Genomic DNA, 56,239 nt, shown 5'->3' with positions numbered 1-56,239 from the left:
TCGATGTTCAGCAGGTTCATCACGTTCTCGACGGTGCCCATGATCAGCACGCCGATCACGACGCCCGAGATCGTCGCGCGGCCGCCCATCAGCGACACGCCGCCGAGCACGCACGCCGAGATCACGTTCAGCTCGAAGCCCTGCGCGGCGTTCGGCTGGCCCGACGTGATGCGCGACGCGAGAATCACGCCCGCGAGCGCCGTCACCGCGCCCTGAATCAGGAAGATGTACACGCGCGTGCGTTCGACGTTGATCCCCGCGAGCCGCGACGCTTCCGGATTGCCGCCGATCGCGAGCGTGTTGCGGCCGTAGACGGTCTGGTTCAGCAGCACGCCGAACCCGATGAAGCACAGCAGCGTGACCCAGATCGGCAGCGACACGCCGAACATCGACAGCCCGCCGAGCGCGATGAAGGTGTCCGACGACACGCCGACCGCCTGCCCCTTCGACACGATGAAGCCGAGCCCGCGCACGATCTCCATCGTCGCGAGCGTCGTGATCAGCGCGTTGATGCGCAGGTACGCGATCACCGCGCCGTTCACGAAGCCGATCGCGGCGCCGGCCGCGACCGCCGCGACGATCGCGACGAACGTGTTGTCGGTCGCGTTCAGCACCATCGCGCACAGCACGCCGGAGAACGCGACGGTCGAGCCGATCGACAGGTCGAAGTCGCGCGACGCGAGACAGAACATCATCGTGCACGCGACCATGCCGATCTGCGAGATCGACAGCGCGAGGCCGAGCATGTTGTCGATCGAGAAGAAGTGATCGACGGTCAGCGACATCGTGATGAACATCACCGCGAAGATCGCGATCAGGCTGTATTCGGTCAGATGCTGCCACCACTTCTGGCGGTCGCTCTGCTGCGGCACCAGCGCGTCGGCCGACGGCTTCGCGGCGGCGCTGGCAAGATTTTCGTTGACTTGCATGGTGTATCTCCTGCTCCTGCATCGCGCGGCCCACGCCGCGCGTGTTCGATTCGAATGTCGTATGCCGCGTCAGGCCGCCTCGACCGCACTCGTCTGCGGCAGCGCGAGGTTCAGCACCGCGTGCTCGTTCGCCTGCGCGCGCGGCAGCTCGCCGGCGATCCGGCCTTCGCGCATCACGACGACGCGGTCGGACACGCCGAGCACTTCCGGCAGTTCCGACGACACCATCACGATCGCGCAGCCACGCTCCGCGAGCCGGTAGATCACGTCGTAGATCTCGTGCTTCGCGCCGACGTCGATCCCGCGCGTCGGCTCGTCGAGGATCACGACCTTCAGGTCGGGCTCCGCGAGCCAGCGCGACAGGATCGCCTTCTGCTGGTTGCCGCCCGACAGGAAGCGGATCTTCTGGCGCCGGTTCGGCGTCTTGATCTTCAGCCGCTGGATGAAGCGGTCGGCCGTTTCGCTTTCGATCTTGCCGTTGATGAAGAGCCCCGCGCGCAACGAATGGCGGCGGCAGCTGATGTTGATGTTCTCGGCGACCGACGCGATCGCGATGATCCCTTCTTCCTTGCGGTCCTCGGGGCACAGCACGATGCCGTGCCGAATCGCGTCGCCGGTGCGTTTCACGTCGATGCGCGCGCCGTCGAGCGTCAGCACGCCCGCGCGCCGGCGGTCCGCGCCGTACACGAGCCGCATCAGCTCGCTGCGGCCCGCGCCGACGAGCCCGAAGAAACCGACGATCTCGCCCGCGCGCACCGAGAAGCTCGCGGGTTCGCGCAATGCCGGGCCGTCGACGCCTTCGGCGGAAAATCGCACGTCGCCGAGCGCGCGCGGCGCGTAATGGTAGATGTCCGAAATCTCGCGCCCGACCATCTCGGCAACCAGCCGCTCGCGCGGCACGTCGGCCAGCGATTCGTGCGACGCGATCTTGCGCCCGTCGCGAAAGATCGTGCACGCATCGCACAGCCGGTAGATCTCGTCCATCCGGTGCGAGATGTAGATCAGCGCGCGGCCTTGCGCACGCAGATCGTCGACCAGCTTGAACAGCACTTCGGTCTCGCGATGCGACAGCGAGCTCGTCGGTTCGTCGAGCGCGATCACGCGCGCGTTGCGCATCAGTGCCTTGCAGATCTCGACCATCTGCCGCTGCGCAATCGACAGCCGCCCGAGCCGCGCGTCCGGATCGAGATCGACGCCCATCTCGGCGAGCCGCTCGCGCACGTAACGCTTCGCCTCGCGCTTCCTCACCCAGCCGAACGCGTTCGGCAGGCGGCCGAGCAACAGGTTTTCCGCGACCGTCAGGTCGGGCACGTACTGCAATTCCTGGTGAATCACCGCGATGCCGGCCGCGATCGACGCGGCCGCACTCGCGAACTGCACGGGCTGGCCGTCGACCAGCACGCTGCCCGCATCGGGCTGGTATTCGCCGCCGAGAATCTTCAACAGCGTCGACTTGCCCGCGCCGTTCTCGCCCATCAGGCCATGCACCTCGCCCGCATGCACGTCGAACGAAATGCCGTCGAGTGCGCGCACGCCGGGAAATACCTTGCCGATATTGTCAAAACGCAGTGCCGCTGACACGTCGTCTCCCCACTTCCAGATCGATCGACCGCCGGCCGCCGCGTCGCCGCGGCAGCCGGCGGGCCGCTTACTTCGACGCGAGCCCCATCTCCTCGCGCACCTTCGCCACGTTCTCGCGCGTCGCGAGCATGCCCGTCGTCAGCGTCAGCGGCGGCGGCGCCTTGCCCTGCGTGATCCACGCGTACATCAGGTCCGAGGTTTCCTCGCCGTGGCGCTTCGGGCTGATGATCACGGTGCCGTAGAAGCCCGTCGGCTGCGGCTTCTTGAACTCGTTCAACGCCGAATCGGAACCGCCGATGCCGATGCCGATCATGTTGTCGGCCTTGAAGCCGCGCCCTTCGGCCGCGCGCACCGCGCCGAGCACGGCCTCGTCGTTCAGGCCGTACGCGACCCAGTGCTTGAACTGCGGATTCTTCGTGAGCGCGATGTTCGCCGCGTTGAACGCGTTTTCGGTGTCGGTCTTCGCCTGCGGCGCCGCGATCACGTTCGCCTTCGGGAAGCCGGCGGCGACCAGCGCGTCGGTCGCGCCGCTCGTGCGATCGTGCGCGGTCGGCAACTGCTCGTAGGTGATGTCGATCGCGCCGACGTCCTTCATGTCCCAGCCGCGCTTCTTGATCTCGGCCGCGATGCCGTCGCCGACCTGCTTGCCGATGTTGTACGCGGAGATCCCCATGTGCGGCACCGCCTCGATCGGCTTGCCCGCGCCGTCGACGAGGCGGTCGTCGACCGTCATCATCTTCAGGTTGTGCGACTTCGCCTTCGCGACGATGCCCGGCCCGAGCTTCACGTCGGGCGTGCAGATGATGAAGCCCTGCGCCTTCTGCGCGGACAGGTTGTCGATCGCGCTCATCACCTTCTCGCCGGACGGCGCGCCGATCTTCACGAGCGTGAAGCCCTTCTGCTTCGCGGCGATCTCGGCGAATTTCCATTCGTCCTGGAACCACGGCTCTTCAGGCTGCTTCACCAGGAAGCCGATCTTGACCGGGTCGGCCGCGTGCGCGACCGGGCTACCCATCACCACCGCGGCCGCAGCGGCCAGCGTTACGAACGTTCTGCGTTTCATCTCCAGTGTCTCCTTGTTTTCATCGAACAGGATGCAGCCGCTTGTTGGTTTCGACGCAGCATGCGCGCGGCCGTCGCACGTGCGGTCTTTCGAATCGTTGCGTCAGTCGTGATACAGCGCCGCGCGCCCGCCATCGACGGCGATGCACGCGGCATTGATGAACGGCGCCTCGTCGGACGCCAGGAACACGGCCGTCATCGCGACCTCCTCCGGGCGGCCGATCCGCTTCATCGGCTGCAGCGCGAGCGTCTCGGCGCGCGCGGCGGCCGGATCGGGCTGCGCGTCCCACCAGTCGCGCGTCAGCTGCGTCTCGATGTAGCCCGGCGCGATCGCGTTCACGCGCACGTTGCGCGCCGCGTATTCGATGCCGAGCGCCCGCGTGAGCCCCAGCACGCCGTGCTTCGCGACCGGGTACGGAAAGCAGCCCGGGATGATCCTGAATGCATGCGTCGACGCGATGTTCACGATGCTGCCGCGCCCGCGCTCGACCATGCCCTCCAGCGCCGCGCGGCAGCCATGCCACACGCCGTCGAGATCGACCGCGAAGCAGCGCCGCCAGTCGTCGTCGGTCATCGTCAACGGATCGGCGAACACGTTGATGCCCGCGTTGTTCACGAGCACGTCGAGCGGGCCGAACGCCGCTTCGGTCTGCGCGAGCGCGTCGCGCACCGCCTGCTGCCGCGCGACGTCCGCCTGCAGCGGCAGCACGCGCGCGCCCTCGCATTCGTGTGCAATCGCGGCGGCCGTGTGCTGCGCCTGCGGGAAGTCGAGATCGACGAGCGCGACGGCCGCGCCTTCGCGCACGAACGCGCGCGCGATCGCGGCGCCGATGCCGCGGCCCGCGCCCGTCACCATCGCGACCTTGCCCGCGAGGCGGCCCATCATGCGGCTCCGCCGCGCGCGACGCGCAAGCCGGCCTGGAACGCACGCGCATTCGCCGCGGTCGTGTCGGCCGACTGGCCGGGGCGATACAGCGCCGAACCGAGCCCGAAGCCGTTCGCGCCGGCGTCGAGGAACGGCCGCATGTTGTCCGGCGCGATCCCGCCGACCGGAATCAGCGGCACCGCGCGGTCGATCACCGCGCGCCACGCCTTCACGACCGTCACGCCGAGTTGCTCGGCCGGGAACATCTTCAGCACGTCGGCGCCGTTCGTCAGCGCCGCGAACGCTTCGGTCGGCGTCGCGACGCCCGGCGCGCTCGCCAGCCCGCGCTCGCGTGCGCGGCGGATCACGGCTGCGTCGCTGTGCGGCATCACGATCAGCGCGCCGCCCGCGTCCTGCACGCGGTCGACGTACTCGGCGCGCAGCACGGTGCCCGCACCGACGATCGCGTCGTCCGGCAACGCGCGCCGCAGCGCCGCGATGCTGTCGAACGGGTCCGGCGAGTTGAGCGGCACCTCGACGATCCGGAAGCCGGCGTCGTACAGCGCGCGGCCGTGATCGGCCGCTTCGGCGGGCGTGATGCCGCGCATGATCGCGATCAGCGGACACGCGTCGAACGCGCGCATCAATGCGGCGTGGGGCGTGTATGGCGCGGGCAATGTCAGGTCGGACGGCATCGAGGATTCCTCTGCAAGCGGTTCAGTGTTCAGTGGTCGGCGCAGACGGGTTTGCCGTCCGCGCGCACGAGCCCGGCGCGCGACGCGATCCGCCACAGGCCGAGCTCGGTCGCATGCGCGGCGACACGCGCATGCGCATGGCCGAATACCTGGAGCGCATCGACGTAGCGCGAGCACAAGCCGTCGTCGCCGATCAGCAGCAGCGGCTGGTTCGCGAGCGCGATGCCGCGCTCCGCGAGCATTGCATCGAGCGCATTCAGCTCGTGGCCGATCAGCAAGCCGGACAGGTAGTCGCCCTGCGCATCGGGCGCGAGCCGGTCGGTCAGCCCCAGCGTGCGCGTGCTGAAAATCGTCGCGAGCAGCCCCGTGTGTTGCGCGCCGCGTGCGACCGATACGCCGCGCACGAACGCGTCGCGGTCGGGCGACGCGCCCGTTCGCATCGTGCGGCCGAGGATCGTGTGATCGCGCAGCACCGCGAACAGCTCGCCGGTCATGAAGGTCTGGAAGCGCTCGATCAGCCCGTCCTTCACCCATGCCCATTTCGCATGCGTGCCCGGCAAGCCGATCAGGACCCCTGAACGATCGGCGCCAAGCGTCGGGTCGCTCGCGAGCGCGCCGACGATCTGCGTTTCTTCGCCGCGCATCACGTCGGGCAATTCGCCCGTCGCGATCACGCCCGGCACGATCGAGACCGTCGCGCCGCGCGCCGTCGTCACCGTGATGAGGCCCGCGACGAGCGCGTCGGCGCCGGCCGGCACCGCGACGTACGGCGCCTCGCGCCAGCCCTGCGCGCTGCCGACCATGCCGGCGGCGAGCACCGGCAGGCCGGGCGCACGGTCGAGCCAGTCGCCGCACGCTTCCTCGAACACCGCGTCGAACGCACGCGCGCCGCCGCCCGGCACGTGCATCACGCCGGCCGCCCGGCTGCGCGTGTCGATCGGCACGCCGTGCGCGTCGAACAGATACGCGCGCAGCGACGTGGTGCCCCAGTCGAGCGCGATCAGCGACGGAGAGGCGGAGCTGGCATCCGGAACGGGCCGGGTCGAAGTCGTCATCGTTTGATCCTGCGGGTACCCTGCGGCGGGCTCCAGCCCAGCTCCGCGGAAATGGCTCGCGCTTCGCGCTGCACGAGCGGAATCAGTTCGTCCATGCGGTCGTGCGGCATGTACGGAATCGTGCTCGCGACCGACACGGCCGCGACGATCGCGCCCGACGCATCGCGGATCGGCGCGGCCACGCAGCGGATCGACGCCTCGTTTTCCTCGAGATCGAACGTATAGCCGCCGGCCGCGTAATGGGCCATGCGCTGCAGGAACGCGCTCGTCTCGGGCCGGTTGTCGGGCTTGAAGTTGACGCCGGCCAGCGCGCGCCGCGCGGCTTCGAACAGCGAGCGCCACAGGTCCGGATCGAGGTCGAGCATCATCGCCTTGCCGATGCCGGTCGACGCGAGCGGCATCCGGTGGCCGACGCGCGAGCGCATCTCGAGGCCGCGCGTGCCGGGAATCTTGTCGATGTACAACACGTCGTCGCCGTCGCGCACGCCGAGGTGAATCGTGTCGAGCGTCGCTTCCGCGAGCGCTTCCAGATGCGGACGCGCCACCGCGGTGAGCGGCATCTGCTCGAGCGCGATCGTGCCCAGCTCGATCAGCTTCGGGCCGAGCAGGTAGCCGCCTTGCACCTGGCGCAGATAGCGCGCCTGCACGAGGCTGCTGACGAGCCGGTGCGTCGTGCTGCGCGTCGTGCCGAGCGCGGCGCCGATCGCGCGCATGTCGCGCGCGCCGTTGGCGATCGCCTCGAGGATCGCGAGGCCGCGCAGCAGCGTCTGCGTGCCGGCCTGCTGCGCGGCGAGGTCGAGCGGCGTGCTGGTCGCGCCGATGCTGTCGGTCAGCGACGCATTGACCGGCATCGCGCGCCGGGCGTCGAGGGCAAGGGAATCTGGCATCTTGGTCATGGGGCGGGCTTCTTCAACGGAATCGGTGAAGCCGCACGCGCGGCGCCGGAACTGCGTCCGGTGCTGCGGCGTGGCGGCGGTCGATGCACCGAGTAAAGCGCCCGGCGAACTTCATGGAAGGTGTCTCCGTGTGCGACGGGCGCCGCGCGATGCGTGGGTCCGAAGCTGTCGATGTGCTTCGGATTGTAGGAGCGCACGCACTCGTCTCCAATATTTGAATGCGTTGTCCAGATAATGAGATTGGGACGAAATCGGCCGCGGGCTCGACGCGGCGGCCACGCCATGCGCACGGGGGCGGAAAACCCGCCGCGTCGCAGGCTCCGCCCCCGTTTGTCCGACGCGTCCCGCGCTTACTGCTGGCTCGTGTCGCGCGTCTGCATGTAGCGCTGCACGTCGGCAAACGACACGCGACCGTTGCCGCCCGCGTCGATCTGCCGGAAGTGGTTCGCGACATAGCCGAGGCCGGCCGCGCGCGCCTGCGACTCGGTGATCGAACCCGTGTTCTGCGTATCGGCCGCGCTGAACTGCCGCGCGAGCTTGCGCACCACCTGCGCATGCAGCGCGGCGCCGGTCGTTTGCGTGCCGGCGGTCGGATGGCGGGCGGCCGGCGGCACGTAAGGATCGCCGAGCTGCGCCTGGCGCGCACGCGCCGGCGCGGCGGCGTCGCTCGCCTGCGCGAACGCGGAGAGGGATGCTGCGGCGCCGACGCATGCGAGCGCCGCGACAACGACGATGAAACGATTCTTCATGTCAGGCTCCAGTCTGGAATGAGGTCGACGGCCGGCGAGCGGCGCCGCCGGGGGCGCCCGTCGCCGACGTGGCGCAATCAGTGCGCGGCCGCGCTGTAGAAGGTCACGAGATCGGCTTTCTCCTGCGGACGCGACGTATCGTCGAGATAAACCATGTGCCCGCCCTGATAGTCCTTGATCGTCAGGTTCGGTTGCGTCCCGAGCCGCGCGAGGTCGAGCTCGGTCTGGTAGAACGGCGTCGCGATGTCGTGATACCCGTTCAGCGACAGCACCTTCAGCTGCGGATTCAGTGTCAGCGCCGCGGCCAGATCGGGGATCGTGTCGGGCATCGCCAGACCGTCGTGCGTCCAGTCCCACGTGTTGATCGCATTGCTGCTCACCGAGTAGGCCGACTGCGCGGTGTACTTCAGCTCGTTCGGCAGGTAGCTGCCGATCGTGTCGGTGAACGGCTTCGTGATGAACGAACTGGACGGATCGCCGTCGGCCGCGAGCGGGCTCGACACGGGCACGTTCACGCGTGCGTCGTAGCGGCCGATCAGCGTGCCCGGGACCAGCGACAGCTGGAAGCTGTTGTCGAAGAAGGTCGGGACCACGTTGAAGTCCGCATTCCACAGCGCCCGCTTCACGCCGGTCGAATTCGCCATCGTCGTGACGAGATTCGGCGGCGGCGGCGTGTGGCTCGCCAGATACGCGTTCACGGCAGGCGCGTAGCTGCCGGCCGTCAGCAGGCGCATCTGGTCCGCATACTGCGGCAGGTTCGTCGGATTGGGGTTGTCCAGCTGGTAATACGCGCCGACCGTGCCGTACGACGGCACGAAGCCGGCGCAGCTCACCGGGCTCGCGCCGTTGTTCGAGTTGCCGACATAGTCGCTCGCCATGTCGCAGTTCGTGTTGTAGTTCAGGATCGACGATTGCAGCACGATGCCGTCGAGCTTTACGCCGGCCGTCTCGAGCAGGTTCGCGAGCACGTCGGTGCGCGGCGTGCCGTACGATTCGCCGAACAGGTATTTCGGCGAATCGTTGCGCTGGTTCACGCTCAGGTAGCGCGTCACGAAATCGCGGAACGCGCCGGCATCCTGGTCGACGCCCCAGAACGTCTGGTTCGTGTTCGGCGCGATCGCTTCCGAGAAGCCGGTGCCGATCGCATCGACGAACACGAGGTCGGTCGTGTCGAGCAGCGTTTCCTGGTTGTCGACGAACGGGAACGTCGACGTGTTCGCGTTCGGGTCGCCGGTCTGGATCCGGCGCGGGCCGAACGAACCGAGGTGCAGCCACACCGAGGCCGAGCCCGGGCCGCCGTTGTACAGGAACGTGACGGGCCGCTTCGCCGCGGGCTGGTTGTCGGCCGTGTACGCGACATAGAAGAATGACGCTTCGGGCGCGCCCGTCTGCGGATTGTGTGCGACGAGGTGGCCGGCGGTGGCCGTGTAGCGGATCGTCTTGCCGTTCAGCGTGATCTGATGGTGCGTGACGGCGGCTTTTTCGACCGCGGCGGATGCGTCGAGCGACGCGTTCGCGCTCGACGAATAACTGTTGGGATCGTTGTACGCGCGGTCGACCTGACCGGCGGGATCGGCCGAATTGGCGGCGCTTGCAGCAGCGGACGACGTCACGTCGTCGTTGCAGGCCGTCAGAATCAGCGAAGAACACACCACCCCCAACAACAGCTTCGCTTTGCTCGCTGGCATCGTTGCGTTCCTTCTCTCGGATGTTTTTTGTGTCGAGCAGCCGGATAAGCCGCCCCCCGCCTCGATTGCGGCCGATAAGCCGAGGCGCTGGCCAATATACGCGAGCCCGTCAGCTTTGAAAAATTTTGAAATATTTGGCGCGCGGGCGGTGCGGCGCACACCTTTCAGGAATGCTTCGATTCGCGAAACGTTGCATTTCACGTCGCTTTCATCGACTTTCGCGTTGACCCGCGAAGACTCGAAAAGCATGGATTTCATGCGCTGCGGGCCAACAAAATCGCACGGTCGCCGGCATTGCTCAGTCGAGCGAAATAGACGGATTCGTCTAAAGGATGTGGCCCGAAATGACGGCGACACGAATCTGCTGCAGCGCACCAATCGCGCGTCGGCGGCGAAACGGACAATGCAGCGGCGCGGACGCGCCGCTTACTCGGATTGCGGCAGCTCGGCCGCGCCCATCCGGCGCGCGATGATTGCCGCACGCTGCGCCTGGTACGCCGAGCCGCGATGCGCATCGAACCAGCGCGGCTTCGGCAGCATCACCGCGAGACGCGCCGACTGCCACGCGCCGAGCCGGCTCGCGGGAATCCTGTAGTAATAGCGTGCGGCCGCCTCGGCGCCGTACACGCCGCGCCCCCACTCGACCGAATTCAGGTAGATCTCGAAGATGCGCTCCTTGTCGAGCACCGTCTCGAGCATCCACGTGATGATCAGCTCCTGCCCCTTGCGGATGTAGCTCTTCTCGCGCGACAGGAACAGGTTGCGCGCGAGCTGCTGCGTGATCGTCGAGCCGCCCGCGACGATCCTGCCGCGCGCCTTGTTCTTCTCCCACGCCTGCAGGATCGCGTCGACGTCGTAGCCGTTGTTGGTCGCGAAGGTCGAATCTTCGGACGCGATCAGCGCACGCTTCAGGTTGCGCGAGATCTGGTCGTACGGCACCCACTGGTGCCGGATCTGCGCGGGCGGCGTGTCGCGCGACAGCCACCACGCGTCGGTGCGCATGAACGCCGTCGAGCCCGGGTTCACGAACGACCACAGCGCGATCTGCACGAGATAGAACAGTTGCGTCGCGAGCCATGCGCCCGCGAACACCGATCCCGCATAGACGATCCAGCGAGCGAGGCTCGTCGTCCGCGTGCGCTGCGTGCCGCTCACCGCCGCCACGTGCCGCGCTCCGTTCAGCTCGCCGCGAGCGCCTGGCGCAGCGCGGCCAGCACCGGTGCGCCGTCCGGCCGCACGCCGCGCCAGATGAAGAACGATTCGGCCGCCTGCTCGACCAGCATCCCGAGCCCGTCGGCCGTGCGTGCGCCGAGCGACGCCGCGTGCTGCATGAACACGGTCGGCTGCGCGCCGTACATCATGTCGTACGCGAGCGTGCCGGCGCCGAACGCGGCAGCGTCGCATTCCGGCAGCGCGGCGTCGAGGCTGCCGGCCGTCGCATTGATCACCACGTCGTACGGTTCGGCCCGCACGACGCCGGGGCCGCCGCCCGCGAGCAGGCAGCCCGCATCGTGCGCGGCCTGCATGAACTGGCCGACGAGCGCTTCGGCCTTGCTCGCGGTGCGGTTCACGATGTCGATCGACAGCGGCGCGCGGTCGAGCAGCGGCAGCACGACACCGCGCGCGGCGCCGCCCGCGCCGAGCAGCAGAATGCGCGCGCCCGCGAGCGACACGCCGAGATTCGCTTCGATGTCGCGCACGAGGCCGACGCCGTCGGTGTTGTCGCCGTGAAGACGGCCGTCGGCGTCGATACGCAGCGTGTTCACCGCGCCCGCCGCCGCCGCGCGCGGCGACAGCGTGTCGGCGAGCGCATGCGCGTCGAGCTTGAACGGCACCGTCACGTTCGCGCCGCGACCGCCTTCGGCGACGAACGCGCGCACGGCGGCCTCGAAACCGTCGACCGGCGCGAGCCGGTGCGTGTACTCGATCGGCTCGCCGGTCTGCGCGGCGAATTGCGCGTGGATGAACGGCGACTTGCTGTGCGCCACCGGGTTGCCGAACACGACATAGCGGTCGACGCCGCTCGACGACGCCGCTGCGTTCATGATGCGCGCCCCTCGTCGCCGTCGTTGCCGCTCGCGGCTTCGCCGCCCTCCGCCGCCGCATCGTCGCCCGATTCGGCCAGCGCTTCGGCCTCGGCTTGCGCCGACGCGTCTTCCGCGTCGACCAGCGTATCGTCGCCGCCCTCGGCGTCATCCTCTTCGTCGGCCGCGTCGCCGCTCGTCACGGTCGGCGCGTCGAGCACGTTCAGCAGGCGCACCGACGCCTCGATCGTCAGCTCGTCGAGCGACATCACGTCGAGCAGCACGCGCGTGCCGCGCGCATGCACGCCGAGCCCCGGCACGTGCAGCAGCAGCGGAATTTCCTCGAGGCGCACGAGATCGCCCTTCACGACGCTCGCGACGACCTGCTTCTTCTGCTCCTGCGCGAGCCAGCGCAGGCACCAGAAGTACTCCATCCGGCGCTGGTAGTCGGCGTAAGCCGTATACGTATCGTCGAAACCCTGCACGACCGCGTACAGGTCGGCGTCCTTCGGCTTGAACGGCGCCGCGAGCTTCGCGGTGACGCCGTGCTGCACGCACGCGAGCAGTTGCCATTGATTCACGAGGTCGACGTAGCGGCGCAGCGGCGACGTGCTCCACGCGTATTGCGCGACGCCGAGGCCTTCGTGCGGCGCGGCCGTCGTCTGCATCCGCGTGCGCTTCGGGCCCGGCGCGCCGAAGCCGCGCTGCGAACGATAGATGCCCGGCACCGTGTGATCGTGCAAGAACGCGCCCCAGGTCGAGTTCGCGAGAATCGCGAGCTCCGACACGATCAGGTCGAGCGGCGAGCCGCGGCGGCGCGGCGTGATCGTCACGTGCTCGCCTTCGACGTAGAAGTTGTAGTCGGTGTTGCGCTGCACCTCGCGCTTCAGGCCGTAGCCCGCGCGCGCGACCTGGCGCTTCTCGAACAGCGCCTGCGCGAGCGGCCACAGCACGGCGATGTCGTCCTTGTGCGGATAGTCGCCGGTGCCGGCCGCGAGCGTCTCCTCGGTGACGAGCTCGTCGAGCGTGTTGTGGCGCAGGTTGTTCTTCACGAAGACGAGCTCGGCGCGCGTCTCGTTCGCGACGATGTCCTGCGTCTCGCGGTTGACGATGATGTACAGCGACAGCGCCGGGCGGTAATCGCCCTCTTTCAGCGTGAACACGTCGACGACGTCGTCCGGCAGCATCGTGATCTTGTCGCCCGGCATGTAGACGGTCGACAGGCGCGCGCGCGCGATCGCATCGACCGGATCGCCGCGCACGATGCCGAGCGCAGGCGCCGCGATGTGCACGCCGATCCGCACGCGGCCGTCGGACAGGTGCTCGACCGAAAATGCGTCGTCGATTTCGGTGGTCGTGATGTCGTCGATCGAGAACGCCTCGACGTTCGCGCGCGGCAGGTCGTCCGGCAGCGGGCCGACCGTGACGGGCGGAAAGCCCGTGCCGTGCGGGAAGAATTCCGCGAGAAAGCGCGCTTCGTGCAGCGCCCGCGGCGACTCGATGCCGCCGCAGTCGAGCATCAGCCGCGCCGGCGATACGCCGCGCGCGCCGGCCGCTGCTTCCATCGCCTTGTATTCGATCGAATTCTTGTCCGGCCGCGTCAGCAGCCCGAGCACCTTGCCCGCGAACGCTTCCGGCAGCTTGCCGGCCTTCAGTTCCTCTTCATACTGCGCCTGCACGAGCGCCTGCTGGCGCTTGCGCTCGAGCGAGGCGAGCGCCATCTTGAGCTGCTCTTCCGGCGCGCGCTGGTACTGGCCGCGCCCCTTGCGGCGGAAATAGACGGGCGAGCCGTGCAGCCGCAGCACGAGCGCCGCGCGCTCGACCGGGCCGTACGTCGCGCCGAAGTACTCGGCGGCGAGCGCCGTGTATGCGAACTCGTCGGCCGGCGCGCATTCCCACAGGAAGTCCAGGTCGATCTGCTGCGCGGCCGTGTCGGCCTCCTGCATCAGCTCGCCTGCTGCCGGCTTGTCGAATTCGATCAGCACGTCTTTCGCGCGCACCTTCGCGCGCCGCCCGCCGGGCAACTCGACCTGAAATGCGTCGCCCTGGCGCGACAGCACGCTGCCCGCCTTGAAACTGCCCGATTCCTCGAAGAAAACGTTCACTCAGTACTCTCGTTCAGACTGCCGGGCGCCGCGTCGGCGGCGCCGCATGATGATGGGAATTCGATCGGCACACGGCCGGTTTATGACGTCTTTCCGTCGCAAAACGCGAGAACGTCGTCGACATAGTCGGCAAATTCGCTGATTCCGTGATCGCTACCGTCGATCACGCGGGTTTTCGCGCCCGGGTAATGGGCGAGCATCTCGCGATAATCGAGCACTTCGTCGCCGGTCGCCGCGAACAGATAGTAGCGGTCGGCGCGCGTGATCGCCGGCACGCGCAGCGCGTCGAGTTCCTGCAGGTGGCGGCGCTCGACGACGATCGTGCCACCGCCGTGCCACAGCGGCTGTTCGCCGAGATACTGTTCGAGGTCGCGCTGCGGGACGATGGCCGGATTCAGCAGCACCGCCTTCCACCCGTGTTTTTCCGCGAGCCACGTCGCGTAATAGCCGCCGAGCGAGCTGCCGATGACAGTGACGTCGGCCGCCCCCGCGACCTCGGCCTCGGCGACCGCGATCGCCTCGAGCGGCGACACCGACAGCGACGGGCACCGCCATTCGCCGGCGCGGCCGAGTTCGGTCATGCGCGCGGCAAGCAGCCGCGATTTCTGCGATTCCGGCGACGACCGGAAGCCGTGCAGATACAGGATCACGTGCGGCTCCCGAGCGCGTCGAGCAACTTCTGATGCACGCCGCCGAAGCCGCCGTTGCTCATCACGAGCACGTGGTCGCCCGGACGTGCGGCCTCGACCACCGCCTTCACCAGCAGATGCAGATCGTCGAATGCGCGCGCGCGCTCGCCGAGCGGCGCGAGCGCCTCGGCGAGATTCCAGCCGAGCGCGTCGCGCCCGGTCGGCGCGCCGTAGCCGAACACGAGATCGGCATCGGCGAGGCTCGCCGGCAATTGCGACTTCATCACGCCGAGCTTCATCGTGTTCGAGCGCGGCTCGAGCACCGCGAGGATGCGCGCGTTTTGGCGACCGATCCGCGCACGAAGCCCGGCGATCGTGGTGTCGATCGCGGTCGGGTGATGCGCGAAGTCGTCGTAGACGGTCACGCCGTCGACGCTGCCGCGCACTTCCATGCGCCGCTTCACGTTGCGGAACGATGCGAGCGACGCAGCCGCCTGCGCGGGCGGCACGCCGACGTGGCGCGCGGCGGCGATCGCCGCGAGCGCGTTCATCCGGTTGTGCTCGCCCTGCACCTGCCACGCGACTTCGCCGACGCGCTCGGCGCGGGAATACACCGCGAAGCGTTCGTCGACCGGCACGCCGTCCTCCGCCGGCAGCGCCTGCCAGCCGCCGTCGACGCCGAAGCGCTCGACCTCGCTCCAGCAGCCGCGCGCCAGCACGCGCTCAAGCGCATCCGACCGACCGTTGACGACGATCCGCCCGACGCCGGGCACGGTACGCACGAGATGATGGAATTGCGTCTCGATCGCGGCGAGATCGGGGAAGATGTCGGCGTGATCGAATTCGAGGTTGTTCAGCACCGCGGTGCGCGGCCGGTAGTGCACGAATTTCGAGCGCTTGTCGAAGAAGGCCGTGTCGTACTCGTCGGCCTCAATCACGAAGAAGCTCGAATCGGTGAGCCGCGCGGACACACCGAAGTTCAGCGGCACGCCGCCGATCAGGAAGCCCGGGTTCAGCCCCGCGTCTTCCAGCAGCCACGCGAGCATCGACGACGTGGTCGTCTTGCCGTGCGTGCCCGCGACCGCCAGCACCCATTTGCCGGCGAGCACGTGCTCGCCGAGCCACTGCGGGCCCGACACGTAAGGCAGGCCGCGATCGAGGATCGCCTCCATCAGCGGATTGCCGCGCGTGACGACGTTGCCGATCACGAACAGGTCCGGTTTCAGGTCGATCTGCTCGGCGCCGTAGCCCTCGGTCAGCGCGATGCCCTGCGCCTCGAGCTGCGTGCTCATCGGCGGATAGACGCCCGCGTCGCAACCCGTCACCGTGTGGCCCGCCTCGCGTGCGAGTACGGCGAGACCGCCCATGAAGGTGCCGCAGATGCCAAGAATGTGGATGTGCATAGATGAATGCTTTCGCGCCGCCGGGCGCCGTCGATTCGGAAAGGATGCGTGTGCGGCGCGCCGGCGAGGCCGTGCGGCCGGCGCCCGGCCAACGACCTGGCCGCGACACAAAGAGCAGTATTGTAACTGACGGCTTGCGATGCCCGGCGGCCCGAACGATGCACGCGAACGGTGCCGGCGCCCTCGGGCGGCGGGCCGCCGCACCCGTGCTCGGGCGCCGCGACGATCGAGTATGATTGCCGGATCATGTCTCGCAAACCTCTTGTCGACCCGCGGCGCGTCCGCGAGGAAATCGCCCAGTCAGCCGCCCGCCTGATCGCGGAGGATGGCCAGGACTACGCCGGCGCGAAGCGCAAGGCCGCGCGCCAGTTGCTGGGCGATTCGCGCGTTGCAGGCGAATGGCTGCCGGATAACGACCAGATCGAGGAAGAACTGCGCGAGTACCTCGCGCTGTTCCAGAGCGACACGCAGCCGGACGAACTGCGCCGCCTGCGCGAGATCGCGCTCGACTGGATGCGCCGGCTCGCCGAGTTCCATCCTTATGTGACGGGCGCCGTGCTGAACGGCACCGCGAACGCGCATTCGGATATCCATTTGCAGGCATTCACCGACAACCCGAAGGACGTCGCGATCTACCTGCTGAACCAGAACGTCCAGTACGACGTGTCGGAGACGCGGCATTTCGCGGGCCGCGGCGACGTCGAGACGCTCAGTTTCCTGTGGCGCCCGCGACGCGACATGGACGCGATCGGCATCCATCTCGCGCTCTATGCGAGCGACGATCTGCGCGGCGCGGTGAAGGCCGACGCGCGCGGGCGCGTCGCCCGCGCGGATGCCGCCGCGCTGCGCGCGCTCGTCGACGCGAGCCAGGCCCCTTCCGAACCGGAATGATTCAACGATGATGATGAAACGCATGTTGGCGCTCGCGGTGGTCGCGGCCGCCGCCGTCGCCGGCGGGATTGCCGCCGGCCACTGGTTCCGCGGCACGGCCGACGACGGCGTCGCCGTCGCGGCGCCGGCCGCCCACGGCAATCCGGTCGACCAGCTGTGGGCGTCGTCGCTCACCGGCATCGACGGCAAGCCGGCCACGCTGGCCGCGTTCAAGGGCCAGAAAGTCGTCGTCAATTTCTGGGCGTCGTGGTGCGGCCCGTGCGTCGAGGAGATGCCCGAGCTCGTGGCGCTGTCGCATCAGTACAAACAGAAAGGCATCCGTTTCGTCGGGATCGGCGTCGATTCCGAGCAGAACGTGAAGAACTTCCTGCAGAAGGTGAAGGTCGACTATCCAGTCTTCGTCAGCGGCTATGCGGGCGCCGATCTGGCCCGAAATTTTGGAAATACCGCCGGTGCGCTGCCGTTTACCGTCGTCATCGACGAAACCGGCAAGGTGCGCGAGACAAAATTGGGACAAATCCAGCCGGTCGAGCTGAAAAAGACGCTCGACGCGCTGTAATCGGCGCGAATGGCGACCTGCGCGTTGACGGCGATTTGCAGGTGGATCGCCGCAATTTCGCGTGAATTCGCCGATACTGCGCATCGACACCGGTAATTCTTGCAGGGCCCGCGCGCCCGGCCGTTCGGCAAAACTAGACAAATTTCTCTAAATAGCGCTAAAGTTCGCGCAATTCCGCAGAAATAGAAGCGACCATGACACGATTGCTGGTGCTGCACGGCCCCAACCTGAACCTTCTCGGCACCCGGGAACCGGAGGTGTATGGCCGCGTCACGCTCGCGCAGATCGATCAGGCGCTTGCCGCGCGCGCCCGGGAAGCCGGCGCCGAACTGTCGTCGTTCCAGAGCAACCATGAAGGCGCGCTGGTCGACCGCATCCAGGCCGCGCGGGAGGAACAGACCGATTTCATCCTGATCAATCCGGCCGCGTATACGCATACGAGCGTTGCGATCCGGGACGCGATCGCCGGCGTCGGCATCCCGTTCGTCGAGGTTCACTTGTCGAACGTGCATCGCCGCGAAGCGTTCAGGCACCACTCCTACTTTTCCGACCAGGCCGAAGGCGTGATCTGCGGGCTCGGCTGGAAAGGTTATCTGTACGCGCTCGAGTACGCGCTGGACAAGCTGCAAGGCGCGTCGCGCGGCTGATTTCGCGATCTAGATTCAGCGCCGGCCCCTAACCGGCGCTTTCACGTATTGAAAGGGGAATTCCCGATGGATCTTCGTAAGCTGAAAACTCTGATCGACCTCGTTTCCGAATCCGGCATCTCCGAGCTGGAAGTGACGGAAGGCGAAGGCAAGGTGCGCATCGTCAAGAACGCGCCGCCGGTCTACGTGCAGCCGACGGCTGGGTATGCCCCGCAAGTCAGCGCGCCGGCGCCGTCGGCCGCGCTGCCGACCGATGGTGCAGCGGCGGCGCCGGCAGCCGGCGCCCCGGCCGCACCGGCCGCCCCGCAGGGCCACGTCGTGACGTCGCCGATGGTCGGCACGTTCTATCGCGCGCCGTCGCCGGGCGCCGACCCGTTCGTGCAGGCCGGCGACACGGTCAAGGAAGGCCAGACGATCTGCATCATCGAAGCGATGAAGCTGCTCAACGAGATCGAGTCGGACAAGGCCGGCGTGATCAAGGAAATCCTCGTCGAGAACGGCCAGGCCGTCGAATACGGCCAGCCGCTTTTCGTGATCGGCTAAGCCCGCCGCGCGGCCCTGCCGCCGCGCGCCGCCGATGCTCGCCAGGCGCCGCTCGCGCGCCCCTCGAAGAGACGAATACTCGCTATGTTTGAAAAAATCCTCATTGCCAACCGCGGTGAAATCGCGCTGCGCATCCAGCGCGCGTGCCGCGAACTGGGCGTCAAGACGGTGGTCGTCTACTCGGAAGCCGACAAGGAAGCCAAGTACGTGCGCCTCGCGGACGAAGCCGTCTGTATCGGCCCGGCCCCGTCGAACCTGAGCTACCTGAACATGCCGGCGCTGATCAGCGCCGCGGAAGTGACCGATGCCGAGGCGATCCACCCCGGCTACGGCTTCCTGTCGGAGAACGCCGATTTCGCGGAGCGCGTCGAGCAGTCGGGCTTCACGTTCATCGGCCCGCGCCCGGAAACGATCCGCATGATGGGCGACAAGGTCACCGCGAAGCAGACGATGATCAAGACCGGCGTGCCATGCGTGCCGGGCTCGGAAGGCGCGTTGCCGGAAGATCCGAAGGAGATCGTCAAGATTGCGCGCGCGATCGGCTATCCGGTCATCATCAAGGCGGCGGGCGGCGGCGGCGGGCGCGGGATGCGCGTCGTGCACACCGAGGCCGCGCTCGTCAACGCGGTCAACATGACCCGCGAGGAAGCCGGCCGTGCGTTCGGCAACCCGCAGGTGTACATGGAGAAGTTCCTCGAGAACCCGCGCCACATCGAGATCCAGGTGCTGTCGGACGCGCACAAGAACGCGATCTGGCTCGGCGAGCGCGACTGCTCGATGCAGCGCCGCCACCAGAAGGTGATCGAGGAAGCGCCGGCGCCCGGCATTCCGCGCCGCCTGATCGACCGCATCGGCGACCGCTGCGCGGACGCGTGCAAGAAGATGGGCTACCTCGGCGCGGGCACTTTCGAATTCCTGTACGAAAACGGCGAGTTCTACTTCATCGAGATGAACACGCGCGTGCAGGTCGAGCACCCGGTATCGGAACTCATCACCGGCGTCGACATCGTGCAGGAACAGATCCGCATCGCAGCCGGCGAGAAGCTCGCGCTGCGCCAGCGCGACATCCAGTTCCGCGGGCATGCGATTGAATGCCGGATCAACGCCGAAGATCCGTTCAAGTTCACGCCGTCGCCGGGCCGGATCACGTCGTGGCATACGCCGGGCGGCCCCGGCGTGCGCGTCGACTCGCACGCCTACAATGGCTATTTCGTGCCGCCGAACTACGATTCGATGATCGGCAAGCTGATCACCTACGGCGCGACGCGCGAGCAGGCGATCCGCCGGATGCGCATCGCGCTGTCGGAAATGGTCGTCGAAGGCATCCAGACCAACATCCCGCTGCATCGCGAGCTGATGATCGACTCGAAGTTCGTCGAAGGCGGCACCAGCATCCATTACCTCGAAAACCGGCTCGCACAGAAGCAGCAGGTCGCACCGGAAGAAGCGTAAGCATGAGTTATCGCGAACTCGTCGTCGAACTGGCCCGCGAGCATGCGGAGGCCCTGTCCGACGCACTGCTCGAGCTCGGCGCGCTGTCGGTGTCCGTCGAAGATGCCGACGCCGACACGCCCGACGAACAGCCGCTCTTCGGCGAGCCGGGCCTCGTGCCCGATCGCACCGCGTGGCAGCACTCGCGCGTGGTCGCGCTGCTGTCGGCCGACCATGAACCGGCCGTGCTGCTCGTGGCGGCCGCGAACGAAATCGGCATCGCCGAGACACCGGCGTTCGTCGTGCGCGACGTCGAGGAGCAGGACTGGGTGCGGCTCACGCAATCGCAGTTCGAGCCGATCCCGATCGGCGAGCGGATCTGGGTCGTGCCGTCGTGGCACGATGCGCCCGATCCCGATGCGCTCGTCCTCGAACTCGACCCCGGCCTCGCGTTCGGCACCGGCAGCCACCCCACCACGCGCCTTTGCATGGAGTGGCTCGAACAGTCGGTGAAGCCCGGCCAGTCGGTGCTCGACTACGGCTGCGGCTCGGGCATCCTCGCGATCCTCGCGAAGAAATGCGGGGCGAACCCCGTGATCGGCATCGACATCGATCCGCAGGCGGTCGAATCGGCGCGCCAGAACAGCGAACGCAACCGGGCGGAAGTCACGTACGGGCTGCCCGATGCATGCCCGGACGGCGAATTCGACATCGTCGTCGCGAACATCCTGTCGAATCCGCTGAAGCTGATGGCATCGATGCTCGCGTCGAAGGTCAAGCCGGGCGGCCGCATCGCGCTGTCGGGCGTGCTCGCGCGCCAGGCGGACGAGGTTGCGGCCGTTTATGCGCGCTACGTCGACATCTCGGTCTGGCGCGAACACGAAGGTTGGGTATGCCTCGCCGGAACCCGCCGCGAAAGCCATTAGAATAGCGCTGTCCTTCACTCTGGCCAGCAGGCCGCCCGGCTCGACATGCTCCTTGCGACGCGCTGCCCTCATTGCGAAACCGTCTTCCGGCTGCAGCAGGAACAGCTCTCGCTGCATCAGGGGCTCGTGCGCTGCGGGCATTGTCACGAAGTCTTCAACGCTTCCGAATCGCTCGTTCCCGAGTACGCGCAGCAGCCCGAACCGGCCTTGACGGAACCGGCTGCCGCGCCGCATGACAGCGACGCACGCCAGCAGGCCGCCCCGGTTCGACTGTTCACCGCCGATGCGCCGGCCGGATTGCCGACCGGCACCGATTACAAGTCGGAAGGCTGGGACATGTGGGCGCCGTGGCTCGACGCCGGCGTCGATCCATCGCTGCAGCACAGCGCCGAAACCGTGCGCACCGAGCCGCTGATACCGCTCGCGCTCCCGTCCACGGAAGCCGGCGTCGTCCACCTGTCGGGTACGCCCGCGCCGTTCGCAACCTCTCCGGCCGAGCTCGATTCATCGGCTGCCGTCGAGCCACAGGCCGAACCGCATTCGCCGCAAACGCGGCACGAACCGCACGAAACCGAAGCAGCCGGGCCCTCGCTCGTCGAGCGCGATCCGCGCGAGCCCCGCTTCGTCGCCCACCGTCCGTCGGAAACGGAAATCGCCGCCGAACCGGCCGAACCCGTCGGCCACGCGCACTTCGCCGTGCCGGACGACGAACGCGCGCCGCGCGAACCGCGCTTTGCGTTCACGCCCGCACCGGCCGTCGCCGAAGCCGAAGCCGCATCGGAATCCGACACCCTCGCCCGACACGACAAGGCCCCGGCCGCAGCGGCAACCGATGAACCGGCCGTCCAACCGGCCGTCCCGTTCCCCGCCGCACCGACCGACGACGATCGTCCGCACTTCGCCGTCACGCGCGAGACGCGCGCGCCGCAGCGACGCGGAATGCTCGGCGGCTTTTTCGGCGGCCTCGTCGCGGCCGCGCTGGTCGGCCTGCTCGTCGTGCAACTGGCCTGGTGGCAGCGCGAAGCGCTGATGATCTACTGGCCTGTCACGCAGAGCTGGTTCCGGCAGGCCTGTGCGCCGCTCGGCTGCACGGTCGCGCCGCCGCGCGCAATCGACGGGCTGCGGCTCGACGCGACCGACCTGCGCCAGCTCGACGGCCCGCGCAAGCTCGAACTGAAGGTGCCGCTGACGAACCGCTACCGCGTCGCGCTCGCGTACCCGTCGCTCGAACTCACGCTGCTCGACGACACCAATCACGTCACCGTGCGCCGCGTGCTCGCGCCGCGCGACTACGTGCGCCCGGGCACGCCGATCGACGCCGGGCTGCCGCCCGGCACGACGCAGACGATGGTCGTCCGCCTCGACACGAACGGCACGCCCGCCTCGAATTTCCGCGTCCAGATCTTCTATCCGTGACGCGCCGCGGCGCGCTTGCGCGCCCGTCTCAACCCGCGCGCCCGAGCGGCGCGCTATTTCGGAGCACGAACATGAGCAAAGTTACGCTGGGTGGCAACCCGATCGATCTCGCCGGCACGTTCCCGGCCGTCGGTGCGCAAGCCGCCGATTTCAAGCTGGTCGGCAAGGACCTCGCCGACCTGTCGCTCGCCAGCTTCGCGGGCAAGCGCAAGGTGCTGAACATCGTACCGAGCCTCGACACGCCGACCTGCGCGACGTCGACCCGCAAGTTCAATGAAGCCGCGTCGTCGCTCGACAACACGGTGGTGGTGGTCGTGTCCGCCGACCTGCCGTTCGCCGCCACGCGCTTCTGCACGACCGAAGGCCTCGAGAACGTCGTGACGGCATCGACGTTCCGCACCGGCCGCGCGTTCGCGAACGCATACGGCGTCGACGTGACGAGCGGCCCGCTGAACGGCCTGACCGCACGCGCGGTGGTCGTGCTCGACGCGCAGGACAAGGTGATCCATGCGGAACTCGTCAGCGAAATCAAGGACGAGCCGAACTACGATGCAGCGCTCGCCGCACTGAAGTAAGCTTTCTTCCGCTTTCCCCCTGCCGCGCCGCGCCCTTTCCGCGCGGCGTTGTCGCGCAGGGCCCCTCATTTCTACAGGAACGCACACCTTGGCTACGCTGATTTGCGGCTCGATCGCCTACGACTCCATCATGACCTTCGAAGGGCGGTTCCGCGAGCACATCCTGCCCGACCAGGTGCACCTCATCAACCTGAGCTTCCTCGTGCCGACGATGCGCCGCGAATTCGGCGGCTGCGCGGGCAACATCGGGTACGCACTGCACCTGCTCGGCGGCGACGCGCGCATCATGGGCACGATGGGCGCGCTGGATGCGCAGCCGTATCTCGACCGGTTCGACGATCTCGGCCTGCGTCGCGACCACGTTCGCGTGCTGCCCGATACGTACACCGCGCAGGCGATGATCACGACCGATCTCGACAACAACCAGATCGCGGCGTTCCACCCCGGCGCGATGATGCAATCGCACCTGAACCACGCGGGCGACGCGCCGGACATCAAGCTCGCGATCGTCGGCCCGGACGGCTTCGACGGGATGGTGCAGCACGTGGAAGAGCTGGCCCAGGCCGGTGTGCCGTTCGTGTTCGATCCGGGCCAGGGCCTGCCGCTGTTCGACGGTGCGACGCTGCGCCGCAGCATTGAACTTGCGACCTATGTTGCGGTCAACGACTACGAGGCCAAGCTGGTGAGCGACAAGACGGGATGGTCCGAAGATGAAATCGCCAGCCGGGTCGACGCCCTCGTCATCACGCGTGGCGAGCACGGCGCGACCATCCGCCACAAGCAGGGTGCGGAACAGATTCCGGTCGTGCCGGCAGAGCGCATCGCCGATCCGACCGGCTGCGGCGACGCCTTCCGGGGTGGCCTGCTGTACGGCATCGAGCAAGGCTTCGACTGGGCAACCACCGGCCGCCTTGCGAGCCTGATGGGCTCGCTCAAGATCGCCCATCAAGGGCCCCAGACTTACGTACTGACGCGCGCCGAAATCGACGCACGCTTCGAGACTGCATTCGGTTACAGTCTCAAATGAATATTGTGGGAGAGCAAAGATGTTGACGAAAAAAACCCTCACGCTTGCGGCCATGCTGACGGCCACGCTGACCCTCGCCGGCTGCTTCACGGCGCCCGGTTCGGCGGATGTCTATAGCGTCGGCCAGGCGCAGCGCGAACAGACGGTCCGCATGGGCACGGTCGAAAGCGTCCGTGCGGTGCGCATTCAGTCCGACGGTGGCGGCAGCGCGATCGGCACGCTCGGCGGCGGCGCGCTCGGCGCGGTCGCGGGCAGCGCGATCGGCGGCGGCAAAGGCTCGATCCTGACGGCGATCGCCGGCGGCCTCGTCGGTGCGGTCGCGGGTAACGCGGTCGGCGAAAACCTCAGCACGGCGAACGGTGTCGAAATCACCGTGCGCCTCGACAACGGCGATCTGCGCTCGATCACGCAGGCGGCAAGCGGCGAAGCGTTCCGCGCCGGCGAGCGCGTGCGCCTGCTGTCGAGCGGCGGCGTCACGCGCGTCACGCACTGACGGGTATCCTCAGCACGCGGCGCAAGCCGCAGTCGAACGCATGTGCGAAGCCGCACATGCGTTTTTTTTCGTCCGCCCGTTCTCGTCCGCGCTCGCGTCGGACAGCCCACCGGCGCCCCATCGGCGACCAGACGGACGAAAAAAATCCCGCCACCTGAGCCAGATGGCGGGATTGATTGAGTAGCGCTACTCAACCCACGGACACCACGTGAGTGTCCGGGTGATGCTGCTCAGCCGCGATTACGGACGGCTGCCGGTCGGGAACGGCCATGCCGCTGCCGGGTTGAGCGCGGTCTTCACGCCCGATGCCGGCGCAACCGATGCGGTCGACGCGGTCGTTGCCGGCGCAGCCTTCTTCACGACGGCCTTCTTCGGTGCAGCAGCCTTCTTTGCCGGTGCGGCGGCCTTCTTCGCAGGGGCAGCCTTCTTGGCGGGCGCGGCCTTCTTCGCGGCAGCCTTCTTCGCCGGCGCGGCCTTCTTCGCGGCAGCCTTCTTCGCCGGCGCGGCCTTCTTCGCAGCAGCCTTCTTCGCCGGTGCGGCCTTCTTCGCAGCAACCTTCTTCACCGCGACTTTCTTCGCTGCAACCTTCTTCGCAGCGGCCTTCTTGGCCGGTGCTGCCTTCTTCGCAGCAACCTTCTTCACCGCGACTTTCTTCGCTGCAACCTTCTTCGTTGCGACCTTCTTGGCTGCGACCTTCTTTGCAGCGGCCTTCTTCGCCGGTGCTGCCTTCTTCGCGGCAACCTTCTTCACCGCGACCTTCTTCGCAGCAACCTTCTTCACTGCGGCCTTCTTCGCCGGAGCAGCGGCCTTCTTCGCAACGGTCTTCTTGGCAGCAACTTTCTTAGCAGCCGGTTTCTTCTTGGCAGTAGCCATGTTGTTCTCCTTCAGGTTCAGATGAGAGTCAGTTCAAACTACACCCTTCGTCAAAACCCGCTTCCCGCGGACGCTGTTCAGGACGTGCGCTTCGAAGCGGGCTATTCATCGGCGTACGCAGATACCGCGCGCTTACGCTAATGAATACGGTATGGCGCGCGTGACCCCATGGCCTCGCGCGCCAAATCAAGTCGGTAGCCGGCGCACCTCGCGCCGCTACCCCTAATCGCTTGATCAAGCGGACCGCCACACGGCCGCCCGCTTTTTCCGGAGGGAAGTTTGCCCATCCCACTGAAGGGTTCGCAAAGTGCCTGTCGTATCGTTGGGCCGTTAAGGCACCGGGCATGCTTTGCATCAGGCGTTCTTGCTCCTAAACCTTGGGCCGGGGCCGAGAGGCCACCGGCTGCTCCATCATGTAACGGGTTCGCTGCTGCGGGTCATTCCCAGGACAGCGCGCCCCCCGTCTGATACTCGATCACACGCGTCTCGAAGAAGTTGCGTTCCTTCTTCAGGTCGATCATCTCGCTCATCCACGGGAACGGGTTCTCCTCGTTCGGGAACAGCGGGTCGAGGCCGATCTGCTGGCAACGGCGGTTGCTGATGAAACGCAGATAGCTCTTGAACATCGACGCGTTCAAACCCAGCACGCCGCGGGGCATCGTGTCTTCGGCGTAGCGGTATTCGAGTTCGACAGCCTGCTTGAACAGCTCGCGGATCTCGGCGCGGAATTCCGCGGTCCAGAGATGCGGGTTTTCGAGCTTGATCTGGTTGATCAGGTCGATGCCGAAGTTGCAGTGCATCGACTCGTCGCGCAGGATGTACTGATATTGCTCTGCAGCACCCGTCATCTTGTTCTGGCGGCCGAGTGCGAGGATCTGCGTAAACCCGACATAGAAGAACAGGCCTTCCATGATGCAGGCGAACACGATCAGCGACTTCAGCAGCTTCTGATCCGCTTCGAGCGTGCCGGTCTTGAAGGCCGGGTCCGTCAGCGTATGAATGAACGGGATCAGGAATTCGTCCTTCGCGCGGATCGACGGTACCTCGTGGTACGCGTTGAAGATCTCGCCTTCGTCGAGACCGAGCGATTCGACGATGTATTGGTACGCGTGCGTGTGGATCGCTTCCTCGAACGCCTGGCGCAGCAGGAACTGCCGGCACTCGGGCGCCGTGATGTGGCGATACGTGCCGAGCACGATGTTGTTCGCCGCGAGCGAATCGGCCGTCACGAAGAAGCCGAGGTTGCGCTTCACGATGCGGCGCTCGTCCTCGGTCAGACCGTTCGGGTCCTTCCACAGTGCGATGTCGCGGGACATGTTGATTTCCTGCGGCATCCAGTGGTTCGCGCAACCGGCCAGATACTTTTCCCACGCCCACTTGTACTTGAACGGCACCAGCTGATTGACGTCAGTCTGGCCGTTGATGATGCGCTTGTCGGCAACATTGACCCGCGCTTCCGAACCGCCGGCGGGAACAGCCGATGCTTGCGGCGGCACCGCAAGATCGCCTTCGAAAATGTCGCGGACCTGATGGGCGGCAGGCGTTGCAGCCTGCATTCCGACAGCCATCCCGGCGGAGGTGCGCATCGCGTTTTGCTGCGCTCCGCTCGCGGGGGTTACGGCAGTCTTCTCGTCATCCCAGTTGAGCATAAATTCTCACCATCAATTTAGAACGGTTTGTACCATCTTTTCCTGAGCGATAAAAGGGTTCGCTCACGAAAAATCCTTTTTTCGATTCGCGTTGCGACCTCGATACAACACTTTGAGCAACGCATCGTCGTTCATGCAGTGCGCGATGTGCGTCGCGCTTGTATCGCGAGGTGCGCTCGACGCATCGAACGCCGATCGAAACGCGACGCCGTCGGGGATGTTTCGATCGCTTGTCGCTGCCTGCAACGCAGGTGTCGCGTTACAGATTCCTTATCATTTTTTTAGTTGAGAGCGGCGCACACTTCAACCTCGATCGGTCGTCGTGTGCGCCGCGCCGGCCTGCTTTCTCAGATCAGGCGCACTGCGTTACTGGCACGCTTCGCATTCGTCGAAGCCGGGATCGCCCGGACGCATCGTGCACACCGGACCGTCTGCTTCGACCGGCGCGAGTGCCGGCGCCGCGTTCACCACGCCCGACGACGCATCGCCGCCTGCCGCACCGAAGCCACCCGCTGCACCTTGCGCGCCGCCGCCCGAGCCGCCGCTGCCTGCACCGCCCGTCGGCACTGCGTTCAGCGCGCCGTGTGCGACCGTCGACTTCTCGACGTGCGTCGCCGCCATCGTGCGGAGGTAGTAGGTCGTCTTCAGGCCGCGCAGCCATGCGAGCTTGTAGACCTCGTCGAGCTTCTTGCCCGATGCGCCGCCCATGTAGATGTTCAGCGACTGCGCCTGGTCGATCCACTTCTGGCGACGCGATGCCGCTTCGACCAGCCACGTCGGGTCGACCTCGAACGCGGTCGCGTAGATCGCGCGCAAATCGGCCGGGATGCGGTCGATGCGCGACAGCATGCCGTCGAAGTACTTCAGGTCGGCGACCATCACTTCGTCCCACAGGCCGCGTTCCTTCAGGTCGCGGACGAGATACTCGTTCACCACCGTGAATTCGCCCGACAGGTTCGACTTCACGTACAGGTTCTGGAAGGTCGGCTCGATACAGGCCGACACGCCGATGATGTTCGAGATCGTCGCCGTCGGCGCGATCGCGACGCAGTTCGAGTTGCGCATGCCGTGCGCGGCGATCCGCGAACGCAGCGTCGTCCAGTCGAGCGATTCCGACGTGTCGACCTCGACGTAGCCGCCGCGCGCTTCCGTCAGCAGCTTCAGCGTGTCCTGCGGGAGGATGCCGCGATCCCACAGCGAGCCGCGGTAGCTCGAGTAGCGGCCGCGCTCTTCGGCCAGCTCGGTCGACGCGTAATACGCGTAGTAGCAGACGGCTTCCATCGAACGGTCGGCGAACTCGACCGCCGCTTCCGACGCGTACGGCGTGCGCAGCAGGTGCAGGCAGTCCTGGAAGCCCATGATGCCCAGGCCCACCGGGCGGTGCTTCAGGTTCGAGTTACGCGCCTTCGGCACCGCGTAGTAGTTGATGTCGATCACGTTGTCGAGCATGCGCATCGCGACGCTGATCGTGCGCTTCAGCTTGTCGTGGTCGAGCGCGTAGCTGCCGTCGGCCTGCTTCACCAGGTGGGCGACGAGGTTCACCGAGCCCAGGTTGCACACCGCGATTTCGGTATCGCTCGTGTTCAGCGTGATTTCCGTGCACAGGTTCGACGAGTGGACGACGCCGACGTGCTGCTGCGGCGAGCGCACGTTGCACGGATCCTTGAACGTGATCCACGGGTGGCCCGTCTCGAACAGCATGCCGAGCATCTTGCGCCACAGCTGCTGCGCCGGGATCTTCTTGAACAGCTTGATCTCGCCGCGTGCGACCTTGTCTTCGTAAGCCGTGTAAGCCGCCTCGAATTCCGCGCCGAACTTGTCGTGCAGGTCCGGGCAGGTCGACGGCGAGAACAGCGTCCACTCGCCGCCTTCCATCACGCGCTTCATGAACAGGTCGGGAATCCAGTTCGCCGTGTTCATGTCGTGCGTACGGCGGCGGTCGTCGCCGGTGTTCTTGCGCAGCTCCAGGAACTCCTCGATGTCGAGGTGCCACGATTCGAGGTACGCGCAGACCGCGCCCTTGCGCTTGCCGCCCTGGTTCACCGCGACGGCCGTGTCGTTCACGACCTTCAGGAACGGCACCACGCCTTGCGACTTGCCGTTCGTGCCCTTGATATGCGAGCCGAGTGCGCGCACGCGCGTCCAGTCGTTGCCGAGGCCGCCGGCGAACTTCGACAGCAGCGCGTTTTCCTTCAGCGCTTCATAGATGCCGTCCAGATCGTCCGCGACCGTCGTCAGGTAGCACGACGACAGCTGCGAGCGGTGCGTGCCCGAGTTGAACAGCGTCGGCGTCGAACTCATGAAGTCGAAGCTCGACAGCACGTTGTAGAACTCGATCGCGCGCGTTTCGCGGTCGATCTCGTTCAGCGACAGGCCCATCGCGACGCGCATGAAGAATGCCTGCGGCATTTCGATGCGGGTGCCTTCGACGTGCAGGAAGTAGCGGTCGTACAGCGTCTGCAGGCCGAGATAGCCGAACTGCAGGTCGCGGTTCGCGTCGAGGGCTTCGCCAAGGCGCTTCAGGTCGAACTGCAGCAGCTTGTCGTCGAGCAGGCCGGCGTCGACGCCGCGCTTCAGGAACTGCGGGAAGTATTCGGCATAGCGGGTCGACATCTCGGCCTGCACGACTTCCTCGCCGAGGATCTCGCGGCGGATCGTGTGCAGCAGGATGCGGGCCGTGACCTGGCTGTATGCCGGATCCTTCTCGATCATCGTACGCGCCGCGAGGATCGCCGAGTCGTAGACCTGGCTCATCGGCACGCCGTCGTACAGGTTCTTCACCGTCTCCGCGACGATCGGGTCAGGGTTAACCGCAGCGCCGAGGCCGTCGCACGCCGACACGATCAGCGCGCGCAGCGCGTTCAGGTCGAGCGGGCGCGTGACGCCGTTGTCGACCACGTTGATGCCGGTGGTCGACTCGCCGCCCGCGGCCGCCGCTTCCTCGCCCGCATGCTGGCGCTCGAGGTGGCGCTTCTCGCGATACAGCACGTACGCACGCGCGACGTTGTGCTCGCCGCCGCGCATCAGCGCGAGTTCGACCTGGTCCTGGATGTCTTCGATATGGAACGTACCGCCGTTCGGGCGGCTGCGCACGAGCGCGCGCACGACGTTGTGCGTCAGTTGTTCGACCTGCTCGCGTACGCGCGCCGATGCCGCGCCCTGCCCGCCATTGACGGCCAGGAAAGCCTTGGTCACCGCGATCGCGATCTTCGACGGTTCGAACGACACGACGCTGCCGTTGCGGCGGATCACCTTGTAGTCGGCGAACGTGGCCTGCGGCGCGAGCGCCTTCGCGCCCTGTTCGGTCCCGCCGAGCGGACGGCTCGAGGCGCTCTCGTACTGGGACGTCGCGTTGTCGGTGGTTTGCATGTGCAAAGCTCCTGGTGTTGGATGGTGCGGAGAGAACCGCGGATTAAAACGAACGCCGCGCCATGCGGTGCGCGAGCGGTAAGAGGCGAGCGATGCGCCGGGGAAGCCGGTTCGGTCGATGCGCGACAACCCGGCCGGTCGTGTGCTTCGTCATGTATACCCTGCCCCGTCGATATTCGCTGCGCTGGTCGCGACGCCCGGACCGCCCGGCCTGACGCGCCGCCTTGAGAACCCTGTCCGCCGGCGTTGCCCGCCGGCCGGTGCCGCTCGGGTTTTCCCCTGCGACACACACTATATCTAGTGCAGAACTGCTCAACTGGCACCAAGTATAGTGGACATTCGGAGGACGTCCAAACGGATAATTTGCGATAGAGGTCTTGACATCGCTCACGCGCAGACACGGCAAGGCATTGATCGGAGAAAAAACTTTCTCCGATCAAAAAACCCCGCGATCAGTGCTGACGGAAAGGAAAGTATTCGGCGGAAAAACCGGCATCGCTCGCGAAGCGTTGCCAATCGAAGTGCGGGCCCGGGTCGGTCTTGCGGCCCGGCGCGACGTCCGAGTGCCCCGCGAACGCGTCGACCGGGTAGCGCGCGGCGAGCGCGCGGGAGAGCGCGGCGAGCACCGCGTATTGCGCATCGTCGAACGGCACGTCGTCCGCCCCTTCGAGCTCGATGCCGATCGAGAAGTCGTTGCAGCGCGTGCGGCCGAAGAACTCGGACGAGCCCGCGTGCCACGCGCGCTCGTCGCACGACACGAACTGCACGAGCTCGCCGTCGCGGCGGATCAGGAAATGGGCGGACACGCGCACGCCGCGCAGGTGGCTCCGGTAATAGGGGTGCGCATCGCAGTCGAGGCGATTCAGGAACAGCGCCTCGATCGCGTCGCCGCCGAATTCGCCGGGCGGCAGGCTGATGTTGTGGACGACCACGAGCGTCGGCACCGCCCCCGCGGGCCGCATCTCGAAGTTCGGCGACGGCGCATGGCGCGCTTCGCGCACCCAGCCGTTCGCATCGAACGACAACACCGGCGCGTCGCTCATCGGGCGTCGTGACCGTTCACGCGCGCGGCGTGGCGCCGCGCATGCTCGGCGCTGCAGAAGTATTCGCCGCTCGCGGCGACGGCGTCGCCCTTCGGCGCATGCACGCCGCATTCGGCGCAGCGCACCATCGGCTCGGGCAGCGATCGCGCGTCGCCGTTCGGGCGCGCGGCGCCGGCGCCGGGCGCGCCGTCGTAACCGGCGCCGCGGCCGGCGCGCGCCTGCGCCTGTTCCTGCGCATGGCGCAGTTTGCGCGCGAGCCACGAACCCGCGAAGAAGAGGAGGATCAGGAGAAGAATCTGTCGCATCGGAAACCTGCGGTCAAACCACGGAGCGGTGCAGCAGCACCTCGAAAACGAACCGGCTGCCGACATACGCGAGCAGCAACGCGGCGAACGACACGAGCACCCAGCGCGCGGCGCCGCGGCCGCGCCAGCCCGACGTCTTGCGGGCGATCAGCAGGCCGCCGAACATCAGCCACGACAGGATCGCGAACACCGTCTTGTGGTCGAGCCGCAACGCGCGCGCGTCGACCTGCTCGCTGAACAGAATGCCCGACGCGAGCGTCAGCGTCAGCAGCACGAAGCCGGCGCCGATCAGGCGGAACAGCAGCTTCTCGAGCGTGAGCAGCGGCGGCAGCGTTTCGAGCCAGCTCGCGATCCAGCCCGTCGAGCCGTCGCGCCCGCCGCTGCGCAGCGACTGCAGGCGCCGCTCGACCATCAGCATCAGGATCGCGTGCAGCGCGGCGATCGCGAACAGCCCGTATGCGATGTTCGCGATCAGGAAATGCAGCTTGAACAGCGGCGCCGCGGCATAAGGAAGCACCCGCACGCCGCCGAACACGAGCGGCAGCAGCGACGCGCCGCACGCGAGCGGCAACACCAGCAGGCGCAGGCTGTCGAGCGGGAAGAAGAAACTCTCGATCCAGTAGATGCCGGCGCCGAGCCAGAACATCGCGGACAGCGCGAACGCGAAGCCGAACACCATCGCGTCGTTCGGGAAGATCGTCATGTGGAGCAGCACGCCGTGCGCGACCAGCGCAGCGAACAGCAGCGCGCGGCCGGCCCCGCTCATCCCGGACGCGGCGGACGCGGGGACCGGCACGGCCGGCACGCTCGCGACGAGCGGCGTCGCACCCTGGCGGTGCGCGCGCCAGCCGGCGACGGCGAGGCCGCCGTACAGGAATGCGGTGAGGGCATACAGTACAATATCCATGTTCGAAGTTTACACTAGGCCCCCTTCCCGCGACGGCTCCCTTTGTTCGGTTCCGCCGCGCCTTCGGGCCCCACTGTCCATCGCTCCCCATGCTCGACAATCTCACTCAACGGATGGCGCGCGTCGTCAAGACGCTGCGCGGCGAGGCCCGGCTCACCGAGGCGAACACGCAGGAGATGCTCCGCGAGGTGCGTCTTGCGCTGCTGGAAGCCGACGTGTCGCTGCCGGTCGTCCGCGAATTCATCGCCAAGGTCAAGGAAAAGGCGCTCGGCGAAGAAGTGATCAGCAGCCTGTCGCCGGGCCAGGCGCTCGTCGGCGTGGTCCAGAAGGAACTGACCGCCGTGATCGGCGGCGACTACGAAGGCAAGGCCGCCGAGCTGAACCTCGCGGTCACGCCGCCAGCCGTGATCCTGATGGCCGGCCTGCAGGGCGCGGGCAAGACCACGACCGCCGGCAAGCTCGCGAAGCTGCTGCGCGAGAAGTACAAGAAGAAGGTGCTGACGGTGTCGTGCGACGTGTATCGCCCGGCCGCGATCATGCAGCTGAAAACGGTGAGCGAACAGGTCGGCGCCGACTTCTTCCCGTCCACGCCGGACCAGAAGCCCGTCGACATCGCGCTCGCGGCCGTCGACTGGGCGAAGCGCCACTACCACGACGTGCTGATCGTCGATACGGCCGGCCGTCTCGGCATCGACGAAGCGATGATGCAGGAAATCGCCGCGCTGCACGGTGCGCTGAAGCCGGCCGAAACGCTGTTCGTCGTCGACGCGATGCTCGGCCAGGACGCGGTCAACACCGCGAAGGCGTTCAACGACACGCTGCCGCTCACCGGCGTCGTGCTGACCAAGCTCGACGGCGACTCGCGCGGCGGCGCCGCGCTGTCGGTGCGCCACATCACGGGCAAGCCGATCAAGTTCGTCGGCGTCGCCGAGAAGCTCGACGGCCTCGAGGTGTTCCACCCCGACCGGATGGCCAACCGGATCCTCGGCATGGGCGACATCCTCGCGCTCGTCGAGGAAGCGCAGCGCGGCGTCGATGTCCAGGCCGCGCAGAAGCTCGCCGACAAGGTCAAGAAGGGCGGCGACTTCGACCTGAACGATTTCCGCGCGCAGATCTCGCAGATGAAGAACATGGGCGGCCTGTCGTCGCTGATGGACAAACTGCCCGCGCAGTTCCAGCAGGCGGCGGCCGGCGCCGACATGGGCCAGGCCGAGAAGTCGATCCGCCGGATGGAAGGCATCATCAGCTCGATGACGCCCGCCGAGCGCGCGAAACCCGAAATCATCAAGGCGACGCGCAAGCGTCGCATTGCAGCCGGCGCGGGCGTGCCGGTGCAGGAAGTCAACCGGATGCTGAACCAGTACGACCAGATGCGTACGATGATGAAGAAGCTGAAGGGCGGCAACATGCAGAAGATGATGCGCGGCCTGAAGGGCATGATGCCCGGCATGCGCTGATTTCGCCCGTCGGCCGGCGCGCGGGTTTTTGCCGTAGCGCGCGCCTGCCGTTCTGCTTCATCCTTATTTGTATACCGACTGCCCGCCAGAACACATGAACCGCGAAGAAGCCCTCCACATTTTCGACCACTCCGAAGAGATCGTCTCGGCCGACGCCGTCAACGCGTCGATCTCGAAGATGGCCGACGCGATCCGCGCCGAGATCGGCGACGCGTTCCCGCTCGTTCTCTCGGTGATGGGCGGCGCCGCGGTGTTTACCGGGATGCTGCTGCCGCATCTCGATTTCCCGCTCGAATTCGACTACATCCACCTGACCCGCTACCGCAACACGACGCAGGGCAGCCCGGAGATGCACTGGCGCGTCGCGCCGCGCGAATCGGTGAAGGACCGCATCGTGCTCGTGCTCGACGACATCCTCGACGAAGGCGAGACGATGGCAGCGATCCGCGACCGCATCCTCGACATGGGCGCGCAGCGCTTCATGTCGGCCGTGCTGTGCGAGAAGACGCTCGCGAAGGCGAAACCGCTGCACCCCGACTTCTGCGGCTTCTCGGTGCCGGACCGCTACGTGTTCGGCTGCGGGATGGACGCCAAGGGCTACTGGCGCAACCTGCCGACGATCCGCGCGCTGACCGCGGACGTCTGATCGCCGCCCCGCCGGCTATATAAATAGAAAGCGGCGCTCCGGTTTCCCGGAGCGCCGCTTTTTTCGTCGACCGCACCGCCCGCGCTACGGCTGCAACTGGTGCACGAACGCGCGAATGCCTGCCAGCAGCATCTCGACCGAGATCGCGACGAGCACGAGGCCCATCAGACGCTCGAACGCGGCGACGGTCCGCTCGCCGAGCCAACCCTGAATCCTTTCGGCCAGCACCAGCGTGATCGCGCAGACGACCATCGTGACCGTCAGCGCACCGACCCACTCGAACATCTTCCCGGGCGCCTGCGACGTCAGCAGCATCACCGTCGCAAGTGCGGACGGCCCGGCCAGCGCCGGAATCGCGAGCGGCACGATGAACGGCTCGCCGCCCGCGCGCGGATCGCTGCCGAGCGCGCCGTCCGGATGCGGGAAGATCATCCGCAGCGCGATCAGGAACAGCACGATCCCGCCGCCGAGCCGCAGCGACAGGTCGGTGAGGCTCATCATCCGCAGGAAGCGATCGCCAACCAGCATGAAGAACAGCAGGATCACGAACGCGATTCCCACTTCCCGCAGGATCAGCTTCACGCGCCGCTCGCGCGGCACGTCGCGCATCGCCGTGATGAACAGCGGGATATTGCCGAGCGGATCCGTAATCAGCACGAGGAGCACGGTGGCCGACAGGAACGTGTATTCCATCGTGTCCCCCGGTCGCCGCGCTTAGTGCGCGAGCGCGGCGCGGATCTTCTCCGCGACCGTCGCCGCGGCCGTGTCGGCCGGCAGCAGCGTCGCTTCGGTGTCGCGGCGGCCCTGGTACTCGATCTTGCCTTCCTTCAGGCCGCGCTCGCCGATCACGAGACGATGCGGCACGCCGATCAGCTCCCAGTCGGCGAACATCACGCCCGGGCGTTCGCCGCGATCGTCGAGGATCACGTCGATGCCGGCCGCGACGAGTTCCGCGTACAGCTTGTCGGCCGTCTCGCGCACCATGTCGCTGCGGTCATAGCCCATCGGGCACAGCACGACCTCGAACGGCGCGATCGACTCGGGCCAGACGATGCCGCGATCGTCGAAGTTCTGCTCGATCGCCGCGCCGAGAATACGCGTGATGCCGACGCCGTAGCAGCCCATCAGCATCGGCTGCGGCTTGCCCGACTCGTCGAGGAACGTCGCGCCCATCGCTTCCGAGTACTTGGTGCCGAGCTGGAACACGTGGCCGACTTCGATGCCGCGGCAGATGTCGATCGCACCCTTGCCGTCCGGCGACGGGTCGCCCTTCTTCACGTTGCGCACGTCGGCGACTTCGGGCTCCGGCAGGTCGCGGCCCCAGTTCACGCCGGCGATGTGATAGTCGACCTCGTTCGCGCCGACGACGAAGTCGCTCATGTTCGCGACCGTGCGGTCCGCGATCACCTTCACCGGCTTCTTCGTGCCGACCGGGCCGAGGTAGCCCGGCGGCGTGCCGAACCACTCGACGATTTCCTGCTCGGTCGCGAAGCGGTGGTTCTTCAGGCCCGGCAGCTTCGACACCTTGATCTCGTTCAGGTCGTGATCGCCGCGCAGCATCACGAGCCAGATGGTCGGCTCGGCGCCTTCGTTGTCGGTCGCGAGCACGATCGACTTGATCGTGCGCTCGAGCGGGATGCCCAGCAATTCGGCGACGGCCTCGCACTTCGCCTTGCCGGGCGTCGCGACCTTTTCCATCGCTTCGGCCGGCGCCGCGCGCTCGGCAATCAGCGGCAGCGCTTCGGCCGCCTCGACGTTCGCCGCGAATTCGGACGTCGGGCAGTACGCGATCGCGTCCTCGCCGGTATCGGCGATCACGTGGAATTCGTGCGAGAAGTTGCCGCCGATCGAGCCGCTGTCGGCCGCGACCGCCCGGAACTCGAGGCCGAGGCGCGTGAAGATGCGCACGTACGCGTCATACATCTTGCGGTACGACTCGTTCAGGCCCGCCGCATCCTTGTCGAACGAATACGCGTCCTTCATGATGAATTCGCGGCCGCGCATCACGCCGAAGCGCGGACGGATCTCGTCGCGGAACTTCGTCTGGATCTGGTAGAAATTCACCGGCATCTGCCGGTAGCTCTTGATCTGGTTGCGCGCGATGTCGGTGACGACTTCCTCGTGCGTCGGCCCGATCACGAAATCGTTGTCCTTGCGGTCCTTGAAGCGCAGCAACTCGGGGCCGTACTGCTCCCAGCGACCCGACTCCTGCCACAGCTCGGCCGGCTGCACGGCCGGCATCAGCAGCTCGATGGCGCCCGCCCGGTTCATTTCCTCGCGCACGATCGCCTCGACCTTGCGAATCGAACGCAGGCCGACCGGCAGGTAGTTGTAGATGCCGCCGGCGACGCGGCGGATCATGCCGGCGCGGACCATCAGCTTGTGGCTGACGATCTCTGCGTCGGCGGGTGCCTCTTTCAGGGTGCCGATAAAGAAACGGGAAGCTTTCATGCGGACGGTTCCAAAAACGGCGCCCCCAGGCGGGGCGCCCGAAAAAGTTTCAAGGTGAAAAAGCTGCGCGCCGTGAACAGCGATGGCGCAGATGACGTAGCAGACTAATCAGGGACAATTCAGCCGGTGTGCCCCGTGCGGATTCGCTCCGTCACGGTGCGCAGCGCCCGTTATCTGTTTATAATCAAAGCAATTTTAAAGGATTCGAAGGTGGTTGTATGCTGGATCGTGAAGGCTTTCGCCCGAACGTCGGCATCATCCTCTTGAACGCGCGCAACGAGGTGTTTTGGGGCAAGCGGCTCCGCGAGCATTCCTGGCAGTTTCCTCAAGGTGGGATCAAGTACGGCGAGACCCCCATGCAGGCGATGTACCGGGAACTGCACGAGGAAACGGGCCTGCATCCGGAACACGTCAAGATAATCGGCCGCACCCGCGACTGGTTGCGTTACGAGGTGCCTGACAAGTTCATCAAACGCGAAGTACGCGGTCATTACCGCGGCCAGAAGCAGATCTGGTTCCTGCTCCGAATGGTCGGACGCGATTGCGACATTTGCTTGCGCGCGACCGACCACCCGGAGTTCGATGCGTGGCGCTGGAACGAGTATTGGGTGCCGCTCGATGCGGTGATCGAGTTCAAGCGGGATGTCTATCAGTTGGCGCTGACGGAACTGTCGCGCTTCCTGCGCCGCCCGGCGCAGCGAGCCGAGAAGCCGCGCGGGCCGCGTGTGTCGCGCTATCCGCGCGTCATTGGCGCACCGGCCCAGACGCTGACGATTGTCGACACATCGGTGGTCTGTTCGGAGATCGAAGTGGAGGCGAGCTCGCTCGACGAGATGCCGCCCCGCGTGATCGTCGGCAAATGACGAGTTGGACTGCATGACCGGGCGCGACCTTGGTGTCGCGCCCTTTTTTTACGAGGAATGCATATTGAAAGCGATTGCTCTCGCGCTCGCATCGATCGCCGCGATGGCCGCCCTGGCCGGCTGCGCGAACTCGAAAGCGCCGTCCAACAAGGATGACAGCGAGTTCGTGTACCTGCTCGACCGTCAGGGGACCTGGAAGGAAAACGCCGTCGACACGCTGCCGCCGCTGCCGCAAACGGGCGATCTGCTGCCGTTCAACGTGTCGCAGAACACGCCGCTGAAGTTCTTCGTCGATGCGAAGTCGCTCGACGTCGGCAGCGACGGCGTCGTGCGCTACGCAGTCGTCGTCACGAGCCCGGCCGGTGCGCGCAACGTGAACTACGAAGGCATCCGCTGCGACACCTACGAATGGCGCCAGTACGCCGGCCTGAACTCGGACCACGACGGCTGGGATCGCACGGTCGAAAACGACTGGCGGCGCATCGAGAACGGCGAGCTGAACGCCTACCACTCCGCGCTCTACCAGGACTACTTCTGTTCGAACAAGATGCCGCAGGGCTCGACCCGGCAGATTCTCGAAAACATCCGGTTCCACCGCACCGCGATGACGCAGTTGCGCTGACGGCATGCGATGCGGGTTGCCCGCATCGTCCCGCGCATGAAAAAGCCCGCATCGCGCGGGCTTTTTCACTTGAACGACGGAACCCGGCCGGCGATCACACCAGCACGAGGTTGTCGCGATGAATCAGTTCGGGTTCCAGCATATAACCGAGCACCGTCTCGATCTCGCCGCTCGGCTTGCGGTGAATCAGCTTCGTTTCCGCGCTGCTGTAATTCGTGAGCCCGCGCGCCACCTCGCGCCCGTCCGGGCCGACACACGCGATCACCTCACCGCGCGCGAACGCGCCCTGCACGTCGGTCACGCCGATCGGCAGCAGGCTCTTGCCGCCGGCCGTCAGCTTCTCGACCGCCCCCGCGTCGATCACGACATGGCCGCGCACCTGCAGATGGTCGGCCATCCATTGCTTGCGCGCCGCCATCCGCGCGGTCCGTGCGATCAGTTGCGTGCCGATCGCCTCGCCGGCCGCCAGACGCACGAGCACGTCGGCCTCCCGGCCGCTCGCGATCACGGTATTCGCGCCGCTGTGCGCCGCACGCTTTGCCGCGAGGATCTTCGTCAGCATCCCGCCGCGACCGAGACTCGAGCCGGCCCCGCCTGCCATCGCCTCGAGCTCCGGCGCGCCCGCACTGGCCTCGCCGACGAGCGTCGCATTCGGGTCCTTGCGCGGATCGGCCGTGAACAGCCCGGACTGGTCGGTGAGGATGATCAGCGCATCGCCTTCGATCAGGTTCGCGACGAGCGCGCCGAGCGTGTCGTTGTCGCCGAACTTGATTTCGTCGGTGACGACCGTGTCGTTTTCGTTGATGATCGGCACGACGCCGAGCCGCAGCAGCGTGAGCAACGTCGATCGCGCATTCAGGTAGCGCTCTCGATCCGCCAGATCGGCGTGCGTGAGCAGGATCTGCGCAGTACGGATGCCATGCTCGGTGAAGCGGCTTTCGTAGACTTGCGCGAGCCCCATCTGGCCGACCGCGGCGGCGGCCTGCAGCTCGTCGATTTCCCGTGGCCGCTTGCTCCAGCCGAGCCGTTGCATGCCTTCGGCAATTGCGCCCGAACTGACGAGCACGACTTCCTTACCCTGCGCACGCAGCGCAGCGATCTGAGCCGCCCAGCGGCCGATCGCAGCATGATCGAGCCCCTTGCCGTCGTTGGTCACGAGGCTGGAGCCCACCTTCACCACCAATCGCTTCGAATCCGCGATGATCGAACGCATCCTGCACTGTCTCCTGTATCTGATGCCTGCCCGGCCGGGCGCGATTGAACGCCAACGCCGGGCGGCACGCCCGGCGCGTTACCGTTCAGGCGGCGTCGTCCGGCGCCGAACCGCCCTTCGCCGGCGGCGCATCGCGGAAACGCACGTCCGCCGCGAGATCCTCCGCCTCCGCCGCGCGATGCGCGTCCGAATGTTCGGAGAGATAGTCGTAGATCGCGTAGCACAGCGCTTCGCAGCCCTGGCCCGTCAGCGCCGAGATCTCGAACACGGGGCCGTCCCAGCCGAAGCGGTCGAGGAAATCCGCGACGCGCGCCTCGCGCTCGTCTTCCGGCACCATGTCCAGCTTGTTGAGCACGAGCCAGCGCGGCTTCTCGTAGAGGGCCTCGTCGTACTTGCGCAGCTCGCCGACGATCGCCGTCGCTTCCGCGACCGGATCGACGCTTTCGTCGAACGGCGCGAGATCGACCAGATGCAGCAGCACGCCGGTACGCTGCAGGTGGCGCAGGAATTGATGCCCGAGGCCCGCGCCTTCGGCCGCCCCCTCGATCAGCCCCGGGATGTCGGCGATCACGAAGCTCTTGCTCGGGCCGACACGCACCACGCCGAGATTCGGCGCGAGCGTCGTGAACGGGTAATCGGCGATCTTCGGCTTCGCGTTCGACACCGACGAGATGAAGGTCGACTTGCCCGCGTTCGGCATGCCGAGCAGGCCGACGTCGGCGAGCACTTTCAGCTCGAGCTTCAGCATGCGCCGCTCGCCCGGCTTGCCGTCCGTCTTCTGGCGCGGCGCGCGGTTCGTACTCGACTTGAAATGCAGGTTGCCGAGGCCGCCGGCACCGCCCTGCGCGAGCATCACCCGCTGGTCGTGCTCGGTCAGATCGGCGATCAGCTCGCCCGTCTCCATGTCGCTGATGATCGTGCCGACCGGCATGCGCAGCGTGACATCGTCGCCGCCCTTGCCGTAGCAATCCGAGCCGCGACCGTTTTCGCCGTTGCGCGCGAGGTGCTTCTTCGCGTAACGGTAGTCGATCAGCGTGTTGATGTTGCGGTCGGCGATCGCGTAAACGCTGCCGCCCCGGCCGCCGTCGCCACCGTCCGGCCCGCCGAACGGGACGAATTTCTCACGGCGCATCGACGCGCTGCCATCGCCTCCGTTGCCGGCGATGACTTCGATTCGTGCTTCGTCAATGAACTTCATTCGTCACTCCGCCCAGTATTTCCGCTATTGTGCCGCGCGCCGGCGCGCTTGAACAATCTGCCGTTCGGCCGATCGCACGCCGGTTGCGCGAGGGTCGCCGGCACGCACATGCGCCCGGCGACCCAATAAAAAAGGCCCCGCGAAGACTGCGGGGCCTTTCGGCTACGAAGCCCGTGGGTGCCTGACTTAGGCAGCCGCCGGGACGACGATGACCAGATGCTTCTTGTCCGCGCCCTTCGTCGCGAACTTGACGTGACCGTCGACCAGCGCGAACAGGGTGTGATCCTTGCCCATGCCGACGTTCTCGCCAGCGTGCATGCGCGTACCGCGCTGACGCACGATGATGCCGCCGGCATTGATCGCCTGGCCGCCGTACACTTTCACGCCGAGACGTTTCGACTCGGAGTCGCGGCCGTTCCGGGAAGAGCCGCCTGCCTTTTTGTGTGCCATCTGATTGCTCCTTTACCGAGGCGCTTACGCGTTGATCGCGTCGATGCGCAGCTCGGTGTAGTTCTGGCGGTGGCCGCCGTGCTTTTGGTAGTGCTTCCGGCGACGCATCTTGAAGATGGTGACCTTGGCATGACGACCGTGCGACACAACGGTGGCCTTGACGGAAGCCCCACTGACCAGCGGCGCACCGAACTTAATCGATTCGCCTTCGCCCACTGCGAGAACCTGGTCGAGCGTGATTTCAGCGTCAATGTCAGCCGGTATCTGTTCTACTTTGAGTTTTTCGCCAACGGCAACCTTGTACTGCTTGCCGCCGGTTTTTATGACCGCGTACATTGAGAACCTCACTCTGGATCCAATTTTTCCGCACACCACGCGCGGAAAACACGTGATTATACATGGGGTTAGCACCCAAGTCAAAGCCGATCGACGATTGCCGGGCGCGGGCCTCGGCCGGACGGCCAAAAATCGCGCTGCCGGTACGTCTGACAGACCGGCATATCGCGGATTCGACTTATAATCCGCGGCATCACCCAATTCCATCATCATGTCGTCGTCCACCGCCTCCCCTACCCTCAGCGCCGCCCACCTGCTCGCCCCGATCACCAGCGACATGGAGCAGGTGAATCGCGTTATCCGGCAAAGCCTCGCGTCCGACGTGCTGCTGATCAACCAGATCGCCGAGTACATCATCGGCGCGGGCGGCAAGCGGCTGCGTCCGGCGCTGCTGCTGCTCGTCGCCGGCGCGCTCGGCGAAACGTCGCACCAGCGGCACGTGCTGGCCGCCGTCGTCGAGTTCATCCACACGGCCACGCTGCTGCACGACGACGTCGTCGACGAATCCGAACTGCGCCGCGGCCGCCAGACCGCCAATGCGCTGTTCGGCAACGCGGCGAGCGTGCTGGTGGGCGATTACCTCTACTCGCGCTCGTTCGAGATGATGGTCGGCGTCGGCAAGATGCGCGTGATGGAGATCCTGTCCGAAGCGACGACGATCATTTCAGAAGGTGAGGTGCTGCAACTCCTCAACATGCACGACGCGGACGTCGACGAAGCGCGCTACATGCAGGTGATCCGGTACAAGACGGCGAAGCTGTTCGAGGCGTCGGCCCGTCTGGGCGCCGTGCTCGCAGGCGCCGATGCGCCGACCGAGGCCGCCGCAGCCGAATACGGCCGCCGGATCGGCACCGCGTTCCAGATCATGGACGACTGGCTCGACTATGCAGGCACCGCCGAGGCGATGGGCAAGAATGCCGGCGACGATCTCCGCGAAGGCAAGCCGACGCTGCCGCTCATCTACCTGATCGAGCGCGGCACGCCCGAACAGTCGGCACTCGCACGCGAGGCGATCGAACAGGGCGGCACCGATCGCTTCGACACGATTTTCGAAGCGATCACGCGCTCGGGCGCGCTCGATCACACGCTCGAATGCGCGCGTCAGGAAGCGCAGGCAGCAGCAGCGGCGATTGCCGCGTTCCCCGATTCGATCTACAAGGAAAGCCTGCTCGGGTTGTGCTCATACTCGACGTCGCGACAATCGTAAACACGCGGCGTTCGGGGAGCGATGCCTTGTCCCGAAAAATTTCTTCATTCAAGTATTCCCTTTTAGAAAAAACATCGTTATAGTTACGTTCTTGCTTGAGACGACGCAGCGATCTTCATGAAGACGGCGAAGTCCGAAGAGCAAAAATCGGGGTGTAGCTTAGCCTGGTAGAGCGCTACGTTCGGGACGTAGAGGCCGGAGGTTCGAATCCTCTCACCCCGACCAGATTTAAAAAAAACCGTGCACCGCGTGCACGGTTTTTTTTCGTCCGGCAGCCGCAGGCTCCCGTATCGCGCGCGACACATCGCGGTCGCCGGCCTCTGCTATATTTCCCCCATCCCTGTCCTTCACTGCCCTTTCCAACGCGTGGACCAAATTCCCTTATGGGCGCAAATCAGCGCCGTCTTCCTGCTTCTCCTCTGTTCCAGCTTCTTTTCCATTTCCGAGACCGCGATGATGGCGCTCAATCGCCATCGGCTGAAGCATCTCGCCGGCCAGGGCGTACTCGGCGCGAAAACCACGCAGGGGCTGCTCACGCGCACTGACTTGCTGCTCAGCGTGATCCTGATCGGCAACAACCTGTTCAACACGATCATCCCCGTCCTCACGACCTCGCTCGCGCTCCATACGTTCGGCCGCAACAACCTCGCGCTGTCGATCGCGACCGGCGTCGTCGCGTTCCTGATCATCGTGTTCGCGGAAATCGCGCCGAAGATCGTCGGCGCGACGTTCCCCGAACGCATCGCACTGCCCGCGAGCCTCGTGATCGCCCCGCTGATGCGCGTGTTCAAGCCGGTCGTCTGGTTCGTCAATGCGCTCGCGAACGGCGTGCTGTGGGTGCTGCGCATCAACACGAAGAAGGGCCGCGACCAGCGGATGTCGGCCGACGAGCTGCGGGCCATCGTGCTCGAATCGAGCAGTTTCATGCCGACCAAGCACCGCAGCATCCTGCTCAATCTGTTCGACCTCGAGAACATCACGGTCGACGACGTGATGGTGCCGCGCCGCCAGATCGAGTCGCTCAACTTCTACGCGCCGCTCGACGACATCCTGCATCAGCTCGAAACCTGCTATCACAACCGGCTGGTGGTCTACGAAGGCGACATCGACAAGGTGCTCGGCGTGCTGCACGTGCGCAAGACGCTCACCGCGCTGCACAACCAGGATTTCGACCGCGAGACGCTGCGCACGCTGCTCACCGAACCGTACTACGTGCCGTCGGGCACGCCGGTGGTCCAGCAGCTCCAGTTCTTCCAGGAAACCCGGCATCGCACCGCGCTCGTCGTCAACGAATACGGCGAACTCGAAGGGCTCGTCACGCCCGAGGACATCATCGAGGAACTGATCGGCGAATTCACGACGTCGATGCCGCGCAGCGAACGCGCGGGCGGCTGGGACGAGAACGGCGAATGCATCGTCTCGGCCAGCATGCCGCTGCGCGAACTGAACCGCTGGCTGCACCTGAAACTGCCGACCGACGGGCCGAAGACGCTGAACGGACTGGTACTCGAGATCCTCGAGGAAATTCCGGAAGACGACGTGTGCTTGAAAATCGGCGACGTGATGCTCGAAGTGATGCGCAGCGACGATCAGGCCGTACGTACCGTCAAGCTGTTCAAGCCGCGCGGCACACGTACCGGACGCGGCGCCGCGCGCTAGGGCCTGTTCACGCTAATAACGGGCTTGCGAACGTGCCTTTCCGCCATTAGCGCGAACAGGCCCTGGCCGAACGGCCGACTGCCGGCGCCGCACGCGACGCGCGATCATCTGCGCATCACGGTCAACAGGCGGCCAGCGTGCCGGCTCACATGCATTTCCCTTCCTCCGGGGCGCCGCTGCGCACGCAGTCGTCGCCCGCGCATTCCGACGCACCGCCCGCCGCCGCGCCCCCGGCACTCGATGCGGCCCAGCTCGACGACGCCCCCGCCGTACGCCTGCTGACGGACACACTGCATGCGGCGCGCGTGCGCGACGCATCGGATATCCACGTCGAGCCGTTCGAAGCCGGCTGGCGCATCCGTCTGCGCGTCGACGGCGTGCTGCATGAACTGGCGCGACCGCCGCTGCACCTGCGCGACGCGCTCGTCACGCGGATCAAGGTGCTCTCGCGCATGGACATCGCCGAGCGGCGGCTTCCCCAGGACGGCCGGCTGCGCATCGCGATCGACGGCGGCACGCGCGGCGACTACCGCGTCAGCTCGCTGCCTACGCTGTTCGGCGAAAAGCTCGTGCTGCGGCGGCTCGAAACGCTACCGCCCGATCTCACGCTTGCCAACCTCGGCTTCGACGCGCGGCAGGCGGCCGCGATGGAGGCCGCGATCCGCGCGCCGCATGGCCTCGTGCTCGTCACGGGCCCGACCGGCAGCGGCAAGACGCTGTCGCTCTACTGCGCGCTGCAGATGCTCGATCGCGACGCGCGCAACGTCTGCACGGTCGAGGATCCCGCCGAGATCCAGCTCGACGGAATCAATCAGGTCGGGGTCGCCGACAAGGCGGGGCTCACGTTCGCGACGGCGCTGCGCGCGCTGTTGCGGCAGGATCCGGACGTCATCATGGTCGGCGAGATTCGCGATGCGGAGACGGCCGATGTCGCGATCAAGGCCGCGCAGACCGGCCATCTCGTGCTGTCGACGCTGCACACGAACGACGCGCCGGCCGCTGTCGCGCGGCTGCTCGACATCGGCGTCGCGCCGTACAACCTCGCCGCGGCGCTCCACCTCGTCACCGCGCAGCGTCTCGTCCGGCGCCTGTGCGTCGCCTGCCGCGTGCATTCGGACGCATCGGTGCGCGCGCTGCGGGAAGCCGGGTGCGACCCGGCGGCGCTGGCAGCCGGATGGCGGCCGTTCGTCGCGCGCGGCTGTGCCGCCTGTCACGGAATCGGCTATCGCGGCCGCATCGGCCTGCATCAGACGATGCCGGTATCGCCCCGGCTGGCCGAGCGCATCGTCGCGCGGGCGAGCGTCGGCGAACTCGCGCAGTGCGTGGCGACCGAAGGCGTGCGCACCCTGCGCGACGCGGCATTCGCGCGCGTCATGGACGGCACGACGAGTATCGCGGAAGCCGTCGCCGCCACACCCGTAGCGTGAACATGCGCACGCCGCCGCGCGAAACCCGCTTTGCATGGCGCGGCCGCCATCGCGACGGCTCGCCGCGCCGCGGGATCGTCATCGCCTTTGACGCCGCGGCCGCGCGCGCCACGCTCGCGCGCGACGGCATCGCGGTACTGTCGCTCGACGTCCGCGGGCCGGCCCGTCCGCCTGCGGCGGCCGCACGCGACATCACGCGCTTCACGCGCCAGCTCGCGAGCCTGCTGCAAGCCGGCCTGCCGCTTGCGCCGTCGCTCGAGATGCTCGCGCGCACCCGCACGCGCGACGGCGTGCCGCGCATCGCCGCGGGGCTCGCGCGCGAGATCGTCGGCGGCCGGCGCTTCGCCGATGCGCTCGCACGCTATCCATCGCAGTTCGGCACGCTGTATCGCCAGTTGATCGAGGTCGGTGAAGCGTCCGGTTCGCTCGGCATCGTGCTGACGCGGCTCGCGGAACACCGCGAGCGTGCCGATGCGCAATGGCGCAAGCGGCGCGCGGCACTCGCGTATCCGGCCGCCGTGATCCTGTTCGCGCTCGCGATCTCGGCGACATTGATGGTGTGGGTCGTGCCGACCTTCCGGCAGATCTTCGACGGTTTCGGCGCCGCCCTGCCCGCACCGACTCGCGCACTGCTCGCGCTGTCCTCCGCGCTGTCGGCGTGGGGCGGTGTGCTTCTGGCCGGCGCGGCCGCCACGGGGATTGCCGCGCAGCACGCGCTTCGGCGCTCGGCCTCGCTGCGTCATGCGCTCGCGCGGCGCCTGCTGCGCGCCCCGCTCGCGGGCAGCGCGCTGGAGCGGTTCGCGGCCGCACGCTGGTGCCGCTCGCTGGCGACCCTGCTCGGCGCCGGCGTGCCGCTCGCCGATGCATTCGCCACGCTCGAGCGCACGGCCGGCCATCCGGTGTTCGCGCACGCCACCGCGCACATCGCCGCACGCGTATTGCGCGGCGTGCGTCTGGCCGATGCGATGCATTCGGCCGGCTGCTTTCCGGACGACGTCGTGCAACCGATCGCCGTCGCCGAGGAATCCGGTGCGCTCGACACGATGCTGGCCGACATCGCCGCGTCGTGCGAACGCCAGCTCGACGCGCGCCTCGATGCACTCGCGGCGCTCGGCGAACCGTTGATCGTGATCGTCCTGGGCGCCCTCGTCGGCGGCCTCGTGATCGCGATGTACCTGCCGATCCTTCAACTCGGCAACGTGGTGTAGCATCGCAACCGATTCTGTCGCCTTTTTGTCCGAACCCCGAGCCTCATGACGCCAGCGCCCCTGTCCGCCGTTTCCGATTCGCCCGAGAGCACGCTGCTCGCGCTGGCGATGCTGCCGCCCGCGCTGCAGTATGCGTTCGCGGTCGTCATCGGCCTTTGCATCGGCAGCTTCCTGAACGTGGTCGTGCACCGGTTACCCGTGATGATGCAGCGCGCGTGGCAGGCCGAGATCGCAGAAGCGACGGGCGCCGCGAGCGTCCCGCCCGACGACGGTTATCCGCCGCGCTACGATCTGTGGCGCCCGCGCAGCGCCTGCCCGCACTGCGGCCACGTATTGCGCGCGTGGGAAAACATCCCGCTCGTCAGCTACCTGATGCTGCGCGGGCGCTGCCGGCGCTGCGGCCATGCGATCGGCGTCCGCTATGTGCTCGTCGAACTCGCGTGCGCGCTGCTCGCCGCCGCCTCGCTTGCGGCGTTCGGCCCGACCGTCGCCGCGCTTGCCGCGTTCGCGCTGTGCGCGGCGCTGCTCGCGATGAGCGCGATCGATATCCGGACCGGCTACCTGCCCGACTCGATGACGCTGCCGCTGCTGTGGGCCGGGCTCGTCATGAACCTCGGCGGCACCTTCGCGTCGCTGCGCTCGGCCGTGATCGGCGCAATGGCCGGCTACCTGTTCCTGTGGTCGATCTACTGGCTGTTCAAATGGCTGCGCGGCATCGAGGGCATCGGTTTCGGCGACCTGAAGCTGCTTGCCGCGCTCGGCGCGTGGATGGGCTGGGCCGCACTGCCGCAAGTCGTGCTGTTCGCGGCGGTGACCGGTGCGATCGTCGGACTCGTCGCGACCTGGCGCGGCCGCATGCGCTTCGAGGAGCCGATTCCGTTCGGCCCGTTCCTCGCGGCCGGCGGCGTCGCCACGTTGTTTTTCGGCACCCCTTTCTATGCGGCGCTCGGAGGCTGACATGTTTTCCGTAGGACTCACGGGCGGTATCGGCAGCGGCAAGACGACCGTCGCCGACCTGTTCGGCGCCCGTGGCGCATCGCTCGTCGATACCGACCTGATTGCCCATCGCATCACCGCACCGGGCGGCCTCGCGATGCCGGCGATCGAGCAAGCTTTCGGCCGCGACTTCGTGGCCGCCGACGGCTCGCTCGATCGCGCGAGGATGCGCACGCTGATCTTCAGCGACGACGACGCGCGCCGGCGCCTCGAAGCGATCACGCATCCGCTGATCCGCGCGGAGACCGATCGCGAGGCGCACGAAGCACAGGGCCCGTACGTGATGTTCGTCGTGCCGCTGCTCGTCGAATCGGGCACCTGGAAGGCGCGCAGCGATCGCGTGCTCGTCGTCGACTGCCCGGTCGAAACGCAAATTGCGCGCGTGATGCGGCGCAACGGGTTCACGCGCGAACAAGTCGAAGCGATCATCGCGCGACAGGCGACGCGCGAAGCGCGCCTCGCGGCGGCCGACGACGTGATCGTCAACGACGCGGTCACGCCCGCCGCGCTCGCCGCGCTCGCCGCGCAGGTCGATGCACTGCACCAACGTTATGTCGGATTCGCGGCCGCCGCGCACTGAGCGTCGCGCGCGATCGTGATGGTGTACGAAATTGGTGCGTTGCTAGGGTAGAGAGGGGGCATTAGAATGTCCTTCATTGTTTCAATCCCTACCGACGAGGCGAGCGCGCTTGATTCTTTACGAGTATCCGTTCAACGAGCGAATTCGCACGCTGTTGCGTCTCGAAGATCTGTTCGAGCGCTTCGCGTTCTTTTTGGCTCAGGAGGACCCGCGTGAACACCACGTCGCGTTGACGACGCTGTTCGAAATCGCCGAGGTAACGGGCCGCGCGGACCTGAAATCGGATCTGATGAAGGAGCTCGAACGTCAACGCCAGACGCTCGCCCCCTTTCGCGGCAATCCGGGCATCGAGCAGAACGCGCTCGAGGCCGTGCTCGGCGAAATCGAGCAGACGCTCGCGAATCTCGCGCAGATGCAGGGCAAGACCGGCCAGCACCTCGTCGACAACGAGTGGCTCGCCAGCATCCGCAGCCGCGCGGTGATTCCGGGCGGGACGTGCAAGTTCGACCTGCCGTCGTACTACGCGTGGCAGCAGTGGCCCGCCGAGCAGCGGCGCCAGGATATCGCGAAGTGGATCCTGCCGATGCTGCCGTTGCGCGACGCCGCAGCAATCGTGCTGCGGCTCGCGCGCGAATCGGGTCAGGCGTCGAAGGTCATGGCGATGCAGGGCAGCTACCAGCAGATGCTGTCCGGCCGCACCTACCAGCTGATGCAGGTACGGGTGCCGCCGGAGCTGCGCGTGATTCCCGAAGCGAGCGCCAACAAATACATGTTGTGGGTGCGGTTCACCATGCAGGACGGCGATGTGCGGCCGCGCGCGGTGGACATCGACGTGCCGTTCCATCTGACACTGTGCAATCTGTAACGGCCGCGTGCCGGATCGATGCTTTCGTATGACTACCGTCGTGAAATGTCCGTCGTGCGGCGCCGAAGTGCGCTGGACGCCTGAAAATCAGTTCCGCCCGTTCTGTTCGGCCCGCTGCAAGCAGCTCGACCTCGGCGCATGGGCCGCGGAAAAGTACCGGATCGGGGGCGCCTCCGACGAGGGCCCGTCGTCGGAAGAGGACGGCGCCGACGGCCGTCGCGACAGCTGACCGGCACCACGCCGGCCGCCGGCGATATGGCCCGCCTTTCCGGCAGGCCGCCTCGGCGTCAATGCGACGCCGCTTCCTTCTCGAGCAGTTCCAGCACCGGCAGCGCTGCCGGCAACAGCGGCGCGACTTCGACCGGCAGTTGCTGCCACACGAACGCCTGCCCTTCCTTGCTGTGCGGCTCGCCTGTCCAGCCCGTCACCTTGCAGAAATAGAGCCGCACGTACGCGTGCGGATAATCGTGCTCGAGCGTGTGCCAGCGGTGGCTGGCCGTGACTTCGATGCCGAGTTCCTCGTGCAGCTCGCGCGCAAGCGCGTCCTCGACGCTTTCGCCGGCCTCCAGCTTGCCGCCAGGAAACTCCCAGTAACCTTCATACGGCTTGCCCTGCAGGCGTTGCGCGAGCAGATAACGGCAGCGGCCGACCGGACCGTCCGGCTGTACCATCACGCCGACCGCGACTTCCGTCACCTTGCGGCCGTCCGGCGCCCGCACGGCGCCCTGTGCCAGGTCCGCGCTCATGCCTGCTCCTTGCGGCCCGACCAGTCGCGCGCGAACTGCCATGCGACGCGGCCCGAGCGCGAACCGCGCTCGAGCGCCCACACCAGCGCTTCGCCGCGCGCCGTCTCGATCTCCGCATCCGGGCAGCCGAAGTGACGCAGCCAGTGCGCGACGATGTCGAGGTAGTCGTCCTGCTTGAACGGATAGAAGCTGACCCACAGACCGAAGCGCTCCGACAGCGAGATCTTCTCCTCGACGACTTCGCCGGGGTGAATCTCGCCGTCCGGCAGATGCTTGTACGACTCGTTGTCGCTCATGTACTCGGGCAGCAAATGGCGGCGGTTCGACGTCGCGTAGATCAGCACGTTGTCCGATTGCGCGGCGATCGACCCGTCGAGCGCGACCTTCAGCGCCTTGTAGCCCGATTCGCCGTCCTCGAACGACAGGTCGTCGCAGAACACGATGAACCGCTCCGGACGCTGCGAAATCAGGTCGACGATGTCGCCGAGATCGTGCAGGTCGTCCTTGTCGACTTCGATCAGGCGCAGCCCGTCGTTCGCGTACGCGTTCAGGCACGCCTTGATCAGCGACGACTTGCCGGTACCGCGTGCGCCGGTCAGCAGCACGTTGTTGGCCGGCTTGCGCTGCACGAACTGCCGCGTGTTCTGGTCGATCAGCGCTTTCTGGCGATCGATGTTGTGCAGATCGTCGAGCGTGATCGACGACACGGCCGGCACCGGCTGCAGGTAACCGCGCCCTTGGCGCTTGCGCCAGCGGAACGCGTGGGCCGCGTTCCAGTCGATGGCCGCCGGTGCGGGCGGCAGCATCCCTTCGAGACGGCCGAGCAGCGCTTCCGCGCGCGTCAGAAACTGTTCAAGCTTGTCCATGTCGTTCGAGCGCTCCCGATCAGGAGCGGTAATCCGCGTTGATGCTCACGTAATCGTGCGACAGGTCGCACGTCCAGATGGTGGCCTGTGCATCGCCGCGGCCGAGCAGCACGCGGATCGTGATCTCGCTCTGCTTCATCACCCGCTGGCCGTCCTCTTCCTGGTAGGCCGGATTGCGGCCGCCTGCCTTCGCGACGAGCACGTCGTCGAGATAAAGATCGATCTTGCCGACGTCGAGATCTGCGACGCCTGCATAGCCGATCGCCGCGAGAATCCGGCCGAGGTTGGGGTCGGATGCATAGAAGGCCGTCTTCACGAGCGGCGAATGGCCGATCGCGTACGCGATCTGGCGGCATTCGGCGACGCTCTTGCCGCCTTCGACCTGCACCGTCATGAATTTCGTCGCGCCTTCGCCGTCGCGCACGATCAGCTGCGACAGCACCCGTGCGACTTCCGTCACCGCGTCGCGCAGCGCCGCATAGGCAGGCGAATCGGTCGACGTGATCGCGGGCAGCGTGCTCTTGCCCGACGCGATCAGGATGAACGAGTCGTTCGTCGACGTGTCGCCGTCGATCGTGATGCAGTTGAACGAGCGGTCGGCCACTTCCTTCACGAGCGTGTCGAGCACCGGCTGCGCGACGTTCGCATCGAACGCGAGGAAGCCGAGCATCGTCGCCATGTTCGGCTTGATCATGCCCGCGCCCTTGCTGATGCCGGTCAGCGTGATCGTGTGGCCGTCGATCGTCACCTGGCGCGACGTCGCCTTCGGCAGCGTGTCGGTCGTCATGATCGCCTGCGCGGCGTCGAACCAGTTCGCGGCCTTGCGGTTCGCGAGCGCGGCCGGCAGGCCGGCCTTCAGGCGGTCGATCGGCAGCGGCTCGAGGATCACGCCGGTCGAGAACGGCAGCACCTGCGCCGGCTCGATGCCTGCGAGACGCGCGAGTTCCGTGCAGGTCTCGCGGGCGTTCACGAGGCCCGGCTCGCCGGTGCCCGCATTCGCATTGCCCGTATTCACGACCAGCGCGCGGATGCCCGCGCCGCCGGCCCGTACCTTCGCCAGATGCTCGCGGCAGACGGTGACCGGCGCCGCGCAGAAACGGTTTTCGGTGAACACGCCCGCGACCGTCGCGCCTTCGTCGACGGAGATGACCAGCACGTCCTTGCGATTCGGCTTGCGGATGTTCGCTTCCGCCCAGCCGAGCGTGACGCCGGCGACGGGATGCAGTTGGGCGGGATCGATCGACGGAAAATTGACAGCCATGGGGCACACCTGCCGGATGGAAAATGCCGGCACGTGCCGGCATCGATTGGAAGAACCGGCGGCCGCACGCGCGGGCCGCCGCAACTCACATCACTGACTCGAAGCCACGAACGACGCGGCACGCGTGACGCGCGCCGCCGCCGATCATGACAACTTCCCGTGACATTGCTTGTACTTCTTGCCGCTGCCGCACGGGCACGGGTCGTTGCGGCCGACCTTCGGCATTTCGCCGCCGGGGCCGCTGTGCGTCATCGCGCTGCCGACCATGTCGGCCGTCGCGGTGGCCGCCGCGGCTGCCGTGACGTTCGCCACCGGCGCGCCGGCGTCCGCGTAGTCGGCGTGCTGGTATTCGACGTTCTCGAGATGACCGCCGCGCTCCTCGATCTGCTCGGCAGCCTCCTCGAGCTGTTCCGGCGACTGGATCTGCACGTTCATCACGATGCGCGTGACTTCCTGCTTGATCGCGTCGAGCATCGCGGCGAACAGCTCGAACGCCTCGCGCTTGTATTCCTGCTTCGGGTTCTTCTGCGCATAGCCGCGCAGGTGAATACCCTGGCGCAGGTGGTCGAGCGCCGCGAGGTGTTCGCGCCACAGGCGGTCGACCGTCTGCAGCATCACCGAACGCTCGAACGCGCTGAACGATTCGCGGCCGACCATCGCGACCTTCGCCTCGTACTGCTCGTCGGCGGCCGTCATCACCGCGTCGAGAATCTCCTCGGCCGTGATCGACGACGACTCGTTCACCATTTCCTGGATCGCCAGGTCGAGCTGCCAGTCGTTGCGCAACGCTTCCTCGAGCTCGGGCACGTCCCACTGCTCTTCGATGCTGCCTTCCGGTACGAACTGGCGGACGACTTCGGCGATCACGCCGTGACGCATCGCGGTGATCGTCTCGGTGATGTCGTGCGCCTCGAGCAATTCGTTGCGCTGCTGGTAGATCACCTTGCGCTGATCGTTCGACACGTCGTCGTATTCGAGCAGTTGCTTGCGGATGTCGAAGTTGCGCGCTTCGACCTTGCGCTGCGCCGATTCGATCGACCGCGTGACGATGCCCGCTTCGATCGCCTCGCCTTCCGGCATCTTCAGGCGATCCATGATCGAGCGCACGCGGTCGCCCGCGAAGATGCGCAGCAGCGGATCGTCGAGCGACAGGTAGAAGCGTGACGAGCCCGGATCGCCCTGGCGGCCCGCACGGCCGCGCAACTGGTTGTCGATCCGGCGCGATTCGTGGCGCTCGGTGCCGATGATGTGCAGGCCGCCCGCGGCCTTCACCTGCTCGTGCAGCGTTTCCCACTCGTCGTGCAGCTTCTGGATGCGGCGCGCCTTTTCGTCGGCCGGGATCGCGTCGTCGGCCTCGATGAACGCGGCCTGCTTCTCGACGTTGCCGCCGAGCACGATGTCGGTGCCGCGGCCGGCCATGTTGGTCGCGATCGTCACGCGGTTCGGACGGCCGGCTTCCGCGACGATCGCCGCTTCACGCTCGTGCTGCTTCGCGTTCAGCACTTCGTGCGGCAGCCCGGCCTGCTTCAGCAGGTGCGACAGCAGTTCGGAGTTCTCGATCGACGTCGTGCCGACCAGCACCGGCTGGCCGCGCTCGTAGCAGTCGCGGATGTCGCGGATCACCGCGTCGTAGCGCTCCTTGGCCGTCTTGTAGATCTGGTCCTGCTTGTCGATCCGCTTCGGCGGGCGGTTGGTCGGGATCACGACCGTCTCGAGGCCGTAGATCTCGTTGAATTCGTACGCCTCGGTGTCCGCGGTACCGGTCATGCCGGCCAGCTTCGCGTACATCCGGAAGTAGTTCTGGAACGTGATCGACGCGAGCGTCTGGTTCTCGCTCTGGATCTTCACGTGCTCCTTCGCCTCGACGGCCTGGTGCAGCCCGTCGGACCAACGGCGACCCGCCATCAGGCGGCCCGTGAATTCGTCGACGATGACCACTTCGCCGTTCTGCACGACGTAGTGCTGATCCTTGTGGAACAGCGTGTGGGCGCGCAGCGCAGCGTACACGTGGTGCATCAGCGTGATGTTCTGCGGCGCGTACAGGCTCTCGCCCTCGCCGATCAGGCCCCATTCGGCGAGCAGGCGCTCGGCCTTCTCGTGGCCCGATTCCGTCAGGAACACCTGGCGCGCCTTCTCGTCGAGCGTGTAGTCGCCCGGCTTCTCGACGCCCGTGCCGTCGGCCTTCTCTTCGCCGATCTGGCGCTCGAGCAGCGGCGGCAGTGCGTTCATCCGCACGTACAGTTCGGTGTGATCCTCGGCCTGGCCCGAAATGATCAGCGGCGTCCGTGCTTCGTCGATCAGGATCGAGTCCACTTCGTCGACGACCGCGAAGTTCAGCGCCCGCTGCACGCGCGCGTCGGTCTCGTAGACCATGTTGTCGCGCAGGTAGTCGAAGCCGAATTCGTTGTTCGTGCCGTACGTGATGTCCGCCGCGTAGGCCTGCTGCTTCTGTTCGTGCTCCATGCCGGACAGGTTGATGCCGACCGACAGACCGAGGAAGTTGTAGAGCCGCGCCATCCATTCGGCGTCGCGCTGCGCGAGGTAGTCGTTGACGGTCACGACGTGCACGCCGCGGCCGGCCAGCGCATTCAGGTACACGGGCAGCGTCGCGACGAGCGTCTTGCCCTCGCCCGTGCGCATTTCCGCGATCTTGCCGTAGTGAAGCACCATGCCGCCGATCATCTGCACGTCGAAGTGCCGCATCTTCAGCACGCGGCGGCTCGCCTCGCGACAGACCGCGAAGGCCTCGGGCAACAGCTTGTCGAGCGACTCGCCGGCCGCGACCCGCTGGCGGAACTCGTCCGTCTTGCCGCGCAACTGGTCGTCCGTCAGCTTCTCGATCTGCGTTTCGAGCGCATTGATCGTCGCGACGGTCTTTTGGTATTGCTTGACGAGCCGCTGGTTGCGGCTGCCAAAAATTTTCTGGAGAAAACCGGTTGTCATCGGATCGGATCCTGCGTCGCAGCACCGGCGCCCGGCGCGTGTTGCGCGCCCCGGCGCCCGAGCCTCGGCGGCTTAGCGAATTAGTGGACTCAAACGTCGAATTTTAGCACGCGGGGACGCATGCGCCTGCGTCCCGGCCGGACGGGGCACTGCGGGCCCAAGCCGGGCGGACACGGGCGAAAGCTGCCCGTGCGCAGGCCGGCGCGGGTACAATCGGCTGCAACGTCCGCGCGCGTACGCGCTCGAAAAATGCCTCGATGAACCGATTTTCCAAGCGTTTCGGCCCGCTCGCCGCCTATCGCCCGCAACCCGTGTCGGAAGTGCTCGGTCGGACCGATGCATTCGCGGCGCTGCGCGCCGGCGTCGAGCAGATCGCGTCGCTGCAGCGCGACCTGGGCGCGTGCCTGCCCGACTATCTCGCGAATCACGTCGAACCGGGTTTCATCAAGGACGGCACCCTGACCCTCTTTGCCGCGCACAATGCGCTGGCCGCACGGCTGCGGCAGGTCGAAATGCGGCTGCTCGGCGATCTCCAGAAGCGCGGCTGGCCGGTGACGACGCTGCGCGTGCGCGTGCGGCCGAAGGACGCGCCGGCGCCGCCGCCCGTGAAGCAGGCGCGGATGACGTCGACCGGCGCCGCCGCGCTGCGCGATCTCGCCGACCATCTCGAACCGTCGCCGCTGCAGGCCGCGCTCGCGCGGATGGCGGCACGGCATGGCGCGAAGCCGCGTTGACCGCACCGGCCGCAGGCAGCCGCCAGCCGAAAAAAAAAAGCGACCCGATGTGAACTGACCCCGCAAAGTTGGACGGTTAAACACTAGGCGCCCAAGGGCTGTGAACCGCTTGGATTTCTTGGACAGTGCCGAGCGTTAGTGTTCGGTCTTTCATGAGCCTTCGGCCGTAGGCCGAA

At 66.8% G+C, this 56,239-nt stretch carries 54 protein-coding genes and 1 tRNA gene (1 of these 55 cut by a window edge); 24 read left to right on the top strand and 31 right to left on the bottom strand.

What is annotated here, in order from left to right:
- The 14 genes from araH to mpl all read right to left on the bottom strand — a co-directional run.
- A protein-coding gene (gene araH, locus WT97_RS14250) for an L-arabinose ABC transporter permease AraH (RefSeq protein WP_059500949.1) crosses the window boundary here: on the bottom strand, window positions 1-929 show its 5' portion. Its footprint begins 88 nt before the window's first position; 929 of the gene's 1,017 nt are visible here — the first part of the coding sequence; the start codon lies at window positions 927-929; the stop codon falls past the left edge of the window.
- Window positions 930-998: 69 nt separating this feature from the next.
- Complete coding sequence (gene araG / locus WT97_RS14245) at window positions 999-2,510, bottom strand: L-arabinose ABC transporter ATP-binding protein AraG (protein WP_060353650.1); 1,512 nt, start codon at window positions 2,508-2,510, stop codon at window positions 999-1,001.
- Between the two features lie 67 nt (window positions 2,511-2,577).
- Complete coding sequence (locus WT97_RS14240) at window positions 2,578-3,573, bottom strand: arabinose ABC transporter substrate-binding protein (protein ID WP_059500947.1); 996 nt, start codon at window positions 3,571-3,573, stop codon at window positions 2,578-2,580.
- A 102-nt stretch (window positions 3,574-3,675) separates the two neighbouring features.
- A complete protein-coding gene (locus WT97_RS14235) occupies window positions 3,676-4,455 on the bottom strand; it encodes an SDR family oxidoreductase (protein WP_060353654.1) in 780 nt (259 codons plus the stop codon).
- Complete coding sequence (locus tag WT97_RS14230; protein WP_059500946.1) at window positions 4,455-5,132, bottom strand: 2-dehydro-3-deoxy-6-phosphogalactonate aldolase; 678 nt, start codon at window positions 5,130-5,132, stop codon at window positions 4,455-4,457. Before WT97_RS14230 ends, WT97_RS14235 begins: the two co-directional genes overlap by 1 nt.
- A gap of 29 nt (window positions 5,133-5,161) precedes the next feature.
- Window positions 5,162-6,187, bottom strand: a complete 1,026-nt coding sequence (locus WT97_RS14225; RefSeq protein WP_059500945.1) for a 2-dehydro-3-deoxygalactonokinase — start codon at window positions 6,185-6,187, stop codon at window positions 5,162-5,164.
- Entirely contained in the window at window positions 6,184-7,083 is a 900-nt protein-coding gene (locus WT97_RS14220) for an IclR family transcriptional regulator (protein ID WP_034206368.1), read from the bottom strand. Before WT97_RS14220 ends, WT97_RS14225 begins: the two co-directional genes overlap by 4 nt.
- Window positions 7,084-7,433: 350 nt before the next feature.
- Complete coding sequence (locus WT97_RS14215; protein ID WP_060353649.1) at window positions 7,434-7,832, bottom strand: EF-hand domain-containing protein; 399 nt, start codon at window positions 7,830-7,832, stop codon at window positions 7,434-7,436.
- Window positions 7,833-7,909: 77 nt separating this feature from the next.
- On the bottom strand, window positions 7,910-9,520 hold the full coding sequence (locus WT97_RS14210; protein ID WP_060353648.1) for a S10 family peptidase: 1,611 nt from the start codon (window positions 9,518-9,520) through the stop codon (window positions 7,910-7,912).
- 426 nt (window positions 9,521-9,946) lie between these two features.
- Window positions 9,947-10,684 (bottom strand): monofunctional biosynthetic peptidoglycan transglycosylase, encoded by a 738-nt coding sequence (gene mtgA, locus WT97_RS14205; RefSeq protein WP_060353647.1) that lies wholly within the window; start codon window positions 10,682-10,684, stop codon window positions 9,947-9,949.
- 14 nt (window positions 10,685-10,698) lie between these two features.
- A complete protein-coding gene (gene aroE, locus WT97_RS14200) occupies window positions 10,699-11,565 on the bottom strand; it encodes a shikimate dehydrogenase (protein WP_059500941.1) in 867 nt (288 codons plus the stop codon).
- Entirely contained in the window at window positions 11,562-13,649 is a 2,088-nt protein-coding gene (locus tag WT97_RS14195; RefSeq protein WP_060353646.1) for a ribonuclease catalytic domain-containing protein, read from the bottom strand. The genes aroE and WT97_RS14195 overlap by 4 nt, the downstream gene beginning before the upstream one ends.
- 80 nt (window positions 13,650-13,729) lie before the next feature.
- Window positions 13,730-14,299, bottom strand: a complete 570-nt coding sequence (locus WT97_RS14190) for a YqiA/YcfP family alpha/beta fold hydrolase (RefSeq protein WP_060353645.1) — start codon at window positions 14,297-14,299, stop codon at window positions 13,730-13,732.
- Window positions 14,296-15,681 (bottom strand): UDP-N-acetylmuramate:L-alanyl-gamma-D-glutamyl-meso-diaminopimelate ligase, encoded by a 1,386-nt coding sequence (gene mpl, locus WT97_RS14185; RefSeq protein WP_060036092.1) that lies wholly within the window; start codon window positions 15,679-15,681, stop codon window positions 14,296-14,298. Before mpl ends, WT97_RS14190 begins: the two co-directional genes overlap by 4 nt.
- 246 nt (window positions 15,682-15,927) lie before the next feature.
- On the opposite strand from mpl, the gene WT97_RS14180 reads away from it, so the two are divergent.
- The 10 genes from WT97_RS14180 to WT97_RS14135 all read left to right on the top strand — a co-directional run bounded on the left by WT97_RS14180 (window position 15,928) and on the right by WT97_RS14135 (window position 24,189).
- Window positions 15,928-16,572 carry a hypothetical protein gene (locus tag WT97_RS14180; protein WP_059500937.1) on the top strand — a complete coding sequence of 215 codons (645 nt, stop codon included), beginning with the start codon at window positions 15,928-15,930 and terminating at the stop codon, window positions 16,570-16,572.
- A 7-nt stretch (window positions 16,573-16,579) separates the two neighbouring features.
- Window positions 16,580-17,131: a TlpA disulfide reductase family protein gene (locus tag WT97_RS14175; protein WP_060353644.1), complete on the top strand. Its 552-nt coding sequence runs from the start codon at window positions 16,580-16,582 to the stop codon at window positions 17,129-17,131.
- Window positions 17,132-17,325: 194 nt separating this feature from the next.
- Window positions 17,326-17,778 carry a type II 3-dehydroquinate dehydratase gene (gene aroQ / locus WT97_RS14170; protein ID WP_027783493.1) on the top strand — a complete coding sequence of 151 codons (453 nt, stop codon included), beginning with the start codon at window positions 17,326-17,328 and terminating at the stop codon, window positions 17,776-17,778.
- Between the two features lie 66 nt (window positions 17,779-17,844).
- Window positions 17,845-18,321, top strand: coding sequence for an acetyl-CoA carboxylase biotin carboxyl carrier protein (accB, locus tag WT97_RS14165; RefSeq protein ID WP_034206358.1), 477 nt, complete (start codon window positions 17,845-17,847; stop codon window positions 18,319-18,321).
- 84 nt (window positions 18,322-18,405) lie between these two features.
- Window positions 18,406-19,773: an acetyl-CoA carboxylase biotin carboxylase subunit gene (gene accC, locus WT97_RS14160; protein ID WP_059500935.1), complete on the top strand. Its 1,368-nt coding sequence runs from the start codon at window positions 18,406-18,408 to the stop codon at window positions 19,771-19,773.
- 2 nt (window positions 19,774-19,775) lie between these two features.
- Window positions 19,776-20,678 carry a 50S ribosomal protein L11 methyltransferase gene (gene prmA / locus WT97_RS14155; protein WP_060353643.1) on the top strand — a complete coding sequence of 301 codons (903 nt, stop codon included), beginning with the start codon at window positions 19,776-19,778 and terminating at the stop codon, window positions 20,676-20,678.
- Window positions 20,679-20,723: 45 nt separating this feature from the next.
- Complete coding sequence (locus WT97_RS14150) at window positions 20,724-22,094, top strand: DUF3426 domain-containing protein (protein WP_060353642.1); 1,371 nt, start codon at window positions 20,724-20,726, stop codon at window positions 22,092-22,094.
- A 71-nt stretch (window positions 22,095-22,165) separates the two neighbouring features.
- Entirely contained in the window at window positions 22,166-22,669 is a 504-nt protein-coding gene (gene tpx / locus WT97_RS14145; RefSeq protein ID WP_059500932.1) for a thiol peroxidase, read from the top strand.
- An 88-nt stretch (window positions 22,670-22,757) separates the two neighbouring features.
- Window positions 22,758-23,696 carry a carbohydrate kinase family protein gene (locus tag WT97_RS14140; protein ID WP_059500931.1) on the top strand — a complete coding sequence of 313 codons (939 nt, stop codon included), beginning with the start codon at window positions 22,758-22,760 and terminating at the stop codon, window positions 23,694-23,696.
- 19 nt (window positions 23,697-23,715) lie between these two features.
- A complete protein-coding gene (locus tag WT97_RS14135) occupies window positions 23,716-24,189 on the top strand; it encodes a glycine zipper 2TM domain-containing protein (RefSeq protein ID WP_006476977.1) in 474 nt (157 codons plus the stop codon).
- 240 nt (window positions 24,190-24,429) lie between these two features.
- Here WT97_RS14135 and WT97_RS14130 read toward each other — a convergent pair whose 3' ends face one another.
- The 7 genes from WT97_RS14130 to WT97_RS14100 form a co-directional block, all read right to left on the bottom strand.
- The gene (locus WT97_RS14130) at window positions 24,430-25,062 is read right to left on the bottom strand and encodes a histone H1-like repetitive region-containing protein (protein ID WP_034206353.1); all 633 of its coding nucleotides are present in this window, start codon (window positions 25,060-25,062) and stop codon (window positions 24,430-24,432) included.
- A gap of 28 nt (window positions 25,063-25,090) precedes the next feature.
- Window positions 25,091-25,417: a hypothetical protein gene (locus WT97_RS32780; protein ID WP_082741881.1), complete on the bottom strand. Its 327-nt coding sequence runs from the start codon at window positions 25,415-25,417 to the stop codon at window positions 25,091-25,093.
- 82 nt (window positions 25,418-25,499) lie between these two features.
- Window positions 25,500-26,711 (bottom strand): ribonucleotide-diphosphate reductase subunit beta, encoded by a 1,212-nt coding sequence (locus tag WT97_RS14125; protein WP_059500930.1) that lies wholly within the window; start codon window positions 26,709-26,711, stop codon window positions 25,500-25,502.
- Between the two features lie 366 nt (window positions 26,712-27,077).
- Complete coding sequence (locus WT97_RS14115) at window positions 27,078-30,080, bottom strand: ribonucleoside-diphosphate reductase subunit alpha (protein WP_059500928.1); 3,003 nt, start codon at window positions 30,078-30,080, stop codon at window positions 27,078-27,080.
- A 452-nt stretch (window positions 30,081-30,532) separates the two neighbouring features.
- Window positions 30,533-31,123, bottom strand: coding sequence for a 1,6-anhydro-N-acetylmuramyl-L-alanine amidase AmpD (ampD, locus tag WT97_RS14110; RefSeq protein WP_059500927.1), 591 nt, complete (start codon window positions 31,121-31,123; stop codon window positions 30,533-30,535).
- The gene (locus WT97_RS14105; protein ID WP_060353641.1) at window positions 31,120-31,428 is read right to left on the bottom strand and encodes a PP0621 family protein; all 309 of its coding nucleotides are present in this window, start codon (window positions 31,426-31,428) and stop codon (window positions 31,120-31,122) included. Before WT97_RS14105 ends, ampD begins: the two co-directional genes overlap by 4 nt.
- A 13-nt stretch (window positions 31,429-31,441) precedes the next feature.
- Entirely contained in the window at window positions 31,442-32,335 is an 894-nt protein-coding gene (locus WT97_RS14100; protein WP_034206348.1) for an inner membrane protein YpjD, read from the bottom strand.
- Between the two features lie 89 nt (window positions 32,336-32,424).
- On the opposite strand from WT97_RS14100, the gene ffh reads away from it, so the two are divergent.
- Window positions 32,425-33,792 carry a signal recognition particle protein gene (gene ffh, locus WT97_RS14095; RefSeq protein ID WP_059779123.1) on the top strand — a complete coding sequence of 456 codons (1,368 nt, stop codon included), beginning with the start codon at window positions 32,425-32,427 and terminating at the stop codon, window positions 33,790-33,792.
- Window positions 33,793-33,886: 94 nt separating this feature from the next.
- Window positions 33,887-34,438 carry a hypoxanthine-guanine phosphoribosyltransferase gene (locus tag WT97_RS14090; RefSeq protein ID WP_059500924.1) on the top strand — a complete coding sequence of 184 codons (552 nt, stop codon included), beginning with the start codon at window positions 33,887-33,889 and terminating at the stop codon, window positions 34,436-34,438.
- Between the two features lie 84 nt (window positions 34,439-34,522).
- On the opposite strand, the gene WT97_RS14085 is transcribed toward WT97_RS14090, so the two are convergent.
- Both WT97_RS14085 and WT97_RS14080 read right to left on the bottom strand, forming a co-directional pair.
- A complete protein-coding gene (locus tag WT97_RS14085; RefSeq protein ID WP_059500923.1) occupies window positions 34,523-35,131 on the bottom strand; it encodes a MarC family protein in 609 nt (202 codons plus the stop codon).
- A gap of 21 nt (window positions 35,132-35,152) precedes the next feature.
- A complete protein-coding gene (locus WT97_RS14080) occupies window positions 35,153-36,889 on the bottom strand; it encodes a proline--tRNA ligase (RefSeq protein ID WP_059500922.1) in 1,737 nt (578 codons plus the stop codon).
- Between the two features lie 218 nt (window positions 36,890-37,107).
- Here WT97_RS14080 and WT97_RS14075 point away from each other — a divergent pair, with 218 nt between their 5' ends.
- Both WT97_RS14075 and WT97_RS14070 read left to right on the top strand, forming a co-directional pair.
- Window positions 37,108-37,752, top strand: a complete 645-nt coding sequence (locus WT97_RS14075) for an RNA pyrophosphohydrolase (RefSeq protein ID WP_059500921.1) — start codon at window positions 37,108-37,110, stop codon at window positions 37,750-37,752.
- A 13-nt stretch (window positions 37,753-37,765) separates the two neighbouring features.
- The gene (locus WT97_RS14070; protein WP_060036090.1) at window positions 37,766-38,374 is read left to right on the top strand and encodes a CNP1-like family protein; all 609 of its coding nucleotides are present in this window, start codon (window positions 37,766-37,768) and stop codon (window positions 38,372-38,374) included.
- Between the two features lie 94 nt (window positions 38,375-38,468).
- Here WT97_RS14070 and proB read toward each other — a convergent pair whose 3' ends face one another.
- The 4 genes from proB to rplU form a co-directional block, all read right to left on the bottom strand.
- Complete coding sequence (gene proB / locus WT97_RS14065; RefSeq protein ID WP_059500919.1) at window positions 38,469-39,587, bottom strand: glutamate 5-kinase; 1,119 nt, start codon at window positions 39,585-39,587, stop codon at window positions 38,469-38,471.
- Window positions 39,588-39,672: 85 nt separating this feature from the next.
- A complete protein-coding gene (gene obgE / locus WT97_RS14060; protein ID WP_060353640.1) occupies window positions 39,673-40,785 on the bottom strand; it encodes a GTPase ObgE in 1,113 nt (370 codons plus the stop codon).
- 186 nt (window positions 40,786-40,971) lie between these two features.
- Entirely contained in the window at window positions 40,972-41,235 is a 264-nt protein-coding gene (rpmA, locus tag WT97_RS14055) for a 50S ribosomal protein L27 (RefSeq protein ID WP_006476999.1), read from the bottom strand.
- 24 nt (window positions 41,236-41,259) lie between these two features.
- Window positions 41,260-41,571, bottom strand: a complete 312-nt coding sequence (rplU, locus tag WT97_RS14050) for a 50S ribosomal protein L21 (protein ID WP_027783472.1) — start codon at window positions 41,569-41,571, stop codon at window positions 41,260-41,262.
- Window positions 41,572-41,782: 211 nt separating this feature from the next.
- Between rplU and WT97_RS14045 the strand changes: the two genes are divergently transcribed.
- The 9 genes from WT97_RS14045 to WT97_RS14005 all read left to right on the top strand — a co-directional run bounded on the left by WT97_RS14045 (window position 41,783) and on the right by WT97_RS14005 (window position 49,742).
- Window positions 41,783-42,778: a polyprenyl synthetase family protein gene (locus tag WT97_RS14045; protein WP_034206340.1), complete on the top strand. Its 996-nt coding sequence runs from the start codon at window positions 41,783-41,785 to the stop codon at window positions 42,776-42,778.
- A gap of 148 nt (window positions 42,779-42,926) precedes the next feature.
- Window positions 42,927-43,003, top strand: a tRNA-Pro gene (locus tag WT97_RS14040).
- A 141-nt stretch (window positions 43,004-43,144) separates the two neighbouring features.
- On the top strand, window positions 43,145-44,437 hold the full coding sequence (locus WT97_RS14035; RefSeq protein ID WP_060353639.1) for an HlyC/CorC family transporter: 1,293 nt from the start codon (window positions 43,145-43,147) through the stop codon (window positions 44,435-44,437).
- A 149-nt stretch (window positions 44,438-44,586) separates the two neighbouring features.
- Complete coding sequence (locus tag WT97_RS14030) at window positions 44,587-45,864, top strand: GspE/PulE family protein (RefSeq protein ID WP_059791910.1); 1,278 nt, start codon at window positions 44,587-44,589, stop codon at window positions 45,862-45,864.
- 2 nt (window positions 45,865-45,866) lie between these two features.
- Window positions 45,867-47,072, top strand: a complete 1,206-nt coding sequence (locus WT97_RS14025) for a type II secretion system F family protein (protein WP_060353638.1) — start codon at window positions 45,867-45,869, stop codon at window positions 47,070-47,072.
- Window positions 47,073-47,117: 45 nt separating this feature from the next.
- Entirely contained in the window at window positions 47,118-48,029 is a 912-nt protein-coding gene (locus tag WT97_RS14020; RefSeq protein ID WP_060353637.1) for an A24 family peptidase, read from the top strand.
- 1 nt (window position 48,030) lies between these two features.
- On the top strand, window positions 48,031-48,648 hold the full coding sequence (gene coaE, locus WT97_RS14015; protein WP_060353636.1) for a dephospho-CoA kinase: 618 nt from the start codon (window positions 48,031-48,033) through the stop codon (window positions 48,646-48,648).
- Window positions 48,649-48,757: 109 nt separating this feature from the next.
- Window positions 48,758-49,513, top strand: a complete 756-nt coding sequence (gene zapD, locus WT97_RS14010) for a cell division protein ZapD (RefSeq protein WP_027783465.1) — start codon at window positions 48,758-48,760, stop codon at window positions 49,511-49,513.
- Window positions 49,514-49,541: 28 nt separating this feature from the next.
- Complete coding sequence (locus tag WT97_RS14005; protein ID WP_059500911.1) at window positions 49,542-49,742, top strand: DNA gyrase inhibitor YacG; 201 nt, start codon at window positions 49,542-49,544, stop codon at window positions 49,740-49,742.
- Between the two features lie 58 nt (window positions 49,743-49,800).
- Here the strand turns inward: WT97_RS14005 and WT97_RS14000 are convergent, their stop codons facing one another.
- The 4 genes from WT97_RS14000 to secA form a co-directional block, all read right to left on the bottom strand.
- A complete protein-coding gene (locus WT97_RS14000; protein ID WP_060036087.1) occupies window positions 49,801-50,259 on the bottom strand; it encodes an NUDIX domain-containing protein in 459 nt (152 codons plus the stop codon).
- Window positions 50,256-51,125 carry an ATP-binding protein gene (locus WT97_RS13995; RefSeq protein ID WP_060353635.1) on the bottom strand — a complete coding sequence of 290 codons (870 nt, stop codon included), beginning with the start codon at window positions 51,123-51,125 and terminating at the stop codon, window positions 50,256-50,258. Before WT97_RS13995 ends, WT97_RS14000 begins: the two co-directional genes overlap by 4 nt.
- Before the next feature lie 19 nt (window positions 51,126-51,144).
- Window positions 51,145-52,386 (bottom strand): bifunctional glutamate N-acetyltransferase/amino-acid acetyltransferase ArgJ, encoded by a 1,242-nt coding sequence (argJ, locus tag WT97_RS13990; protein ID WP_060353634.1) that lies wholly within the window; start codon window positions 52,384-52,386, stop codon window positions 51,145-51,147.
- Between the two features lie 144 nt (window positions 52,387-52,530).
- Window positions 52,531-55,329 carry a preprotein translocase subunit SecA gene (gene secA, locus WT97_RS13985; protein ID WP_059791919.1) on the bottom strand — a complete coding sequence of 933 codons (2,799 nt, stop codon included), beginning with the start codon at window positions 55,327-55,329 and terminating at the stop codon, window positions 52,531-52,533.
- 257 nt (window positions 55,330-55,586) lie between these two features.
- Here secA and WT97_RS13980 point away from each other — a divergent pair, with 257 nt between their 5' ends.
- Window positions 55,587-56,063, top strand: coding sequence for a DUF721 domain-containing protein (locus WT97_RS13980; RefSeq protein ID WP_059500907.1), 477 nt, complete (start codon window positions 55,587-55,589; stop codon window positions 56,061-56,063).
- Window positions 56,064-56,239 lie beyond the last annotated feature (176 nt).

Origin of the sequence: Burkholderia sp. MSMB1459WGS (assembly GCF_001534535.1) — a bacterium.
GTDB lineage: Bacteria > Pseudomonadota > Gammaproteobacteria > Burkholderiales > Burkholderiaceae > Burkholderia.
The sequence above is the reverse complement of the archived record's forward strand: the minus strand, read 5'-3'. Positions and strand labels throughout refer to the sequence as shown.

What these genes read in the sequence shown, in the direction of transcription:
- WT97_RS14240 (WP_059500947.1), bottom strand. Translation starts at nt 3,573, where the DNA reads ATGAAACGCAGAACGTTCGTAACGCTGGCCGCTGCGGCCGCGGTGGTG.
- WT97_RS14235 (WP_060353654.1), bottom strand. Translation starts at nt 4,455, where the DNA reads ATGGGCCGCCTCGCGGGCAAGGTCGCGATGGTGACGGGCGCGGGCCGC.
- WT97_RS14230 (WP_059500946.1), bottom strand. Translation starts at nt 5,132, where the DNA reads ATGCCGTCCGACCTGACATTGCCCGCGCCATACACGCCCCACGCCGCA.
- WT97_RS14225 (WP_059500945.1), bottom strand. Translation starts at nt 6,187, where the DNA reads ATGACGACTTCGACCCGGCCCGTTCCGGATGCCAGCTCCGCCTCTCCG.
- WT97_RS14220 (WP_034206368.1), bottom strand. Translation starts at nt 7,083, where the DNA reads ATGACCAAGATGCCAGATTCCCTTGCCCTCGACGCCCGGCGCGCGATG.
- WT97_RS14215 (WP_060353649.1), bottom strand. Translation starts at nt 7,832, where the DNA reads ATGAAGAATCGTTTCATCGTCGTTGTCGCGGCGCTCGCATGCGTCGGC.
- WT97_RS14210 (WP_060353648.1), bottom strand. Translation starts at nt 9,520, where the DNA reads ATGCCAGCGAGCAAAGCGAAGCTGTTGTTGGGGGTGGTGTGTTCTTCG.
- aroE (WP_059500941.1), bottom strand. Translation starts at nt 11,565, where the DNA reads ATGAACGCAGCGGCGTCGTCGAGCGGCGTCGACCGCTATGTCGTGTTC.
- mpl (WP_060036092.1), bottom strand. Translation starts at nt 15,681, where the DNA reads ATGCACATCCACATTCTTGGCATCTGCGGCACCTTCATGGGCGGTCTC.
- WT97_RS14180 (WP_059500937.1), top strand. Translation starts at nt 15,928, where the DNA reads ATGTCTCGCAAACCTCTTGTCGACCCGCGGCGCGTCCGCGAGGAAATC.
- WT97_RS14175 (WP_060353644.1), top strand. Translation starts at nt 16,580, where the DNA reads ATGATGATGAAACGCATGTTGGCGCTCGCGGTGGTCGCGGCCGCCGCC.
- aroQ (WP_027783493.1), top strand. Translation starts at nt 17,326, where the DNA reads ATGACACGATTGCTGGTGCTGCACGGCCCCAACCTGAACCTTCTCGGC.
- accB (WP_034206358.1), top strand. Translation starts at nt 17,845, where the DNA reads ATGGATCTTCGTAAGCTGAAAACTCTGATCGACCTCGTTTCCGAATCC.
- accC (WP_059500935.1), top strand. Translation starts at nt 18,406, where the DNA reads ATGTTTGAAAAAATCCTCATTGCCAACCGCGGTGAAATCGCGCTGCGC.
- prmA (WP_060353643.1), top strand. Translation starts at nt 19,776, where the DNA reads ATGAGTTATCGCGAACTCGTCGTCGAACTGGCCCGCGAGCATGCGGAG.
- WT97_RS14150 (WP_060353642.1), top strand. Translation starts at nt 20,724, where the DNA reads ATGCTCCTTGCGACGCGCTGCCCTCATTGCGAAACCGTCTTCCGGCTG.
- tpx (WP_059500932.1), top strand. Translation starts at nt 22,166, where the DNA reads ATGAGCAAAGTTACGCTGGGTGGCAACCCGATCGATCTCGCCGGCACG.
- WT97_RS14135 (WP_006476977.1), top strand. Translation starts at nt 23,716, where the DNA reads ATGTTGACGAAAAAAACCCTCACGCTTGCGGCCATGCTGACGGCCACG.
- WT97_RS14130 (WP_034206353.1), bottom strand. Translation starts at nt 25,062, where the DNA reads ATGGCTACTGCCAAGAAGAAACCGGCTGCTAAGAAAGTTGCTGCCAAG.
- WT97_RS32780 (WP_082741881.1), bottom strand. Translation starts at nt 25,417, where the DNA reads ATGCAAAGCATGCCCGGTGCCTTAACGGCCCAACGATACGACAGGCAC.
- WT97_RS14125 (WP_059500930.1), bottom strand. Translation starts at nt 26,711, where the DNA reads ATGCTCAACTGGGATGACGAGAAGACTGCCGTAACCCCCGCGAGCGGA.
- WT97_RS14115 (WP_059500928.1), bottom strand. Translation starts at nt 30,080, where the DNA reads ATGCAAACCACCGACAACGCGACGTCCCAGTACGAGAGCGCCTCGAGC.
- ampD (WP_059500927.1), bottom strand. Translation starts at nt 31,123, where the DNA reads ATGAGCGACGCGCCGGTGTTGTCGTTCGATGCGAACGGCTGGGTGCGC.
- WT97_RS14105 (WP_060353641.1), bottom strand. Translation starts at nt 31,428, where the DNA reads ATGCGACAGATTCTTCTCCTGATCCTCCTCTTCTTCGCGGGTTCGTGG.
- WT97_RS14100 (WP_034206348.1), bottom strand. Translation starts at nt 32,335, where the DNA reads ATGGATATTGTACTGTATGCCCTCACCGCATTCCTGTACGGCGGCCTC.
- ffh (WP_059779123.1), top strand. Translation starts at nt 32,425, where the DNA reads ATGCTCGACAATCTCACTCAACGGATGGCGCGCGTCGTCAAGACGCTG.
- WT97_RS14090 (WP_059500924.1), top strand. Translation starts at nt 33,887, where the DNA reads ATGAACCGCGAAGAAGCCCTCCACATTTTCGACCACTCCGAAGAGATC.
- WT97_RS14085 (WP_059500923.1), bottom strand. Translation starts at nt 35,131, where the DNA reads ATGGAATACACGTTCCTGTCGGCCACCGTGCTCCTCGTGCTGATTACG.
- WT97_RS14080 (WP_059500922.1), bottom strand. Translation starts at nt 36,889, where the DNA reads ATGAAAGCTTCCCGTTTCTTTATCGGCACCCTGAAAGAGGCACCCGCC.
- WT97_RS14075 (WP_059500921.1), top strand. Translation starts at nt 37,108, where the DNA reads ATGCTGGATCGTGAAGGCTTTCGCCCGAACGTCGGCATCATCCTCTTG.
- WT97_RS14070 (WP_060036090.1), top strand. Translation starts at nt 37,766, where the DNA reads ATGACCGGGCGCGACCTTGGTGTCGCGCCCTTTTTTTACGAGGAATGC.
- proB (WP_059500919.1), bottom strand. Translation starts at nt 39,587, where the DNA reads ATGCGTTCGATCATCGCGGATTCGAAGCGATTGGTGGTGAAGGTGGGC.
- obgE (WP_060353640.1), bottom strand. Translation starts at nt 40,785, where the DNA reads ATGAAGTTCATTGACGAAGCACGAATCGAAGTCATCGCCGGCAACGGA.
- rpmA (WP_006476999.1), bottom strand. Translation starts at nt 41,235, where the DNA reads ATGGCACACAAAAAGGCAGGCGGCTCTTCCCGGAACGGCCGCGACTCC.
- rplU (WP_027783472.1), bottom strand. Translation starts at nt 41,571, where the DNA reads ATGTACGCGGTCATAAAAACCGGCGGCAAGCAGTACAAGGTTGCCGTT.
- WT97_RS14045 (WP_034206340.1), top strand. Translation starts at nt 41,783, where the DNA reads ATGTCGTCGTCCACCGCCTCCCCTACCCTCAGCGCCGCCCACCTGCTC.
- WT97_RS14030 (WP_059791910.1), top strand. Translation starts at nt 44,587, where the DNA reads ATGCATTTCCCTTCCTCCGGGGCGCCGCTGCGCACGCAGTCGTCGCCC.
- WT97_RS14025 (WP_060353638.1), top strand. Translation starts at nt 45,867, where the DNA reads ATGCGCACGCCGCCGCGCGAAACCCGCTTTGCATGGCGCGGCCGCCAT.
- WT97_RS14020 (WP_060353637.1), top strand. Translation starts at nt 47,118, where the DNA reads ATGACGCCAGCGCCCCTGTCCGCCGTTTCCGATTCGCCCGAGAGCACG.
- coaE (WP_060353636.1), top strand. Translation starts at nt 48,031, where the DNA reads ATGTTTTCCGTAGGACTCACGGGCGGTATCGGCAGCGGCAAGACGACC.
- WT97_RS14005 (WP_059500911.1), top strand. Translation starts at nt 49,542, where the DNA reads ATGACTACCGTCGTGAAATGTCCGTCGTGCGGCGCCGAAGTGCGCTGG.
- WT97_RS14000 (WP_060036087.1), bottom strand. Translation starts at nt 50,259, where the DNA reads ATGAGCGCGGACCTGGCACAGGGCGCCGTGCGGGCGCCGGACGGCCGC.
- WT97_RS13995 (WP_060353635.1), bottom strand. Translation starts at nt 51,125, where the DNA reads ATGGACAAGCTTGAACAGTTTCTGACGCGCGCGGAAGCGCTGCTCGGC.
- argJ (WP_060353634.1), bottom strand. Translation starts at nt 52,386, where the DNA reads ATGGCTGTCAATTTTCCGTCGATCGATCCCGCCCAACTGCATCCCGTC.
- secA (WP_059791919.1), bottom strand. Translation starts at nt 55,329, where the DNA reads ATGACAACCGGTTTTCTCCAGAAAATTTTTGGCAGCCGCAACCAGCGG.
- WT97_RS13980 (WP_059500907.1), top strand. Translation starts at nt 55,587, where the DNA reads ATGAACCGATTTTCCAAGCGTTTCGGCCCGCTCGCCGCCTATCGCCCG.